This window comes from Trinickia soli (assembly GCF_002879855.1).
GTDB lineage: Bacteria > Pseudomonadota > Gammaproteobacteria > Burkholderiales > Burkholderiaceae > Trinickia > Trinickia soli.
In genome coordinates, this window is sequence record NZ_PNYB01000025.1 from 1 (window position 1) to 57,671 (window position 57,671).

Below are 57,671 nucleotides of genomic sequence, written 5' to 3' on the forward strand. Positions count from 1 at the left end.
CGCGGGCGGGAGTTGTCCACCGCCGTGCCGGCCGTGGACAACTCCCGCTTTCCGATAGAGATACAGCGACCCCTGAACCCCCACACCACCTACCGGTTCAGACTCCTCTCAGGATTGGAAAATACTCTACGGCGTTCGGCGCCGCGCCGGGCCCGCGGCTTCGCCGACCTGCAGGTCAGCTTGCCGTGCCGTTTTTCAACGATTCGACGAGTTCGACGTATTGCTGTTTCGCGACTTCCTGCGCGGTGCCTGCCAGCGAGGCCCAGGCATCGTATTTGTACTTGCCGACGATGTCGGCGAAGCCCGGTTTATCGCCATGCACGTCGCCTTCAGTGGCTTGCTTGAACAACGCATACAGACGCAGCAGCGTCATGTTGGCGGGTTTCTCGGGCAGGGCTTTGACGTCCACCTGCGCCTGCTCGAACTGCGCGTCGACACTGCTCATGACCACTCTCCGGTGCAAAAACGATAGGGCCGCCGATCATAGCAAGCGAATCCGCGCAGGTGCTGGAGCGATGCTTCCAAACGTGCGCGGGCGAGCGCTTGCCCGCACGATCGCGCTCGGCGAGCCGCATTCGAGCGGCGGGACGTGACACTACCCGCATTACAATAACGCCCATGACATCAACCGTGCTGCTTGCCCTCGATACCTCGACCGAATTTTGCTCGGTTGCATTGCTTCGCTCCGACGCGTCCTCGACCACGTCGGAAGCGGCTCCTCCGCGCATCTGGATGCGCCATGAACAGACCGGCGCCGTCTCCAGCACGCGCGTGCTGCCCGCCGTGCGGGAATTGTTTGACGAAGCGGGCCTGGCGCTCGCCCAATGCCACGCCGTAGCGTTCGGCGCCGGCCCAGGCTCGTTTACCGGATTGCGTACCGCCACTGGTGTCGCGCAGGGGCTCGCGTTCGGGCTCGGGGTGCCCGTCGTGCCGATCAGCACACTGCTCGCCTGCGCCGAAAGCGTGCGGCTGCGCCACCCCGCCGTTTCGCGGGTGCTCGCAGTGCTCGACGCGCGCATGGACGAGGTCTATTGGGCCGATTATGCGTGGGATCCGGCCGCAGGCGAATGGCGCACGGTGACGCCGCCGTCGCTCGGCGCCCCGGACTCGCTGGTCGCTCCTGCCGGGCCTTTCGCGCTGGCTGGAAACGCCGCCCGAGCGTTCGGCTCGCGCTTGACGGCCGCCGGGCGCGCCGCCGTCATCGACCACGACGCGCTGCCGCATGCGCAGCCGCTCGCGCTTGCCGCGCTGCGTGCGTATCGCGCCGGCCGCACGGTGAGCGCCGAGCACGCGGCGCCCGAGTACGTACGCGACAAAGTCGCCCAAACGAGCGCCGAGCGCATGGCCGAGAGGGCGGCCCGTGGCGAACAGGAGGGGCGATGAGCGGAGTGTTGCTCGCCGATCGCTATATGTCGCCGATGACCGAAGCCGATCTTGACGAAGTCGCGGCTGTCGAACGCGACGCCTATGAATTCCCGTGGTCGCGCGGCAATTTCGAAGATTCGTTGCGCAACGGGTACTTCGGCGTGTGCATGCGGCATGTCACGGGCGCCTTGATCGGCTATTGCGTCTTGATGCCGGTCGTCGACGAGATGCATCTGCTCAATCTCTGCGTCGCCCCGCACACGCAGGGCACGGGCGCCGGCCTGACCTTGTTGCGCGAGGCTGTCCGAATCACGCGCGGCAAGCAGTTGAGCGGTCTCTTGCTCGAAGTGCGGCCGTCCAATCTGCGCGCGCTTCGGTTGTACGAACGGTTCGGGTTCGCGACGATCGGGCGACGCAAGAACTACTATCCGGCACGGCGGCACGGCCGCGAGGATGCGCTGGTGATGCGCTACACGTTTCCAAAGGAGGGCGACAATGGCGCTCGATGAAGCCGCGCTCGATACGCTCGGCCTTGCGACGCTGTGGGTGCGACGCGGTGCGAAGGCGAATCCCGGCGTTCGCGCCGCTGACCCTTTGCCAGCCTCCACGCATGAGTACGAGCGGGCCAAAGAAGCGCAGCGCGCGGCGTTGCCAGATCAGGGGCAAGCGCTGATGCACGGCCGGGCACCTGCCTCCGGGCACGTGGTGGCCGCGCCGGCACCGATCGCTGCGCGTGGGCAACAAGCGTTGTCTGGATCGACGGAAACGGGCGATCGCGATAGCGAGGCAAAGCATGTCGCCGATGCGACGGCATGGGACGAGATCGATCGCCCGCTCGACGAGACGGCCGTTGACACGCCGTTGCCCGCGACGCCCGCCTCGGCCCGCGCGCGCGCGGACGGCGAGGGCGAGATTGCGATGCTCGATTGGAGCGAACTCGAAGCGCGCGTCTCGGCCTGCGAGCGCTGCAGGCTATGCGAGAAGCGTACGAACACGGTGTTCGGCGTTGGCGATCGGGCGGCCGAGTGGATGTTGATCGGCGAAGCGCCCGGCGAAAACGAAGACAAACAGGGCGAACCTTTCGTCGGGCAGGCGGGCAGGTTGCTCGACAGTATGATGCGCGCGCTCGCGCTCGCACGCGGCGAGAACGTCTACATCGCGAACGTCGTCAAATGCAGGCCGCCCGGCAACCGCAATCCCGAGCCTGACGAAGCGGCGAGCTGCGAGCCCTATCTGCGGCGCCAGGTCGCGCTCGTCAAGCCCAGGCTCATCGTCGCATTGGGACGTGTGGCCGCGCAGAACCTGCTCAAGACCGACGCCAGCATCTCGTCGTTACGGGGCCGTGTGCATCGTTACGAGGACGTACCCGTCATCGTGACCTACCACCCCGCTTATTTGCTGCGAAGCTTGCAAGACAAGGCGAAGGCATGGGCCGACCTGTGCCTTGCCGACGCCACCTATCGAGAACTGCTCGCCGAACAGAAGGCGGCGCGATGAGCGCGCTCGAGCCGGCCGCCGACCCAGCCGCCGCGCTCGATGCGTTGCAGTGCGCGTTGTCCGATCCCACCGTGCGCGATCTGGCGTGGCTGTTACTGAGCCCCTCGTTGCTGCGCGCGCAGCCGCCTGCGGGCGAACTTGCCGATCCGTTCGAGACGCCTGACGAGGCAGCCGCCACAGTCGCCTGGCTGCTCCGGCTCGATCGCGATGCAAGCCCGTTGCGACAAGCGATCGCATCGACGCCGATCGCGCGCCTTGGCCGTTATGCGGAGTGCTTACTCGGCTTTTTCTTGCAGCACGGCCCGGCGGCTCGACTCGTCGCGGCCAATGTCGCGCTGCGGCTCGCAGGGCGCACGATCGGCGAGTGCGATTTTCTCGTGGAAGCGGCGAGCGGCCGGAGGCTGCACTGGGAACTGGCCGTCAAATGCTATTTGCACGCGGGCGGCGAGCGCGCCGAGTTGGCCGACTATGTCGGCCCCAATCTTCAAGATCGTTTCGACCTGAAGCTCGCGCACCTGCTCGGCCACCAATTGCGGCTGTCGGCGCGCGACGAGTTCGCGGCGTTGGGTCACGTGGGACCCTGGCAGGCACAGATGTTCGTCAAGGGCTGGTTGTTCTATCGCTGGCACGACGTGCCGCCGATGCCGCTTGCCGTCGACGCGGCTCATCACCGGGGCTTTTGGGTTACCCGAAGCGAATGGGCAGCGTTTTGCGCGATTCGCCCCGGCGCGCGTTGGGTCGTGTTGCCGCGCCTGGCTTGGCTCGCGCCTCGGCCCGAGATAGCAAACGCCGATATCGATGCGGCGGGACTGTCGCAGCCCGGGACGCTGGCCGAGCGACTCGCGCAGCAAAGCGGGCCGACAATGGTGGCAGCTTTCGAGCAGAAATCGACGCCGCAAGGGCACTGGCATGAGGCGGCCCGAGGGTTCGTCGTACCGGATTCGTGGCCGGAACAGGCGAGGGCGTTTGCGCTGAGCCTCGCGTGAGCGCAACGGGGCACTACACCATCGGGCTACGACTTGACGGTGATGCACGGCGCGCCGGCCGGGGCCGCAATCGCCTGCGCGCGGGGCGCTACCACCACCGATGAAAATGATGCAACGGCCCGACACCGGTCCCTACTTGAAGGCGTACGCTCTCGCGCAGGGCATCGACGAGATAGGCTTTCGCGTCGGTCACGGCACTGAGCCAGTCCGGGCGCTGTGTGCTCAGGGCGGCGATGGCGGCCGAGAGCGTGCAACCCGTGCCGTGTGTCTGCGTGACGGCCACGCGTGCGGCGCCGAGCCGGTGGGAGCCGGTATCGTCGATGAGCCAATCGGGACTTTCCTCGCCGCCGAGATGTCCTCCCTTCATCAGTACCGCGCGCGCGCCCATGGCCCGCATGGCTTCGCCGTGCCGACGCATCGCGGCTTCGTCGGTGGCTGGGGCGTCGGCGCCGACGAGCGCGGCGGCTTCGTCGAGATTCGGAGTGACGAGCCCGGCCAGCGGCAATAGTTGCTCGCGCAGGGCTGCAACGGCGTCGGGCGCCAGCAGCGCGTGGCCGTTCTTGGACATCATCACCGTGTCGAGAACCACGCGAGGCGGCCGGTAGCGGCGCAACGCCGCGGCGACGGCGCAGACGATATCGGCGTTCGCCAGCATGCCGATTTTTACGGCGTCGATGCGAATATCTTCGAAGACGGCATCGAGTTGCGCCGTGACGAATGCGCTGTCGGGAACATGAACGCTGCGCACGCCGTGCGTGTTCTGCGCCGTCAGCGCCGTGACGACGCTCGCGCCGTAGACGCCCAAGGCCGAGAACGTCTTCAGATCGGCCTGAATCCCGGCGCCGCCGCCGGAATCCGAGCCGGCGATCGTCAGGACGTTATGGATGGTGCGGTTCATGGCGAGCGGTCGCGATGCGGCCCCGCGGCGTCAGTGCTTGACTTCGCCTATCAGCGCGACTGAATCGAAGGCGCGTTGATTGGCTTGGTGACGGCGCATGACGACCCACATCATGAGGCAGACAAATGTGCCGAACAGCACGATGACGACCGACACCGGCACATCGAGCCACACGAGCACGGCATAAAGGCACAGCATGATCAGAACCGAGAGGTTCTCGTTGAAGTTCTGTACCGCAATCGAATGACCGGCCGATAACAGCACATGCCCTCGATGCTGCAGGAGGGCGTTCATCGGGACAACGAAAAATCCCGACAGCGCCCCGACGATCATCAGGAACAGATAAGCGATGACGAGATAGCCCGGCACGTGCAGGCGACCGAAATAAAAGCCCCAGTTGGCCGGTATGAGATGGCGCGTGTAGAACGCCATCAGCATGACGGCCACGCCCATCATGATCCCGACGGGTAGCACCGTCAGCGATTTCTTGAGCGGCACGCGGGCGGCCGCATACATTGCCCCGGCGGCCACGCCGACAGCCACGATCGCCTGCAGGATCGCGCCTTCCGACAGCGACATCCCCAGCGACACTTCCGCCCATTTCAAGACAATGAACTGCAGCGTGGCGCCGGCGCCCCAGAACAGCGTCGTGACGGCCAGAGAAATCTGCCCCAGCTTGTCGCGCCACAACGTGAGGAAGCAATCGGCGAAATCGGTGATGAGCCTGATCGGTCCGTGCTGCTGCTTGGGATAGCGGGCACCCGTATCGGGGATGCGAAGGTTGAACAGCGCGGCCGTGACGTAGATGCCCATGATGACCACCATGGCCGCCTCGGCCGGCGTGGCGACGAAGGGCATATGGTGCTTGAGCATGTGTGAGGCGATATGCGGACTGATTAACGCGCCGCCGAGCACCGTGCCGAGGATGATCGATGCGACGGTCGTGCCTTCGATCCAGCCGTTGGCTGCGACGAGGCGCTCGGGCGGCAACAACTCGGTCAGGATTCCGTACTTGGCCGGCGAGTAGGCGGCGGCGCCGAAGCCGACGATGCCGTACGCGGCCAACGGATGAGCTCCGACGAGCATGACCACACAGCCCACGATCTTGATCGTGTTGGTCACGAACATGACGCGCCCCTTGGGCCGGGAATCGGCGAACGCGCCGACAAACGCGGCCAGTACGACGTAGGACAGGACGAAGAACAGCTTGAGCAGCGGCGTCATCCAGTTCGGGGCATGGAGATCTTTCAGCAGGGCAATGGCGGCGATCAGAAGGGCGCTATCGGCCAGCGATGAAAAAAACTGCGCGGCCATGATGGAGTAAAAACCTTTTTTCATCTGATGCGGTGCGGTCCTTTGCGGCGCGTCCCCCCGGACGCGTCTGACGCGTTAGGACTTAGGCCGTTCGAAATGGGTTGTGCGCACGGCTTTATATCACGAAAATAGGTGCCTTCGGACGGCCGGCGCGCCGCCCGAACGGCGCGCGATCCGTTGTGCGTCGCACAACGCGCCGTTCTATCACGATTCGCCTCGTGCTCAATACGAAAACGTCATGCCGCGCCCGCTTCTCGCCACCATTCATACCGCAGCCCTCGCCAACAATCTCGCGGTTGCCCGCCGCCACGCGCCCCATTCAAAAATCTGGGCCGTCGTCAAAGCGAACGCCTATGGCCACGGGCTCGCGCGCGCCTTTCCGGGGCTGCGCGCGACCGACGGTTTCGGACTACTCGACCTCGAAGAGGCCGTTAAATTACGCGAATTGGGATGGGCCGGCCCTATCTTGCTGCTCGAAGGATTCTTTCGTCCGACCGATATCGATGTAATCGACCGCTACAGTCTGACGACGACGGTACACAGCGACGAACAGCTGCGCATGCTCGAAATGGCGCGATTGTCCAAGCCGGTCAACATTCAGCTGAAGATGAACAGCGGAATGAACCGGCTCGGCTACACGCCCGACAAGTTCCGCGCTGCCTGGGAGCGCGCCCGTGCTTGCCCCGGTGTCGGCCAGATCGTGCTGATGACCCATTTTTCCGATGCGGATGGCGACCGCGGCATCGAACATCAGATCGACGCGTTCGAGCGCGGGGCCGAAGGCATCGCTGGGGCGCGTAGTCTATCGAACTCGGCGGCCACGCTTTGGCACCCTCGCGCCCACTTCGACTGGGTGCGGCCCGGCATCATCCTGTACGGCGCCTCGCCGTCGGGCGTCACGTCCTCGATCGAAGGCGTGGGGCTGCAGCCTGCCATGACGCTCGCCTCGGAGCTCATCGGCGTTCAAACGCTGGCAAAGGGACAGACTGTCGGATACGGATCGGCGTTTACGGCGCCTGGGCCGATGCGCATCGGCATCGTCGCCTGCGGTTATGCGGACGGCTACCTGCGGTGCGCACCCGAAGGCACGCCGATCATCGTCGACGGCGTCCGCACACGGCTGATCGGCCGCGTTTCGATGGACATGCTCACAGTCGATCTGACGCCGTGCCCGACTGCGAACGTCGGCGCGCGCGTCGAGCTGTGGGGCGCGCAACTGCCCATCGACGACGTTGCGCGCGCATGCGGGACGATCGGCTACGAACTCATGTGCGCGGTGGCTCAACGGGTGCCCGTGTTGGCCGAGTAAGCAGCGGCCCTGCGGCTTTCCGGCCGCATCGATATTGAGATTGAAAGGAAAGAACGGCTAAGGACCGCGCGTGGCAAAACAGAAGACGACTTACAGCTGTACCGAATGCGGCGGTCAATCGCCGAAATGGCAGGGGCAGTGCCCTTCCTGCAACGCTTGGAACACCCTGGTCGAAACGGTCGCGCCGAGCGCCGGCTCGCATCGCTTTCAATCGCTGGCGAAGAGCGCGCCCGTGCAGCGGCTCGCCGATATCGAAGCGGCCGACGTGCCGCGCTTTTCCACGAGCATCGGCGAATTCGACCGCGTGCTGGGCGGCGGTTTTGTCGAAGGCGCCGTGGTGTTGATCGGCGGCGATCCCGGCATCGGCAAGTCTACGCTGCTGTTGCAATCGCTCGCTTCGCTATCCGAGGAGCGGCGCGCACTCTACATCAGCGGCGAGGAATCGGCGGCCCAGATCGGTTTGCGGGCGCAGCGGCTCGCGTTGCTGGAACCCGGTTCGCGGGCGGCCGATTTGAAACTGCTGGCCGAAATCCAGCTCGAGAAGATCCAGGCCGCGATCGAGGCCGAGCAACCTGATGTGGCCGTCGTCGATTCGATTCAAACGATCTACTCCGATGCGCTGACTTCCGCGCCGGGCTCCGTTGCGCAGGTGCGCGAATGCGCCGCCCAACTGACGCGCATCGCGAAGCAATCGGGCACGACCATCGTCATGGTCGGACATGTGACGAAAGAGGGCAGTTTGGCGGGGCCGCGCGTGCTCGAGCATATCGTCGACACCGTGCTGTACTTCGAAGGGGATACGCATTCGTCGTTCAGGCTCGTGCGGGCGTTCAAGAACCGGTTCGGTGCCGTCAACGAGCTGGGCGTGTTTGCGATGACCGAGCGTGGACTGCGCGGCGTGGCCAATCCGTCGGCCCTCTTTCTATCGCAGCATGAACAGGTCGTGCCGGGTTCATGCGTGCTCGTGACGCAGGAAGGCTCGCGTCCGCTGCTCGTCGAAATTCAGGCGCTCGTCGATACGGCGCACGTGCCGAACCCGCGTCGGTTGGCCGTCGGGCTCGAGCAGAATCGGCTCGCGATGCTGCTGGCCGTGTTGCATCGGCACGCGGGTATTGCCTGCTTCGATCAGGATGTGTTTCTCAATGCCGTCGGCGGCGTGAAGATCGCCGAACCCGCAGCCGATCTCGCCGTGCTGCTCGCGATTCATTCGTCGATGCGCAACAAGGCGTTGCCCAAAGGGCTGATCGTTTTCGGCGAAGTCGGCCTTGCGGGCGAAATCCGCCCGTCGCCGCGCGGACAGGAGCGTTTGAAAGAGGCCGCGAAGCTGGGCTTTACGGCCGCGTTGATTCCGAAGGCGAATGCACCGAAACAGCCTGTCGAAGGCTTGCAGGTTCACGCCGTCGAGCGTATCGAGCAGGCGATCGATCGGATCAAGGAGCTGGAGTAGCGGCGTCCGGCTGAAACAGGATGTGGCTGCGCGCTTCCTCGACCGTCAGCACGGGCGAGACGCAGCAGTCGCGCGGCTCCAGCAATTCGATCCACGTGGCCAGCCGATGCGTGGCGATGTGCTCGGCCAGTTCGCGCGTCAACGCAATGGCATCCGGCCCGCCGATCGCCTGGCCCATGCTCCAGTGGCGCGGCGCCCAGTCGGGGCGGCCCAGCGCCCGGCACAGTCTCTCCCAAAACTTCAATTCGAGCGCACCGACCGCGAGCCAGCGCCCGTCCGCAGTTTTGTAGATGTTGTAACAAGGCACGCCGCCATTGAGCAGTCCGTGCCCGGCACGCAATTGCTCCGCTGCCGCCGACATGCCGCCTGCGGCGTTATCGAGCGTTGCTTGTGCAATGACGTTGCTGGCGTGGATCGAATGGGTCATCGATAAATCGATGAATGCGCCGTCGCCACCACGCGACACGTGCCAAAGCGCTGCGAGAATGCGCGTCACGGCTGGCAGGGCGCCGCCGAGCAGGTCGGCAATCTGTATGTTCGGGATGACGGGCATACCGTCTGTCGTTGCGATCTGATCGAGCACGCCCGCGTAGGCGAGATAGTTGAGATCGTGACCGGGCCGTTGCGAGAACGGGCCTTTGACGCCGTAACCCGTGATGGCGCAATAGACGAGCTTCGGGTTCAGTTCCGCGAGCTTCGCGTAATCGAGCCCGAGCCGCTCCATCACGCCTGGGCGAAAGCTTTCCACAAGCACGTGCGATTCGCGCACCAGTGCGCGCAGGACGGTGCGGCCTGTCTCGGTCTTCAGATCGAGCCGCGTCTCGCGCTTGCCGCGATTGACGTTGCGGTAGAAGGCGCCAGGCATGCCGGCCGCCCGATCGGTGGGCGCCTGCATCATGGCGCGCGCGGGATCGCCGCTGCCCGGTTCTTCGATCTTGAGCACGTCGGCGCCGAGTTCCGCGAGTCTCAATGTCGCGAGCGGGCCGGGCAGCAGGCGCGTCAGGTCGAGCACGCGCAGACCGCGCAGCGGAGCATCCGTCGTCAACGTGTACCTCCTGTCGATCCGCTCCGGCTTGAGGTTGGTACCATGCGCTGCGCGCCGCCGGCAAACGCGCGCTTAGCCGATCTGTTCGAGTTCTTCCTGTGCATCGAGCCATTCGGCTTCGAGCGTTTCGAGGCGGGTTGCGACTTCGGCCTGCCGCTTCAGCGCGTCGGTCAACTTCGCCTTCATGGCTGGTTCGTAGCTCGCAGTATCGGCGACAAAAGCATCGAGCGCCGCCTTTTCGGCGTTCAGCGCGTCCATCTCTTTCTCGAGCTTCGCGATGCGCGTCTGCAGCGGCCTCTTCAATTGAGACAGCTTCTGCCGAACCTCGGCCTCCTGGCGTCGTTGATCTTTGCGATTGCCGGCGGCTTGCGCTTCGCCGTCGCGCGCGTCGTCGCCGGTCGCTGCCGAGGCTGCCTGGCTAGCCGCCTTGGCCGCTGCGCGCGTTTCGGCTGCGTGCTGCAGCAGCCAATCGCGGTAATCGTCGAGATCGCCGTCGAACGGCTGCAGCCTGTGCTTGGCGACGAGCATGAACTGGTCCGTGCTCGCGCGCAGCAAGTGTCGATCGTGCGAGACGAGGATCAGCGTGCCCTCGAATTGAGCCAGCGCCATCGTCAAGGCATGGCGCGTTTCGAGGTCGAGGTGATTCGTCGGCTCGTCGAGAAGCAGGAGATTCGGCTTCTGCCAGATGATCAGCGCGAGCGCGAGCCGCGCTTTCTCTCCGCCCGAGAACGGCCCGATCGGCGAACTGGCCATGTCGCCTGAAAAATTGAAGCCGCCCAGGAAGTCGCGCAATTCCTGCTCGCGCGTATCGGGAGCGATGCGGCTCAAATGTGCGAGCGGCGAATCGTCGGGGCGCAACGTTTCAAGTTGGTGCTGTGCGAAGTAGCCGATCACGAGGCCGCGGCCCTCGCGCATCGTGCCGGCGAGCGGGTCGAGCGTCCCTGCGAGCGTCTTGACGAGCGTCGATTTGCCTTGGCCGTTTGCGCCGAGCAGGCCGATGCGCTGGCCGTTCTGCACCGATAGCGTGACTCCTTCGAGAATCGGGATCTCGACGCCGTCATTGCTACGGTAGCCGCAGCGGACGTCCTCCATAACGAGCATCGGGTTAGGCGCGGCGTCGGGCGTACGGAATTCGAACGTGAACGGCGAAGCTGCGTGAGCCGGCGCGATCCGCTCCATTTTTTCCAGCGCCTTCACGCGGCTTTGCGCCTGGCGCGCCTTCGTTGCCTTCGCCTTGAAGCGATCGATGAAGCTTTGCAGATGGGCAATCGCTTTCTGCTGCTTCTCATAGGCGTTTTGTTGCAGGGCGAGTTGCTGCGCCCGCAATATTTCGAATTGCGAGTAGTTGCCGCCGTAGCGCTTCACCTGCCGATTCTCGAGATGCAGCGTGACGTTGCAGACCGAATCGAGAAACTCGCGATCGTGCGAGATGACGACGAGTGTTCCTGCATAGCGCCCCAGCCAATCTTCGAGCCAGACGATGGCGTCGAGGTCGAGGTGGTTCGTCGGCTCGTCGAGCAGCAGCAGGTCGGAGCGGCACATGAGCGCCTGCGCGAGGTTCAGTCGCATGCGCCAGCCGCCCGAGAAGCTCGCTACCCGTTCACGCGTTTGTGCCAGCGTGAAGCCCAGGCCGAGCAGCAGCGCTTCGGCGCGCGCGGGCGCCGTATAGCCGTCCGCATCGGCAAACGCCGCATGAGCGTTGGCCAGCGCCTCGCCGTCGTGCGCGGCTTCGGCTTGGGCAATGCTGGCTTCGATTTCACGCAGTGCTTCATCGCCGTCGAGTGCGTATTCGAGCGCCGTTTTCTCGACGGCGGGCGTCTCTTGCGCGACGTGGGCGATTCGCCACGACGGGGGGAGGAAGACATCGCCGCCGTCGGCGTGGAGTTCGCCGCGCAGCACCGAAAACAGCGTGGACTTGCCCGCGCCGTTTGCGCCGACCAGCCCGGCTTTCTCGCCGGGGTTCAGCGCAAAGGACGTGGCGTCGAAAAGCGGCTTGACGCCGCGGGCGAGGGTGAATTGATTGAAACGGATCACGACGGGGCCGGCTGCTCGAAAACCGCTATTTTAGACGGTGCGCGGGCACCGCATGCGTAGCTTGTGCCAACGCGCGGATTTTGCTTTGCGTTCGCGCTTGCGCGTAGACTTGCTTTTTTCTTTCGAGGCGCGCTGATGAGTATGCTCTACACGTTTTCCGCACGCACGTTAGGCGGCGAGATGGTCGGCCTTGACCGTTATCGCGACAAGGTGTTGCTGATTGTCAATACGGCGAGCGAGTGCGGGTTCACGCCGCAGTACGCGGGGCTGCAGCAGTTGCACGAGCGATTTGCCGGGCGCGGGTTCGAAGTGCTGGGCTTTCCGTGCAATCAGTTCGGTAAGCAGGAGCCCGGCGATGCGGCGCAAATCGGCAGCTTCTGCGAAAAGAACTTCGGCGTGACGTTTCCGATGTTCGAGAAGATCGATGTCAAAGGCCCCGATGCGCATCCGCTGTATCGCTACCTGACGAACGAGGCGCCGGGTTTGTTCGGCACCAAGGCCATCAAGTGGAACTTCACGAAGTTTCTCGTCGATCGTCGCGGCGAGGTCGTGAAGCGGTACGCGCCGAAGACAACGCCGCAGGAGATTGTGGGGGATATTGAGGGGCTGTTGTAGGGTATGCCGAAGTTGGGTCGCTGCAATTGTCGGTCGTTTCCGGTGCGTAGGAAAGATCGTTCCGCAGACCCTGTATATCAAAAAAGCCGAAACGGACGTATGAAACGCCGGGTGCGGCGCAATATTTATTGCGCCCTGGAGTGATTACAAAATCGGCGAGAACAACCGCGCCACATGCATCACGATCTGCCGCAGCGCCGACGCATTACGGTATTCGCTGCGCTCGACTTCCCATGCCTGCTCGAAATCCTTCTTCAACATTGTTTCGACTTCCGCTGCAAAAGCATGATCGATCGTCAGCACCATGATTTCGAAGTTGAGCCTGAACGAACGGTTGTCGAGATTGGCGCTGCCGATGGCTGCCGCGACGTCGTCGATCAACACCACTTTCTGATGCAGGAACCCAGGCCGGTAACGAAAGATGCGCACGCCCGCGCGAACAAGGTCGTAGGCGTAGAGCTTGGACGCTTCGAATACGACATAGTGATCGCGTCGGCTCGGGATCAGGATGCGAACGTCGACGCCGCGCATGACAGCGAGGCGCAGCGCCGAAAACACGGCTTCATCGGGGATCAGATACGGACTCGTGATCCAGATTCGCGACTGCGCTGCGTTGATCGCTTCCACGAAGAACAGCGAGCCGGTCTCATACCGGTCGGCCGGCCCCGGCGCGACAACGAGACAGTGCATGTCGGCGCCGCCCGTATGCTCGGGTTGTTCGGCTTGGGGCGGCTCCAGCCCGGGCAAGCGCTGTGTTGCCCAGTGCCAATCCTCGATGAACACGAATTGCACGCTGGCTACGATCGGGCCCCGTATTTCAATGTGCGTGTCACGCCAGGGCGAGAGGCGGGGATTGCCCCCAAGATACTCAATGCCGACGTTGTGGCCGCCGACGAATGCGCACTCGCCATCCACCACAACGATCTTCCGATGATTGCGAAAATTGAGCTGGAAGCGGTTCACGAAGCGACGGTTCGTCGCAAACGGATGCATTTCCACGCCGCCAGCGATCAAAGCCGACACATAGCGCTGCGGCAAATCGAAACTGCCGATGCTGTCGTACAGGAAGCAAACGCGCACGCCCTGCGCCGCCTTGGCCAGCAGCAACGCTTTGAGCATCTCGCCGAGCGTGTCGTCGCGCACGATGAAAAACTGAATCAGAACGTAGTGACGTGCTTGCTCGATTGCGTCCAGGATCGCCTTGAACGTTGCTTCGCCGTTGACGAGCGTTCGCACTGCGTTGCCGCCGAGGAACGGCATGCCCGACAGGTGCGTCAATGCACGCACGACGTGATGGCCGAGCGCTTGCGCCGGGCGTCCCCCGGTCGAAGCGCTCGTGTCCCATGCGCTTGGATGAGCACGCGTTCGAAGCAACTCGCTTTCGATGCGACGTTTGTCGACGTAACCTGCAAACTTGCTCCGACCCAGAAACAGGTAAGGGATCAAAGTGACGTACGGTACGGCGACGAGCGACACCGCCCAGGCAATCGCACCTTGCGACGTACGGGTATTCAGAATGGCATGACCCGCAGCTACCAATCCTAGTAGGTGAGCAGCGAAGATCAGACTGCCGAGAGAGAGCCAATCGAAGTGCATGGACTAAATAGTGAGCGCAGCATTCCTGGTGTCTCAGCTTGGCGCCACCTCAAAAAATGGCGGCAAGCGCGTCACTGGCATCTTACCGAAGCGCGGGAACGGGGGCTGACGTGCTGCCGGCTGCTTCGCCATTTCCGCGGACGGACCCATTTGTCATCGGCGAGCGTTGCCAATAAGTAGGACGCCTGTTGCGATCGACACTTGTGCGAGCACATAGGAGAGCCAGATGGCATATGCGCTGCCGGCAAACGCGCCGACGAAACGATCGATGCCGATCATCGCGTCCGACGCGACGAACGCGAGGCCGCCCAAAGGCAGCGCAACACCGCTCGGGCGCGCGATGAGCGCAAGCGTGGCCATCGCCGACAAAGCGAACATATAAACGGCGACCGGGATCGCCAGCACGGCCAGATGCGGAAAGAAAACGAAGTACATCGCAACGGCCGCAGCCCAAAGCAGGGGCGCGGCAACGCGGCGCCAACCCGCGATACCGATGGCCCGCGGGGCTAGCAGCGCGCAATACGCCAGATGCGCGAGAAGGAACGCGCCGAGCCCGCCGACAAACGAAATCGAGAGTTGCGGCAGCGCAAGGAGCGCGTCGCCCACGGCCGAGGCGGCCAACGCCGTCATGAGCCACCACCGCTCGCGCATCGGTTCGTGACGCGCAGCAGCCAGAAACAGCAGCGCGCACATGAGCACCTTCGCGGCCGCTTGGTCGGGATAGGGCGCGTCGCGGAGCGATACGCCGTAGGCAAGCCCCGCGGCAGCGGCGATGATCAACAGCAGCCGGGTTTGCGACAGGGCGCTCTCCACACCCCCGCCGCGCTGACCGTCGTCCCCGGTACGCTCGTTGGTTGCGTTCTGTTCGCGCGCTGGCATCCGTTCGTGAGTTGTCATCGAGCGAGCGTACCTCCTACGTCTTCCAGTAGGGTCTCTGGATCACCGGATTCGATACGAACTGCACCGTACCGCATCGATGTGCCGCTGCGCCTCTATGTCTCTACACCGCCGGCAAATCGTCGGCCTGGATCAGGAAGACGTTATCGTCGCCACCGCTCGTCGAGAGCCAGACCAGGTCGAGACCTCCGAACGCCGCTTCGACATTCGCCCGCTCGTTGCCGATTTCCACGACGAGCACGCCGTCATCGGTCAGCCAATTGCGTGCTTCCGCGACGATGCGGCGCACGATGTCCATGCCGTCGGCCCCGCCCGCGAGCGCCAGTTGCGGTTCGTGTTTGTACTCGGCGGGCAGCGCTTGCATCGATTCGCTGTTGACGTACGGCGGGTTCGTAATGATGACGTTGTAGCGGCGCTCAGGCAGGGGGGCAAACAAGTCGCCCTGAAACAGCGCAATGCGATCGTCGAGTTCGTACCGGGCTACATTGATGCGTGCGACTTCGAGCGCGTCGGCCGAGATATCGACCGCGTCGATATCGGCGTTCGGAAACGCTTGCGCGGCGAGAATGGCGAGGCAACCCGATCCCGTGCAAAGCTCGAGCACGGCGCCCACTTCGTCTGGATCGGCCACATACGGCTGCAAACCGTCTTCGAGCAATTCGCCGATGAATGAACGCGGCACAATGACACGCTCGTCGACGTAGAAGTGCAACCCGTGCATCCACGCTTCATGCGTGATGTAGGCGGCCGGCACGCGCTCGCTCGCGCGCCGCTCGATCACGTGCAGCACGGCTTCGATCTCTTTGTCGAGCAGACGGGCATCGAGAAACGGATCGAGCGTGTCGAGCGGCAAATGCAGCGTGTGCAGAATCAGATAGGCAGCTTCGTCGTAGGCGTTGGTGCTGCCATGGCCGAAGGCGAGTTGCGCTTCGGTAAAGCGCGACACCGCAAAGCGCAGCAGGTCGCGAACGGTCAGGAACGGCGTAGTCATCGCGGCATCTCCTTGAGCAGTGTGGTGAGGTGTGGTGTTGCCCGGCAAGGCGCCAAGCGCATCATGCGATCAGCGCTTCGAGCACACGACGGTAGATATTTTTCAGCGGCTCGACATACGCGAGCTCGATATGCTCGTCGATCTTGTGGATGCTGCCGTTCGGCGGCCCGAATTCGACCACCTGCTTGCAAATGCGTGCGATGAAGCGGCCGTCGGAGGTGCCGCCAGTCGTAGACAACTCGGTGCTGACGCCGGTCTCGTCCTTGATAGCTTGCTCGAGCGCATTCGAGAGCTCGCCGCGCGGCGTCAGGAACGGCAATCCGCTGACCGTCCAGTCCAGATCGTAGTCGAGCCCGTGCTTGTCGAGCATCGCATGGACGCGCTGCTGCAGCCCTTCCACCGTGCTTGCCGTCGAAAACCGGAAATTGAACGTGAGCTCGGCCCGGCCGGGGATGACGTTGCTCGCGCCGGTGCCGCTGTGCAGATTCGACACCTGCCAGGTCGTGGGCGGGAAGTATTCGTTCCCGTCGTCCCAGCGTTCGGCTACGAGTTCTGCGAGCGCGGGCGCCATCAGATGAATCGGATTGCGCGCGAGATGCGGGTAGGCGATGTGGCCTTGTATGCCTTTGACGACGAGCTTGCCCGACATGGAACCGCGTCGGCCGTTTTTGACGACATCGCCTAGCGTGTTCGTCGAAGTCGGCTCGCCGACAATGCAGTAATCGACCGTCTCTCCGCGCGCCTGCAACGCTTCGACCACTTTGACGGTGCCGTCCGTGGCCGGACCTTCCTCGTCGCTGGTGATCAACAGCGCGAGCGAGCCTCGATGGCTCGGATGCGCCGCGACGAACTCTTCACTGGCCACGATAAAGCCGGCAATCGAGGTTTTCATGTCGGCGGCGCCGCGCCCGTAGAGCTTGCCGTCACGGTGCGTGGGCACGAACGGTGGGGACGTCCATTGTTCGAGCGGGCCGGTGGGCACGACGTCGGTGTGCCCGGCAAACGCGAGCAGTTTGCCGCGCGCGCCGTCGGCGCCGCGCTTCACGGCCCACAGGTTCGTGACGCCGTGCGATTCGATCGTCTCGCAGGCGAAGCCGGCGGCTTCGAGCCGCTCGATCAGCAGCTTTTGGCAGTGCTGATCGTCGGGTGTGACCGAGGCGCGCGCAATCAGTTGTTCGGTAAGAGCAAGGGTGCCGGACATGGGTTCAAAGACCGTTTCGTGCTTGATAAAAAAATGCCGGCGGACAACGGCCGGCAGGCGATGCTCGTATTGTTGCGCGACAGGGCGCGCCCCGGTCAGTCTGCCAAACGGCTAACGCTGACCGGCACGCGCGCGCCGCAAGCGTCAGGCAAGCAGCGCCGCATATTCGTCGGCCGAAAAGCCGACCGATTTCACGCGACCTTCCACGACGACCACCGGCCGTTTCACGACCGAAGGCTTCTCGACCATCAGTGCGATCGCGCCCTGTTGTGTCTCGGCGGCTGCCTTCGCGTCGTCGGACAGCGCGCGCCAGGTCGTGCCCCGGCGATTCAACAGGACCTCCAGCGGCACGTCGGCGAGCCACGTCTTCAAGAGCGCAGCCGTCAGGCCCGCCTTTTTGAAATCGTGGAACTCGAACGCCACGCCATGCGACTCGAGCCACGTGCGCGCTTTCTTGACCGTGTCGCAATTCGGAATGCCATAGACGACGGTATGCGCCGCGCTCATCAGTCGCCTCGCAGCAGCTCGTTCAGACCGACCTTCGCGCGTGTTTTGGCATCGACCTTTTTGACGATGACGGCGCAGTAGAGGCTGTGCGAGCCGTCCTTCGAGGGCAGATTGCCGGCCACGACGACCGATCCCGGCGGCACGTAGCCGTACGTGACTTCACCCGTTTCGCGATCGTAGATCTTCGTGCTTTGGCCGAGATAAACGCCCATCGAAATGACCGAGTTCTCGCCGACGATCACGCCTTCGACGACTTCCGAGCGCGCGCCGATGAAGCAGTTGTCCTCGATGATGACGGGATTGGCCTGCAGCGGCTCGAGCACGCCGCCGATACCGACGCCGCCCGAGAGATGAACGTTCTTGCCGATCTGCGCGCACGAGCCGACGGTGGCCCAGGTATCGACCATCGTGCCTTCGTCGACATAGGCGCCGATGTTCGTGTACGAGGGCATCAGCACGACGTTCTTCGCGATGAACGAACCGCGGCGCGCGATGGCGGGCGGCACCACGCGAAAGCCGCCGGCCGCGAAATCTTCGGCCGTGTAGTTCGCGAACTTCGACGGTACCTTGTCATAGAACTGCGAATAGCCGCCGGCCGGCATGGGCACGTTGTCCTCGAGGCGGAACGAGAGCAGCACAGCCTTTTTCAGCCATTGATTGACGACCCATTGGCCGTTTTGCTTTTCGGCTACGCGCAAAAGGCCTTTGTCGAGGTGCTCGATCGCGTGCGTGACGGCTTCGCGCACTTCGGCCGGCGCCGACTTGGGCGATAGTTCGGCGCGGTTTTCCCAGGCGTTGTCGATGATCTGCTGAATGTTTTGCGACATGTCGGTAGTTTCGCTAAATGAAGTCGGAGGATGACGGGGCGGCCGGTCAGCGGTGCTCGGCGCGACGGGCGCGAGCCGGTATGGGCCACCGGGCTCGGGCCGCGACGCGCTGCCGCGGGCTTTGACGCGCGGGTCAGCGCGCCAGAGAGCGACAGAAATCGACGATGCGTTTGGCGCCGTCGACACACTCGCTCGCGTCCGCAACGAGCGCCAGGCGGACAAAATTGCGGCCCGGGTTCATGCCGTGCGCGGTGCGCGCGAGGTATGAGCCGGGCAGGACTGTCAGATTATAGTCGGCGTACAGTCGCTGGGCGAACGCGGTATCGGCCAGGCCGGTGCGCTCGACGTTCGCCCACAGGTAGAACGCCGCATCGGGCAGCCGCACATCGAGCACGTCCGCGAGCATGGGCGTGACGGCCGCGAACTTGGCCACGTACTGCGCGCGGTTTTCGCGCACGTGCTGTTCGTCGCTCCACGCTGCGACGCTGGCCGCCTGGTAGACCGGCGAAAGCGCCGAGCCGTGATACGTGCGATAGAGCAGGAAACGCTTGAGCAAGGCGGCATCGCCGGCGACGAAACCCGAACGCATGCCCGGCACGTTCGAGCGCTTGGACAGGCTCGACAGCATGACGAGCCGCTCGAAGCCGCGGCCGAGGCGGTGTGCGGCTTCCAGGCCGCCCAGCGGCGGCTGTGCTTCGTCGAAGTAGATCTCCGAATAGCATTCGTCCGACGCGATCACGAAGCCGTGTTTGTCCGATAGCGCGAACAGTTCCCGCCAATCGTCGAGCGTGAGCACGGCGCCTGTCGGGTTGCCCGGCGAGCAGACGTAGAGCAGCTGCGTGCGCGCCCAGACGTCCTCGGGGACGGCGGCGTAATCGCAGGCGAAGTTGCGGCTGGGATCGCTGTTGGCGAAGTAGGGCTCGGCGCCCGCGAGCAGGGCCGCGCCTTCGTAGATCTGATAGAACGGGTTCGGGCAAAGAACGATTGCGCCCGGTTGCGAGCCGTCGACGACCGTTTGCGCAAGCGAGAACAGCGCCTCGCGCGAACCCGATACGGGCAGCACCTGCGTGGCCGGATCGAGCGCAGGCAGGCCGTAACGGCGCATGGCCCAGGCCGCAATCGTTTCGCGCAGTGCGGCCGACCCAAGCGTGGCCGGGTAATTCGACAGGGTATCGAGCGAAGCGACGACGGCTTCGCGAATCAACGCGGGCGTGGCGTGTTTCGGTTCGCCAAGGCCGAAGCTGATGTGCGGCAGATCGGCGGGCGGCGTCGCGTCTTTTAACAACGCGCGCAGCTTTTCGAACGGATAGGATTGGAGACGGTCGAGTAGCGGATTCACGTCGGTTCGGCGTGCAGGTTGGGAGGGACGCGCATCATGCGCGGGCCCCTTGCGGGGAAAGGGCGTCATTATAGCTTGCAGCAGGGGCGCGGGCAGCGCGCTCGTGCTTGCCGCCGCCCGCATCCGCGGCGGTGGCGGAAATGGGCGATGGTATGATTGCCACTTGCTCGCGAGTCATGCGCACGATGCCCGTTGCGCGTGCCTTTGCGACCCAAAAAGCATCGCGGCGTCAGATTCGCCACGCATGGCGCGGGTGGCTTCGAGGTTGAAGCCGCCGTGCCGGGCGGGGTAGAAGCGGTCCGACCGCGTTTTTGTACTCTCCATTAAAACAGCGATATCGCCGTGCGTCTGACCTCGATCAAACTCGCTGGCTTCAAGTCCTTCGTCGATCCCACGCATTTCCAGGTACCGGGCCAGCTCGTCGGCGTGGTGGGTCCGAACGGGTGCGGCAAATCCAACATCATCGACGCCGTGCGCTGGGTGCTCGGCGAGTCGCGCGCATCGGAACTGCGCGGCGAATCGATGCAGGACGTCATCTTCAACGGTTCGACCGCGCGCAAGCCGGGCAGCCGCGCGAGCGTCGAACTCGTGTTCGACAATGCAGACGGCCGCGCGGCGGGCCAGTGGGGGCAGTACGCCGAGATCGCCGTGAAGCGCGTGCTCACGCGCGACGGCACCTCGAGCTACTACATCAACAATCTGCCGGCGCGTCGTCGCGACATTCAGGACATTTTCCTCGGCACGGGTCTCGGCCCGCGTGCCTACGCGATCATCGGCCAGGGCATGATCGCGCGCATCATCGAAGCGAAGCCCGAAGAGCTGCGCGTGTTCCTCGAAGAGGCCGCGGGCGTGTCCAAGTACAAGGAGCGCCGCCGCGAAACCGAGAACCGGCTGCACGATACGCGCGAAAACCTCACGCGCGTTGAAGACATCGTCCGGGAACTCGGCACGAACCTGGAGAAGCTCGAAGCACAGGCGATCGTCGCGACCCGGTTCAAGACGCTGCAGACCGAAGGCGAGGAAAAGCAGCGGTTGCTGTGGCTGTTGCGCAAGAATGAGGCCGCGGCCGAGCAAGGGCGGCAGCAGCGCGCGATCGCCGATGCGCAGATCGACCTCGAAGCCCAGACGGCGAGGCTGCGCGAAGTCGAAGCCGATCTCGAAACGCTGCGCGTTGCGCACTACGCGGCAAGCGACGCGATGCAAGGCGCGCAGGGCTCGCTCTACGAGGCCAATGCCGAAGTCAGCCGGCTCGAAGCCGAAATCAAGTTCGTCATCGAATCGCGCAACCGGGTGCAGGCGCAGATCGCCGCGCTGACGGCGCAGCGCGAGCAGTGGCAGGTTCAGGCCGAGAAGGCGCGCGGCGACCTCGAGGAAGCCGAGGAGCAATTGGCTGTCGCCGAGGAGAAGGCGGCGCTCGCGGAAGACGAGGCGGCGGCAAAGCACGACGCACTGCCTGCATTGGAGGCGCAGTGGCGCGATGCGCAGACGCGGCTGAACGACGAGCGCGCAGGTATCGCCCAGACGGAGCAGGCGCTCAAGCTCGAAGCCGCCCATCAACGCAACGCCGATCAACAGCTGCAGCAGCTTCAGCAACGCCACGAGCGACTCAAAGCCGAGGCGGGCGGCCTGGATGCCCCCGACGAAGCGCAGCTCGAAGAGCAGCGCATGCAGTTGGCCGAGCACCAGGAGATCCTCAGCGACGCGCAGGCGCAGTTGGCGCAGGCGCAGGAGGCGCTGCCGCGCGTCGAGGCCGAGCGTCGCGCAGCGCAAGAGCGCGTGCAAAGCGAAAGCGCGCAGATTCATCAGTTCGAAGCACGCCTCGTCGCGCTCAAGCAACTGCAGGAGAACGTGCAGACCGAGGGCAAAATTCAGCCCTGGCTCGACAAACATGAGCTCGCGGGCTTGCCTCGCTTGTGGAAGAAGCTGCACGTCGAAGCGGGATGGGAATCCGCGCTGGAGTCGGTCCTGCGTGAGCGGCTCGCCGCCCTCGAGATTTCGAATCTCGACTGGGTGCGCGCCTTCGCCACCGATGCGCCGCCGGCCAAGCTCGCGTTCTTCGCCCCGCCTGCTGCCGGCACACCGCGCGAAGCACCTGCGGGGTTCACGTCGCTGCTGTCGCTCGTGCGTATCGACGATGCGGGCCTGCGCGCCGTCTTGAACGAATGGCTCGGCCACGCCTATGTGGCGGACGATCTGACGCAGGCGTTGGCGCTACGTGCCCAACTGCCGGAAGGCGCCATGCTCGTGGTCAAGGCGGGGCACGTCGTCACGCGGGTGGGCGTGCAATTGTACGCAGCCGACTCCGAACAATCCGGCATGCTCGCGCGCCAGCAGGAAATCGAAAACCTGACGCGCCAATTGCGCGCGCAAACGTTGCTGGCGGACGAGGCGAAGACGGCGGCGATTCGCGCTGAAGCCGCGCACACGCAAGCGTCGCAAGCGCTGGCCGACGCACGCGGCCAGGTCGAGCGCGCCACGCAGCGCGTGCATGCGCTGCAACTGGATGTGCTCAAGCTCACGCAGGCGCACGAGCGTTACACGCAGCGCAGCACGCAGATTCGCGAAGAATTGGAAGAGATCGCCGCGCAAATCGAGGAGCAACGTGCGCAGCGCGCCGAGTCCGAGGCGAACTTCGAGCGCCATGACGGCGAGTTGGCCGAGCTGCAGGCGCGTTTCGAAGAAAATCAGCTCGCGTTCGAGGCGCTCGACGAGACGCTCTCGGCGGCGCGCACGCAAGCGCGCGATCTTGAACGCGCGGCGACCGACGCACGCTTTGCCGCGCGCCATGTCGTAACGCGCATCGACGAGCTCAAACGCAGCATTCAAGTCGCGCACGAGCAAAGCGAGCGCGTCGCGGGCTCGCTCGAAGACGCTCGGGCCGAGCTCGAAGCGATCAACGAACAAACGACGCACACGGGCCTGCAAGCGGCGCTCGAAGTCCGCGCGCAGAAGGAAACGGCGCTGGCGGCTGCGCGCCACGAACTGGACGATCTGACCGCGAAGCTGCGCCAGGCCGATGAAAGCCGCCTGAGCGCGGAACGCTCGCTGCAGCCGCTGCGCGATCGCATCACCGAATTGCAGTTGAAGGAGCAGGCCGCGCGCATCGCCGGCGAGCAGTTCATCGAGCAGCTACAGGCTGCGGGCGTCGACGAAGCGCAATTGCAGGAAAAGCTGACGCCCGACATGAAGCCGTCGTACCTGCAAGGCGAAGTCACGCGCATCAACAACGCGATCACCGCGCTCGGCCCGGTCAACATGGCCGCGCTCGACGAGTTGGCGGCGGCGAAAGAGCGCAAGACGTTCCTTGACGCGCAGTCGGAAGACCTGACGCGCGCCATCGACACGCTCGAAGACGCGATCCGCAAAATCGACCAGGAAACGCGCACGTTGCTGCAGGGTACGTTCGACGAGGTCAACCGGCACTTCGGCGAACTGTTCCCGCGCCTGTTCGGCGGCGGCCAGGCAAAGCTCATCATGACCGGCGACGAAATCCTCGACGCGGGCGTTCAGGTGATGGCACAACCGCCGGGCAAGAAGAACTCGACGATTCACCTGCTCTCGGGCGGCGAAAAGGCGTTGACGGCTACCGCGCTCGTCTTCGCGATGTTCCAGCTCAACCCGGCGCCGTTCTGCCTGCTCGACGAAGTGGACGCCCCGCTCGACGACGCCAATACCGAACGCTTCGCGAACCTTGTGCGCGCGATGTCGGACAAAACGCAGTTCCTGTTCATTTCGCACAACAAGATCGCGATGGAAATGGCGCAGCAGCTGATCGGCGTGACGATGCAGGAGCAAGGCGTTTCGCGCATCGTTGCCGTGGACATGGAAACGGCTGCGGGTTTCGCCCAGAATACCGTCTAACGAGCGGCCCGCCCGGCAGGCGTAAGGTGCCCCGGGCGCGGCCACGACACAGGATTGCTTCATGGAGCGTGCATGGACGAGTTGACACTCGGATTGATCGGCGCAGGCGCCGTGGTGGTGGGGGGCGTGGTCGTCTACAACGCGTGGCAGGGCGCGAAGGTGCGTCGAAAGATGCCGCGTCCGATGCCGACCGAGGCCGAGCAGGGGCTTGGGCGCCACGACCACGAGGAAGAGCGGCCGTTCATCGAGCCGGCCCGTGCGGGCGTGCGGCGCGAGCCCGCGCTGTCGGATGCGGCCGGGGACAGCGAAGCGACGCGCATCGAACCGAGCTTCGGCGGCGTCTCGGCGCCGCTCGACATTCCGGCCGATATCCAGGCCGAAGCGACCACACCGAACGGTTTTACCGCCGAAACGGCGTCTACTTCGACGCCTGCTTCAGCCGCCGCATCCGCGCAAGCCTCGACCCAAGCTGCGGCGGGCGCGCCGGAGAGTGACAGCGTGATGCCGACGGCCACGACGATTTCGGCCGCACCGCCGCATATCGTCGATCGGCGCATCGATTGCGTCGTGCCGATCCGATTGACCGGCCCGATCGCCGGCGAGAAAGCGTCGCCGCTCGCACAGCGGCTGCGCCGCGCGGGCAGCAAGCCGGTTTATATCGAAGGCAAGCCCGAAGGCGGCTCGGCGTGGGAACTGCTGCAAGGCGCGCAGCGTTACGACGAGCTGCGGGCGGCTGTGCAACTTGCCAATCGCGGCGGCGCGCTCAACGAACTCGAGTTTTCCGAGTTCGTCTCGGGCGTGCAGCAATTTGCCGATGCGATCGACGGCGCGCCCGAGTTCCCCGATATGCTCGAAACGGTTTCGATGGCGCGCGAGCTCGATGCGTTCGCCGCGCAATGCGACGCGCAACTGTCGGTCAACGTCCTGTCCGACGGTGCGCCGTGGTCGGCCAACTACGTGCAGGCCGTCGCTTCGCAAGACGGCCTGCTGCTCTCGCGCGACGGAACGCGCTTCGTCAAGCTCGACGCGAAGCAAAGCCCCGTCTTCATGTTGCAGTTCGGCGATACGAATTTCCTGCGCGACGATCTGACATACAAGGGCGGTCAGATGATCACACTGATCCTCGACGTGCCCGTCGCCGATGAGGACATCCTGCCGTTCCGGCTGATGTGCGATTACGCCAAGTCCCTGGCCGAACGCATCGGCGGGCGCGTGGTCGACGATCAGCGCAGGCCTCTGCCGGAGCAAGCGCTGTTGGCCATCGAAAAGCAACTGATGACGCTTTACGCCCGACTCGAGGAAGCCGGGATTCCGGCAGGCTCGCCGGCGACGCGACGTCTGTTCAGCCAGTAATGCCGCCGGCTACGGCAAGCACCTATCGATAAGAAGACCAACGACATGGCTCGCAAGCACGTCGAACCGCCGCCGCCCGCCGATCGACCGGCAGAACGCGCCGTCTGGCTCCGTACCGAACTGGAGCGGGCGAACTATCAGTACTACGTGCTCGATCGGCCCGAGATTCCTGACGCCGAGTACGATCGGCTGTTCTCGGAATTGCAGTCGATCGAGTCCGCGCATCCCGACCTGATCACCCCCGAGTCGCCGACGCAGCGCGTCGGTGGCCAGGCGGCGAGCGGCTTCGCCCCCGTGGTCCACGCGCTGCCGATGTTGTCGCTCAATAACGGCTTCACTGAGGAAGACGTCATCGCGTTCGATAAACGCGTGAGCGATCAGCTCGACCGCAGCCCGGTCGAGTATTCGTGCGAGCTTAAGTTCGACGGGCTGGCGATCGCCTTGCGCTATGAGGACGGGCGTTTCGTGCAGGCGGCGACGCGCGGCGACGGCTCGACCGGCGAAGACGTCACGCAGAACGTGCGAACCGTTCGTTCGATTCCCTTGCGCTTGAAGGGCGAGCACATTCCGCGGGTGCTCGAAGTGCGTGGCGAAGTGCTGATGTTCAGGCGAGATTTCGATCGACTCAACGCCCGGCAGCGCGAGGCAGGGCAACGCGAGTTCGCCAATCCGCGCAATGCTGCGGCGGGCAGCTTGCGCCAGCTCGATTCGCGCATTACGGCGCAGCGGCCGCTGTCGTTTTTTGCGTACGGTATCGGCGCGCTTGAAGGCATGGACATGCCCGACACCCACGATGCGGTGCTCGATTGGTACATCGGGCTGGGCTTGCCCGTCTGCGCGGAACGCGATGTCGTGCAAGGCGCACAGGGGCTGCTGTCGTTCTATCGGCGCGTCGGCGAAAAGCGCAAGAGCCTGCCGTACGAAATCGATGGCGTGGTCTACAAAGTCAATCGGCGCGTCGATCAGGACATTCTCGGCTTCGTTTCACGTGCACCGCGCTTTGCGCTCGCGCATAAGTTTCCGCCCGAAGAGGCGCTGACGGAACTCATCGATATCGGTGTCAACGTCGGCCGCACGGGCGCGATTACGCCTGTTGCGCGGCTCGCGCCTGTGTTCGTCGGGGGCGTCACGGTGACGAACGCGACGCTGCACAACGAAGACGAAGTTCATCGCAAGGACTTGCGCGCCGGCGACACGGTCATCGTGCGCCGCGCCGGCGACGTGATTCCCGAAGTCGTCGGTCCGGTGCTCGAACGCCGCGCACCGGGCGCTCAGCCGTTCGTGATGCCGACCGAGTGTCCGGCATGCGGCTCGGCCATCGAGCGGCTACCCGGCGAGGCGGTGGCGCGCTGCACAGGCGGGCTCGTCTGCCCGGCGCAGCGCAAGCGCTCGCTCGAGCACTTCGCGCAGCGGCGCGCGCTCGATATCGACGGGCTTGGCGAAAAGATCATCGATCAACTGGTCGAACAAGATCTCGTCCGCACCCCGGCCGATTTGTTCAACCTCGGTTTTTCGACGCTGGCCGCGCTGGACCGGTTCGCGGACAAATCGGCGCAAAATCTCATCGACTCGCTGGAAAAGGCCAAACACACTACGCTTGCCCGCTTCATTTTCGCGCTGGGCATTCCCGATGTCGGCGAATCGACGGCCAAAGATCTCGCGCGCCACTTCGGCTCGCTCGATCCGTTGCTCGACGCTTCGGTCGAAACGTTGATGGAAGTGGAGGGCGTTGGCCCCGTCGTGGCCGAGTCGATTCATCAGTTTTTTGCCGAGTCCCACAATCGGCACGTCATCGAGCAACTGCGGGCGCCGGGCAAGGTCACCTGGCCGGAAGGCCCGCCGGCGCCGCGCGCTCCGCAAGGGCTGCTGGCCGGCAAGACGATCGTGCTGACGGGTACACTGCCTAATCTGGCACGCGATCAAGCGAAGGAAATGCTCGAGGCGGCCGGGGCGAAGGTGGCCGGGTCGGTGTCGAAGAAAACCGACTACGTCGTGGCCGGCGCGGAAGCCGGCAGCAAACTGACGAAGGCTGAGGAACTCGGCATCCCGATTCTCGACGAAGACGGTATGCGCAAGCTCTTGGAGGGCGACAATCCATGATTCGTGACATTCTCAAAATGGGCGACCCCCGCTTGCTGCGCATCGCTCAAAACGTCGAGCAGTTCGACACACCGGAGCTGCATGCGCTGATCGCCGACATGTTCGAGACGATGCACCATGCGAACGGCGCCGGTCTGGCTGCGCCGCAGATCGGTGTCGATCTGCAAGTGGTCATCTTCGGATTCGGTCACAACGAACGTTACCCCGAGGCGCCGCCTGTGCCTGAAACGGTACTCATCAATCCGACGATTAGCCCGGTTTCGCAGGACATGGACGAGGGCTGGGAAGGATGTTTGTCGGTGCCGGGCATGCGCGGCGTCGTCAATCGTTTTTCCATGATCCGCTATCACGGCTTCGATCAATATGGGCAACCGATCGATCGGGTGGCCGAGGGCTTTCATGCACGCGTCGTCCAGCACGAATGCGATCACCTGATTGGCAAACTCTATCCGATGCGCATTACCGATTTCTCGAAATTCGGTTTCACTGAAGTGCTGTTTCCCGACCTCGACCCGACCACGGACGATTGACGATCGGCACGCCCGCAGGCGAGCGCAGCGACAAAGTCGGGCGCTGGTCGAGCTTGTTTGTCGATCGCTGAGATACGTCGGAGTCAAGCGAAAACGCCCGCGCGGGCGTTTTCGCTTTGAGGCCGAGGCGCCTTGGTGCGGCTCGGTGCGGTTCGTTGCCGGCCTAAGCGCCACGTGCGGCGGCGTCGCGCCGGCTCAGAACGCTTCGTCCGGCAGCAGGTACCGCCATTGGCCCTGGGGCAGCGCACCGAGCGTCACGCGGCCCATACGCACGCGCTTGAGGCCAACAACATGCAGGCCGACGAGTTCACACATACGCCGAATCTGCCGTTTCTTACCTTCGCGCAGCACGAACCGCAGTTGCTCACTGTTTTGCCAACTGACTTTGGCGGGCTTGAGGGGGACGTCGTCGAGCGACAGCCCGAAGCGCAGCCGGGCAAGCTGATCGGCCGGGAAGTGCTGATCGATGTCGGTCGTGCGGTCGCCGTAGGTGACGCGCACGAGGTATTCCTTTTCGACGCTCGAGTGTTCGCCGATCAACTGCTTCGCGATACGGCCGTCCTGCGTCAGCACGAGCAAACCCGTCGAATCGATGTCGAGCCGGCCCGCAGGCGCGAGTGCGCGAAGGTGGCTCGGTAGGAAGCGCGTGGTTGCCCGGTCGCCCTCCCAGCGATTGGCCGCCGTGATCAGCGTGATGGCGGGCTCGTAACCATCTTCCGCTTGCCCCGACACGTAGCCGATCGGCTTATGCAACAGGATCGTGACCTGACGCGACTGCGCCGCGTGAGCGTCGCGCGTGACTTCGATCTGCTGATCAGGGCGAATGCGCGTGCCGAGTGTGTCGATGCGCTCTCCGTCGACGCGCACCCAACCGTTTTCGATCCACTCGTCGGCTTCGCGGCGAGAGCAGAGCCCAAGCTCCGACATGCGCTTGGACAGGCGCACGAGTCCTTCCGCATCTTCTGCGCCTGGTTTTGCCCGGTTAGCACCGTGGGGCGCGGCTTGGGTCGATTTAGCGCCGGCGCGCGTCGGCGTCGGCCTGGCGTTTGCCCTTGCCGCATCGACGCGCCTACCGGCGGGCGGGCGCCCGCGCGCTTCCGAAGATGCCGGGCGCTCACGGCCGCCTGCCTTGGCCCCCGCCGACGAGCGGCCCGCACCGGCTCCGTCGCGACGTGGCGTCGTCGGACCCGTTGTTCCCACGCCTTGCTTCACCGGACGCGCAATTTTGCGCGTGCTGGCCGCGTCAGTGCCGGTAGCGCGCGAACGCGGCTCGGCCGCGCTTCGCGCTGGCCGATCGTCGCGCGCGAACCGTTCGCTCTGAACACTGCGCTTGCGCTCGGGGGCGCTGCCGCGCTGCCGGTCGCCGCCGCCTGCTCGAGTCGACGCGCGCGCGCCGCGCTCGCTCTCGTCTCGCGAGGGGCGCGGACCGCGCGGGCCTCGTGCATCGCTCGCGTCGGCTGCGCGCGGTGTGCGTCGCGGCTTGTCTTCGGTTCCGCGCGCTGCGGTGGCGTCCGTGCGCTTGGCGCCACGCGGGCCTCGCTCGCCGCCGCTTTCGCTGCGAGGCGCCCGCGTTGCGCGCGCTTCGCCTTCACCGGCGAAACGGCGCCGGACATCGTCTGCACGGCGCTCCGTCGGGCGCGCGCGCGGCGCCTTCGCAGCGGCGTCTTCGCGCGGCTTACGGGGCGCGTCGTCGCGCGGCTTGCGGGGCGCGGCGTCGCCGCCCGTGCGTGCGGTGGCGGATTTGCCCGGCGGGGTCGACGGCGCTGCGTCCCGCGTGCGTGGGGGTTTGCGCGCCGACGGGCTGCTTGGACGAACGGGGGTGCGGCTCGGCGATGCCGGGCGCGGATGCTTGGCTGTCAGTTTGACGCGCATAAAGTCTCACAGGGCGATCGCGCGCAGCAGTTCGGTCTCGACCTGGATTTGCAAGCGGCTATCTGCAAGGCCGCGTCCATCCAACAAGAACACGTCCTCGACGCGCTCGCCGAGCGTATTGATCCGCGCCGCATGGACGCCGACCCGATGCTCCGCCAGCACGCGCGCGATCGAATAAAGAAGCCCCGGCCGGTCGTTGGCCGACACGGACAGGATGTAATACTGCCCCCGTTCGTCGGCTCGCAAGTCGACGCGCGGGGTGATGGGAAACGTCCGCGAAAGCCGCGAAAGGCGGCCCTTGGACGGCTCGGGCAGCGGCGCATCGGAGGACAGCCTTGCCGCGAGCTGCTGCTCGACGAGATTGGCGATGTCGCGGTAGTGCCCATCGTCGTGCTCGGTATGGGCCACGATGAAGTTGTCGAGCGCATACCCATGCCGCGTCGTATTGATGCGCGCGTCAAGTACGGACAAGCCGTTGCGATCGAAATAGGCGCAGATGCCGGCGAACAGGTCCGAGCGGTCGCGCACGTAGACGAGCACCTGCAGCGCCTCGCCGATCGGCGACGGACGCGCCCGCACGATCGGTGCCTCGGTGCGCACATGGCGGTACAGCACGCGGGTTTGCCAGGCGATATCGGCGGCGTCATGGCGCAGGAAGTAGCCCACGTCGAGTTCGTCCCACAGCGCGCAATGCGCTTTATCGGGCACGGTTTCAAGCCGCAACAGCGCGAGCGCTTCTTCCTGGCGCGTTTTCAGCTCCGAATGTTCATCAGGCCGCGCGCCGCCGAGCACGGCACGCGTCATTCGATAAAGATCTTCGAGCAGTTTGCCTTTCCACGTGTTCCAGACCTTGGGGCTGGTACCGCGAATGTCGGCCACGGTCAGCAGATAAAGGGCCGTGAGGCGGCGTTCATTGCCGACCAGTTCCGCGAACTGCGCGATAACTTGCGGATCGCTCGTGTCTTGTTTCTGCGCGACCTGGCTCATCGTCAGATGGTGCTGCACGAGCCAGACGACGAGCGCGGAGTCGTCGGCGTCCATGCCGTGCTCGCGACAGAACCGACGCGCGTCGGCCATGCCGAGCGTCGAATGGTCGCCGCCGCGGCCTTTGGCGATGTCATGAAACAGCGCGGCGACATAGAGCACCCATTGACGTTCGAAGTTGGCCATCAACTGGCTGCAGAACGGATATTCGTGCGCATGTTCGGCCAGCGCGAAGCGGCGCAGGTTGCGCAGCACCATCAGAATGTGCTGATCGACCGTGTAGACGTGATAAAGGTCGTGCTGCATCTGCCCGACGATACGCCGGAAATTGAGCAGATAGCGGCCGAGCACGCTCGTCTGATTCATGAGCCGCAGCGCGTGCGTGATGCCCTGCGGCTGCTTCAGAATTTCGATGAACTGCCGCCGGTTTTCGGGATCGCGCCGCCAGCGCGAATCCATGATCTCACGTGCGTTGTAGAGCGCGCGCAACGTGCGAGCCGAAAGTCCTTTCGTGCCTTGTGTCCTCTCGTACAGCAGGAACGCTTCGAGAATTGCGGTGGGCGTGCGCTCGAACACATCGTCGCTGGCGATCTCGATCATCCCTTGCTTTTCGACGAAGCGTTCCGACAGTACGCGCGTCACGCCGCTCGTGCGCGGGAACAACTGCGCTTCGATGTTCTGGATGAGAATCGTCGCCAACTGCGTGACGGCTTTGGCAGCCCAGTAATACCGACGCATCAGCTGCTCGCTCGCCCGGCGAGCTTGCGTGGCGTTATATCCGAAGCTTTCCGCCGCGGCCGTTTGCAGATCGAACACGAGTACGTCCTGACGCCGCCCCGCAATGACGTGCAGCCTTGCGCGCAGCATCTTCAGGAAGGCCTCGTTGCGGCGCAGCTCGCGTGCCTCGCGCGCCGTGATCAGCCCGCGTTCGTCCAGTTCGCGCCAGCTTCGTCCGAAGCCGGCCGCGTGCGCGATCCACAGGATCAATTGCAAATCGCGCAGGCCGCCCGGGCTTTCCTTGACGTTTGGCTCGAGGCTATAGGGCGAATCCTGGAACTTCGCATGACGCTGACGCATTTCGAGGACTTTCGCCTGGAAGAATGCGCGTGCATCGAGCGTGTCGTTGAAGCGCAGGACGAAACGCTGGAACAGCGTGGTACTGCCCGTGATGCGCCGCGCCTCGAGCAGCGACGTGCGCACGGTGATGTCGTTGCCGGCCTCCTCGATGCATTGCGCGACGGTTCGCACGCTGCTGCCGAGTTCGAGCCCGAGGTCCCACGCCATGCCGATGAAGCGCTCGATTTGTGCGTCGAGTTCGGACGGCGCGTTGTCGGGTAACAGCACGAGGATGTCGATGTCGGAGTAGGGCGCGAGTTCGCCGCGGCCGTAGCCGCCTACGGCGACCAGCGCGCAGGTCGCAGGCAGTGCGCAAACGTTCCAGGCGCGCCGCAGGGCGTCGTCGGTCGTGCGCGAAAGCGCCTGCATCAGCGCATCGACGCGATGGGCGCCCTTGAACTTCGCGAGCAATCCGGCTTTGGCTACGCGGTAATCGGCCTTGACCGACGCGGGATCCGTCACAACGGCGGCTTCACTCATGGCGGAGGCGCAAACCACCGTCTACGCCGCGACGGCGATCGACGGCTTGGCCGGCGTGCCTGCCGATACGGTCAGCACGTCGTAGCCGGTGTCGGTCACGAGCACCGTATGCTCCCACTGGGCCGACAGGCTGCGGTCCTTGGTTTTCACCGTCCACTGATCGGGCATTGTGCGAATTTCGCGCCGGCCTGCGTTGATCATCGGCTCGATCGTGAAGATCATGCCCTTTTGTAGTTCGAGGCCCGTGCCGGGCCGGCCGTAGTGCAGGATCTGCGGATCTTCGTGGAACACCTTGCCGATGCCGTGCCCGCAGTACTCGCGCACGACGCTGTAACCGCTCGCCTCGGCGTGGCGCTGAATGGCGTGGCCGATGTCGCCGAGGTGCGCGCCGGGACGCACCTGCTCGATGCCGAGCCACATGCATTCGTAGGTGGTTTGCGCGAGTCGCCTGGCGAGAATCGAGCCTTCGCCGGCGATGAACATGCGGCTTGTATCGCCGAAGTAGCCGTCCTTGATGACAGTGATGTCGATGTTCAGCGCGTCGCCCGACTTGACCACCTTATCGCCCGGAATGCCGTGGCAGATGACGTCGTTGACGGAAATGCAGGTGGCTTTCGGGTACGGCGGATAGCCGGGCGGCTGGTAATTGAGCGGTGCCGGGATCGTGCCCTGCACGTCCAGCATGTAGTTGTGACAGAGCCGGTCGAGTTCTGCCGTGGTCACGCCGGGTTTGACGAACGGGGTGATGTAGTCGAGCACCTCGCTCGCCAGACGGCACGCGACGCGCATTTTCGCGATGTCGTCTTCGTTTTTGATCGTAATTGCCATGGGTGCGAGCCTGGAACGGTGAATACGGGAGGGTGCGGGTATGCAATGGGTGGATTATCGCACCATATGCGGCCAATGGCGGACTGGCGGGGCCGTCCTGCACGTAGGCACGCGCCAGGTGCCCGTTCGGTGCTGATCTGTTGCCCGTTTGGCGGTCACGCGTTCTGCGCGCCCGGGACAGCGGAAGGGGTCCAGCCCGTGCGGTTGCTGCGCTGCGGCACGGCCGGCGGCCCGCGCGCGCGGGGACGAGCGTCGACTTGAGGGCGGCAATTGCGGCGTGATATACTTTCGGGCTAGTCACCTCCTGAGATCGGGGGCTTGCATGTGTCGCTTCAGTGCCACGCATGCGGGCAGCGCGGTCCGGGGGCGGCTGGCGTTGTATCCGTTGCATCCATTCGCAAGCCGGCGCACCCAGGGTGCCGAGCCGCGGCCCCGTGAACGTTCGGTGAATGTTTCGCGTGGCGCGGCCGGTACGGCGGCCGGCTTAAGACCTAACCCTCGCGGAGAATTTCATGGCAGTCACTATGCGTCAGATGCTGGAAGCCGGCGTCCACTTTGGTCACCAAACGCGCTTCTGGAATCCCAAGATGGCCCCGTTCATCTTCGGTCATCGCAACAAGATTCACATCATCAACCTCGAAAAGACGCTGCCGATGTACAACGACGCGCTGAAGTACGTGCGTCAATTGGCGGCCAATCGCGGCACGATTCTGTTCGTCGGTACGAAGCGCCAGTCGCGCGACACGATCGCGGAAGAGGCGCAACGCGCCGGTATGCCGTTTGTCAACGCCCGTTGGCTCGGTGGCATGCTGACGAACTTCAAGACGCTGAAGGTGTCGATCAAGCGTTTGAAGGACATGGAAGCGGCGGTCGAGGCCGGTGAGCTCGAGAAGATGAGCAAGAAGGAAGCGCTGTTGTTCGAACGCGAAATCGCCAAGCTGCAAAAGTCGATCGGCGGCGTGAAGGACATGGGCGGCATTCCCGACGCAATTTTCGTCGTCGACGTCGGCTACCACAAGATTGCCGTGACGGAAGCGAACAAGCTGGGCGTGCCCGTCATCGCCGTGGTCGATACGAACCACTCGCCGGAAGGCATCGACTATGTGATCCCGGGCAACGACGACGCGAGCAAGGCCGTGGCGCTGTACGCGCAAGGCGTTGCCGACGCGATCCTCGAAGGCCGTGCGAACGCGGTCAATGAAGTCGTTCAAGCCGCGCGCGGCACCGAAGGCGACGAGTTCGTCGAGGTGGGCGGGGAGCAGTAAAGCAGCCCCGCTGCCGGCAAAAAAGGGGGCTTTCGATAGGCCCCCTTTTTTTAAATGTCGGCGCAATAGGCGGTGCGTTCCATGCGCCGCGAACGAATGCCTGCCGTTCGCATCGAAAGCGGGCGGCGAATGAAAGACAGACTCAAGGAGCGAATGATGGCGGCAATTACCGCAAGCATGGTTGCAGAACTGCGCGCGAAGACCGATGCGCCGATGATGGAGTGCAAAAAGGCCTTGACGGAAGCCGACGGCGACATGGGTCGCGCCGAAGAGCTGCTGCGCGTCAAGCTCGGCAACAAGGCCAGCAAGGCAGCTTCGCGCGTCACGGCTGAAGGTGTGATCGTTTCGCACATTGGCAGCAACGCCGGTGCGCTCGTCGAACTGAACTGCGAAACCGATTTCGTCGCGAAGAACGACGATTTCAATGCGTTCGCCAAGCAAGTGGCCGAGCTCGTCGTGTCGCAAAACCCGGCCGACGTGGCTGCGCTGTCGGCGCTGCCGCTGAACGGTGCGACGGTGGACGCGGTGCGCCTCGCGCTGGTCGGCAAGATCGGCGAAAACCTTTCGATTCGCCGCTTTGCCCGCTTCGAAACGTCGAACAAGCTGGCCGCGTACCTGCACGGCACGCGCATCGGCGTGCTCGTCGAATACACGGGTGCGGACGAGCAGGTCGGCAAGGACGTCGCGATGCACGTGGCGGCCATGAAGCCGGTTTCGCTGTCGTCGGACGACGTGCCGGCCGAGCTGATCGCCAAGGAGCGCAGCATTGCCGAGCAAAAGGCCGCCGAATCTGGCAAGCCGGCCGAGATCGTCGCAAAGATGGTCGAGGGCAGCGTGCAGAAATACCTGAAGGAAGTGTCGCTGCTGAACCAGCCGTTCGTGAAGAATGACAAGCAGACGATTGAACAGATGCTGAAGGCCGCAGGTGCTTCGGTGCAGAAGTTCGCGCTGTTCGTCGTCGGCGAGGGCATTGAAAAGCGTCAAGACGATTTCGCCGCCGAAGTGGCCGCGCAAGTCGCCGCTGCAAAGCAGCAGTAAGCGTAGTTTGCGGTACCCGCGGCGGGCGCCACGCTCGTCGCGGAAGTTCGCCCTTGGCGAAGATCGGGGTTAACCCGGTTTGCCGTCGCGATTGCCTTCAGCTCGAATCGCGCGGTGGCCGAGCTTGCTCCGTCATACGTTTCACCCCTACAGTTCCATTTTGTCGTGATCTCTTCGACGCGATCGGATACCGCTATGCCCACAGCCTATAAACGCGTTCTTCTCAAACTCTCCGGTGAAGCTTTGATGGGCGACGATGCGTTCGGCATCAATCGCGCGACGATCGAACGGATGGTGGCCGATATTGCCGAAGTCGTTCGGCTCGGCACGCAGTTGGCCGTCGTGATCGGCGGCGGCAACATTTTCCGCGGCGTGGCGGGCGGTGCAGCGGGCATGGACCGTGCCACGGCCGACTACATGGGCATGCTCGCGACGATGATGAATGCGCTGGCCCTGCAGGACGCCATGCGCCACGCGGGCATCGAGGCACGCGTGCAGTCCGCGCTGCGGATGGACCAGGTCGTCGAGCCGTATATCCGCCCGCGTGCGATCCGGCAGCTCGAGGAAGGCAAGGTCGTGATCTTTGCGGCCGGCACGGGCAATCCGTTTTTCACGACCGATACGGCCGCTGCGCTGCGCGGGTCGGAGGTGGGGGCGGAAGTCGTGTTGAAGGCGACCAAGGTCGACGGCGTATACTCCGCGGACCCGAAGAAGGATGCCTCGGCGACGCGCTATTCGACGATCAGTTTCGACGAGGCGATCGGCCGCAATCTGCAGGTGATGGATGCGACGGCGTTTGCGCTGTGCCGCGACCAGAAGCTCCCGATTCGCGTGTTCTCGATCGTTAAGCCCGGTGCGCTCAAGCGGATCGTGCAAGGTGAGGACGAGGGTACCCTCGTCCACGTGTAAACTCCCGGAATATAAGCGGGACGCATTTCCGTTTGCGGCGCCAAGGCTCCGTTGACGGGCGCATCCGCACTGTGATGAAGTTTTGGAGGTCTAAATGAGTGTGGCAGAGGTCAAGAAGGGCGCCGATCAGAAAATGCAACGTTCGATCGAAGCGTTCAAGAACGATTTGGCGAAAATCCGCACCGGTCGTGCCCACACGGGTCTGCTCGACCACATTCAGGTCGACTACTACGGCTCGAACGTGCCTATCTCGCAGGTGGCCAATCTGACGCTGATCGACGCGCGTACGATCGGTGTGCAGCCTTGGGAAAAGAAGATGGTCGCGGTGGTCGAAAAGGCGATTCGCGAATCCGACCTGGGCCTGAACCCCGCCACGCAGGGCGATTTGATTCGCGTGCCAATGCCCGCGTTGACGGAAGAGCGCCGCCGTGAACTGACGAAAGTCGTCAAGAGCGAAGGCGAGACGGCGAAGGTTGCGGTGCGCAACCTGCGCCGCGATGCGAACGAACAGCTCAAAAAGCTCGTCAAAGACAAAGAGATCTCGGAAGACGACGAACGTCGCGCGAGCGACGAAGTGCAAAAGCTCACCGACAAATACGTTGCCGAGGTCGACAAGCTCGTTCACTCGAAAGAAGCCGAGATCATGACCGTCTGAGGCTCGTTCGTCTCGACGTGTTGCTTCTTCTTTTTCTGCAGTCTGAGTCCCGGCGGCCATGACCTATACCAGCTCTACCGTTCGCGTGCCTGATGTTGCGGCTGTACCGCGGCATATCGCGATCATCATGGACGGCAACGGCCGTTGGGCGACGCAGCGTCGGCTGCCGCGCGTGGCCGGCCATACGCGCGGCGTCGAAGCGGTGCGCACGGCTGTCGAAGCCTGCGCGCGCGCCGGTGTCGAGTATCTGACGCTGTTCGCATTCAGTTCCGAGAACTGGCGTCGGCCTGTCGACGAGGTGTCGTTCCTGATGCGGCTGTTCGTCACCGCGCTGGAGCGCGAGGTCGGCAAGCTGCACGCCAACGGTATCCGGCTGCGCGTCGTGGGCGATTTGTCGCTTTTCGACACGCGCGTGCAGGAGTTGATCCGCCGAGCCGAAACCAAGACGGCCCGCAATACGCGCCTGACGCTGACGATCGCCGCGAACTACGGCGGGCGCTGGGACATCATGCAAGCCGCACGTAAGCTGGCCGAGCAGTCGGTCAACGAGGGCAGAGTGGTCGACATCGACGAAGCGGCCCTGGCGCAACATCTGGCGCTGGCCTACGCCCCCGAGCCTGATCTGTTTATCCGCACGGGCGGTGAAACGCGCATCAGCAACTTCTTGCTCTGGCAGCTCGCCTATACGGAGCTTTACTTCACCGATGCGTACTGGCCCGATTTCGACGCCAATGCGCTGTCCGACGCGATTGCCTCTTATGGACGCCGCGAGCGCCGCTTTGGCCGTACGAGTGCGCAACTCGAGCCGCAGCGGCAGGGCGCGTCCTCGCAAAACGCCGATTCCCTCCCATGCTGAAGACGCGGGTCATCACCGCCGTCGTCCTGCTGGCGGTGCTGCTGCCGGTCACACTGTTTGCACCGGTGGCCGGTTTTGGCGCGCTGATCGCGATCGTGCTCGTGTTCGGCGCCTGGGAATGGGCTCGCCTGCTTAAATTCACGGGCCTCGCGCCGGTCGGCTATGCGGTGCTCGCTGCATTGGCGCTGGCTGCCAGTACGCGGCTCGGCATCGGTGTGCGTGCGGCCCGGCCGTTGTTCGAGGCGGCAGCCGTGTTTTGGGTGCTCGCCGGGCCGTTCGTGCTCGTGCGCAAGCCGACGCTCGCGCACGGCGCCTGGCGGCTGTTTTTGATCATCGCCGGCCTGGTCTCTCTGGTGGCGTGCTGGCACGCGCTCGTCGCGGCCCGCGTTCTCGGCGTATCGTTCGTGTTGTCGGTCCTGCTCGTCGTCTGGTTGGCCGATATCGGCGCATACTTTGCCGGCAAGGCGTTCGGCAAACACAAGCTCGCGCCCGCGATCAGTCCTGGCAAGACCTGGGAGGGCGCGGTCGGCGGCTGGTTGGCTGTGCTTGTCGTAGCGTTGATCGTCATGGCGTCGCACGCGTTCGAGCCTACGCTCGTGTCGACGCTCGTGCAGCGCATCGGGGTCGTGCGCGCGCTACTTGTGCTGACGGTGCTCGTTGCATTCAGTATCGTCGGCGATTTGTTCGAATCGATGCTCAAGCGTCAGGCGGGCGTGAAAGATTCGAGTGCGCTGCTGCCGGGACATGGCGGCGTGCTCGACCGCATCGACGCACTGTTGCCGGTGTTGCCGCTTGCGATGCTGGTCATCGGTTAGAGATAGGAATATGAACAAACGTCTGACATTGCTCGGGTCCACGGGCTCGATCGGCGAAAGTACGCTCGACGTCGTCGCCCGCCATCCGGACCGCTTCGCGGTCCATGCGCTGACAGCGCACCGCAACGGGGACAAGCTTGTCGCCCAGTGCCTGCGCTTCAGGCCCGAGGTCGCTGTCGTCGGTGATGCCGACACGGCCGCCCGCGTGGAAGCGCAACTCAAAGCGGCCGGCTGCAACACGCAGGTCGCGTATGGTCCTGACGCCCTGGTGCAAGTCGCGCAAAGCGCGCAATGCGACACCGTGGTCGCGGCGATCGTCGGTGCGGCCGGGCTGGCCCCGACGCTGGCTGCGGCGCGTGCGGGCAAGCGCATTCTGCTCGCCAATAAAGAAGCGCTGGTCATGTCGGGCGGCATCTTCATGGACGCCGTGCGCGATCATGATGCGACGTTGTTGCCGGTCGACAGCGAGCACAACGCGATCTTCCAATGCCTGCCGCGCGACATCGCCGAACATGGCGGCGTCACGAAAATCATTCTGACTGCGTCAGGCGGTCCGTTCCGTACGCGCGAGCCCGCCACGCTCGTCGATGTCACGCCCGAACAAGCGTGCAAGCATCCGAACTGGGTCATGGGTCGCAAGATTTCGGTCGACTCGGCCACGATGATGAACAAAGGCCTCGAAGTGATCGAGGCGCATTGGCTGTTCAGCTTGCCAGGCGAGCGCATCGAGGTGCTGATTCATCCGCAAAGCGTCATTCATTCGCTTGTTTCGTATGCCGATGGCTCGGTGCTCGCACAACTCGGCAACCCCGACATGCGTACGCCGATCGCGCATGCACTTGCTTTTCCGGACCGGGTCGATTCGGGCGTCGCGCAGCTCGATCTTGCCCAGATCGCCACGCTGCAGTTCGAAAAGCCCGATTACGCGCGCTTTCCGTGCCTCGCGCTCGCAATGCAGGCGCTCGCCGCCGGCGGTGTCGCCAGTGCGGCACTCAATGCAGCCAACGAGGTGGCCGTAGACGCGTTTCTCGAACGCCGAATCGGCTTCATGGAGATCGGGCGCGTTGTCCAGTCCGTGCTGGACGGCCTGTCCAATCGCACGCCCAGCGGCCTCGCCGACGTGCTCGACGCCGATGCCGACGCACGTCGCGCGGCGCGCGAGTTCATTGCCGGCGGTGCGCACATCATCCTGACGACTGATCGCACAGGCTCGATCGATCGCGCTATGCAGTGAGACGGCGATGAACCTGCTGATCGAAGTCGTTGCATTCGTGGTCGCGATCGGCGTGCTCGTCGTCGTACACGAATATGGGCACTACAGTGTCGCGCGGCTTTGCGGCGTAAAAGTGCTGCGGTTTTCGATCGGTTTCGGGCGGCCGCTCGCCAGTTGGGTCGGCCGTAAATCGGGCACCGAATGGACTATTTCGGCGTTGCCGCTGGGCGGCTACGTCAAAATGCTCGACGAGCGCGATTCGGGCCCCGGCATCGCGCCCGCCGATCTGCCGTACGCGTTCAATCGTCAACACGTCGCCAAACGTATGGCGATCGTACTGGCGGGACCGGCTGCCAATTTCCTCCTGGCGATCGCCTTATTCGCCGTTGTCTTTGCGACGGGGGTAACCGAGCCCGTCGCCACGCTCGCCACGCCGCCTGCCGGCAGCGTGGCGGCGCGGGCGGGGTTCGACGGCGGCGAAACGGTCGTCTCGATCGGTGACGAGCACGGGGCAGACATCGAGCCCGTGCGCTCGTGGTCGGACTTGCGGTGGAAGCTGCTCGACGCGGCGTTCGACCATCGGCGCGTCGTCCTGCGGGCGCATGACGGCCGCGGAACATACGATTTTCAAGTCGATTTGCGCAATCTCGACGAACGCGATCTCGACGATGATTTCCTGACCAAACTCGGCTTCGATCAGGGCGGCACGCTGTCGGTCGCGGGCGTGGAGCCGGGCAGCGCCGCCGAGCGGGCCGGTCTGCAGGCAGGCGACACACTGCGCACGGCGGGCGGCGCGGCGATCGACGGCGCGCAAGCGTTCATCGCCTACGTACAGGCACACGCAGGGCGTGCGATCACGCTGGGTATCGACCGTGGCTCGCCCGCGCAGCGGCTGTCTCTGACCGTCGTGCCCGACGCGAAGCAGGATCCGCATACCGGCGCGGCATCGGGGCGAATCGGCGCGGCGCTCGCGACACACGTCCAAACGGTCGACGTGCGCTATGGCCTGTTCGATAGCGTGGCCCGCAGTGCGCAACGCACCTGGGACATCGCGGTGTATTCGCTGCGGATGTTCGGACGCATGCTGACGGGGCAGGCCTCGTTGAAGAATCTATCGGGGCCCGTGACGATCGCCGACTATGCGGGCAAAAGTGCTCAACTGGGCTGGGCGCCGTTTCTTTCGTTCCTCTCGCTCGTCAGCATCAGCCTCGGCGTGCTGAACTTATTGCCGATTCCCGTTTTGGACGGGGGGCATCTGTTATATTATTTGGTTGAAGCCGCCACCGGCAAAGCCGTGTCGGAACGGTGGCAACTCGTTCTGCAAAGGGTTGGCCTCGTGTGCATCGTCGTACTGTCGGCGATTGCGCTCTTCAACGATCTGGCTCGTTTAATCCATTTTTAAAGTGTCCGGCGGCGCGCGTTTGCGAGCGCCGCGGCGGACAGATGCAGCTAAAAACACTGGGGAAGCACGTTGTTCAAACCTCATCGCTTTGTTCCTAAGTCGGTTGCGGTCGCGGCGCTCGCGGCTCACGGGCTCGTCGCTCACGCAGCGACGGCGCCTTTCGTCGTTAAAGACATCCGAATCGAGGGCTTGCAACGGATCGAACCCGGCACGGTGTTCTCCTACCTGCCGATCAAGCAAGGCGATACCTTCACGGATGACAAAGCGTCGGAGGCGATCCGCGCGCTTTATGCGACGGGCTTCTTCAGCGATGTGCGAATTGCCGCCGAAGGCGATGTCGTCATCGTCAATGTCATCGAACGTCCGGCCATCGGCTCGATCGATTTCGCCGGCCTGCACGAATTCGACAAGGACGCGCTCACCAAAGCGCTGAAGGGCGTCGGCTTGTCGCCGGGCCGCTACTACGACAAGTCCCTCGTCGATCGCTCGGAGCAGGAGCTCAAGCGCCAATATCTGACGCGCGGCTTCTACGCCGCCGAAGTGACGACCACCGTCACGCAGATCGACAGCAGCCGCGTGTCGATTCTGTTCACGGTGAACGAAGGGCCGAGCGCAAAAATCCGCCAGGTCAACTTCATCGGCAACAAGGCGTTCAGTACGGCTACGCTGCGCAACGAAATGCAGCTGTCTACGCCGAACTGGTTCTCGTGGTACACGAAGAACGATCTCTATTCGAAAGACAAGCTAACGGGCGATCTGGAAAATGTTCGTTCGTTCTACCTGAACCGCGGCTATCTCGAATTCAATATCGAGTCGACGCAGGTGTCGATTTCGCCCGACAAAAAGGACATGTACCTGACGCTCTCGGTGCATGAGGGCGAGCCGTACACGGTGTCGAGCGTGAAGCTCGCGGGGAACGTGCTCGATCGCGGCCCCGAGCTGCAAAAGCTCGTCACGGTCAAACCCGGTGAGCGCTTCTCGGCCGCCAAGCTGCAGGCTACGACGAAAGCGATCGTCGACAAGCTCGGCGAGTACGGTTACGCATTTGCCACGGTCAATGCGCAGCCCGAGATCGATCAGGTGCATCACAAGGTTGCGTTGACGCTGCAGGTCGATCCGAGCCGCCGCGTCTACGTGCGGCGTATCAACGTCGTTGGCAACACGCGCACGCGCGACGAAGTGGTGCGTCGAGAAATGCGCCAACTCGAAAGCTCGTGGTTCGATTCGAGCCGTCTCGCGCTATCGAAGGATCGCATCAACCGTCTCGGTTACTTCACCGATGTCGACGTCACGACGGTGCCCGTCGCCGGCACGGCCGATCAGGTCGACGTCAATGTCAAGGTCACGGAAAAACCGACGGGCGCGATCACGCTCGGGGCGGGTTTTTCTTCGACGGACAAGGTCGTGCTGTCGGCCGGTATCTCGCAGGACAACGTGTTCGGTTCGGGCACGAGCTTGTCCGTGAACGTGAACACGGCGCGCACTTACCGGACGTTGACCGTCACGCAAGTCGACCCGTATTTCACGGTCGACGGCATCAAGCGGATCACGGACGTCTATTACCGTACGACGCAGCCGCTCTACTACTCGACCAATTCGAGTTTTCGCATCATCACGGCGGGCGGCGACCTGAAGTTCGGGATTCCGTTCTCGGAAGTCGATACGGTGTTCTTCGGCGCGGGCTTCGAGCAGAACAAGCTCGACACCGATTCCTCGACGCCGCAGAGCTATGTCAACTACGTGAACGAGTTCGGGCGTGTGTCGAACAACATCCCGTTGACGATCGGCTGGTCCCGCGATGCCCGCGACAGCGCGTTGGTGCCGAGCCGCGGGTATTTCACGCAAGCGAACGCCGAGTACGGCACGCCGGTCGGCGCGACGCAGTATTACAAGGCGGATGTGCAAGCGCAGTACTACTACTCGTTCGCACGCGGTTTCGTGCTGGGGTTGAACTTCCAGGGCGGCTACGGTAACGGTCTGGGCGGCAAGCCGTTCCCGATCTTCAAGAACTACTTCGCGGGTGGTATCGGCTCCGTTCGCGGCTACGAGCCGAGCTCGCTGGGCCCGCGCGACACGTCGACGAACGACCCGATCGGCGGCTCGAAGATGGTTGTCGGAAACATCGAGCTCACGTTCCCGTTGCCGGGTACGGGGTACGATCGTACGCTGCGCGTATTCACGTTCTTCGACGGCGGCAATGTCTGGGGACAGAGCGCGCCCGGCATCAGCACGACAGGGTCGAACGGGTTGCGCTACGGGTACGGCGTGGGGCTTGCATGGATCTCGCCGATCGGCCCGCTCAAGCTGAGCTTGGGCTTCCCGGTCCAGAAGCATAACGGCGATCAATACCAGAAATTCCAATTCCAGATCGGGACGGCGTTCTAACGGGGCGCCATGCTCTGTCCAGCATCGAGAGGAAGATTTTGCAAACCGGTACGTTTATCAAGCGCGTGTTGGGTGCAGCGGCACTAACGGGGGCGCTCGTGGCCGGCGCCGCGCACGCTCAAGAGGCCCGCATCGCGGCTGTCAACTCAGACCGTATCCTGCGCGAGTCCGGCGCGGCGAAGGCCGCCCAGGCGAAGCTCGAGGCCGAATTCGCCACGCGCGACAAGGATTTGCAGGCGATGGCGGCGAAGATGAAGAAGCTGTCCGACCAGCTCGACTCGAGCGGAGCGTCGATGTCGCCGGCCGACCGCGCACAGAAGCAGAAAGATCTGGCGCAACTCGACACGGATTTCCAGCGCAAGCAGCGCGAGTTTCGCGAAGACCTGAACCAGCGTCGCAACGAAGAGCTGGCGGCCGTGCTCGACAAGGCGAACAAGGTCATCAAGCAGATCGCCGAGCAGCAGCATTACGATTTGATCGTGCAAGAAGCCGTCTACGTGAGCCCGCGTATCGATATCACCGATCAGGTGATCAAGGCGCTGCCCGGTGCGGGCGCCGGCGCAACGAATTGAAAGACGGAACAGTACGCGAATGGCACTGACGCTCGAGCAAATCGCGCAGCGTTTCGGCGGTGAGATCGTCGGCGACGCAACCCTGCAGGTGGGCGGGCTGGCGCCGCTCGACCTCGCGCAGCCGCATCAATTGGCGTTTCTCGCCAATCCAAAATACCTGTCGCAGGTTGAAACGACGCAGGCGGGCGCCGTGTTGATCGCCGCGGCCGATCTCGATAAGCTGGCTTCCCGCGCGGGGCGTACCTTCATCGTTACGCCGAATCCGTACGCTTATTTCGCCCGCGTCGCTCAGTTGTTCATCGATTTGGCCGCGCCGAAGGCGCCGGCCGGCGTGCATCCTGGCGCCGTGATCGATCCGAGCGCGCAGGTGGCGGCCAGCGCAGTCATTGGGCCGAATGTCGTCATCGACGCGTTCGTTGTGATCGGCGAGCAGGTGCGAATCGATGCGAACGTCACGATCGGTCGCGGCACGCGCATCGACGAGGGCGCGCATCTTTATCCGAACGTGACGGTCTACCATGGCTGCAAGATCGGGCCGCGCGCGATCATCCATGCGGGCGCCGTTATCGGCTCGGACGGGTTCGGATTCGCCCCGGATTTCGTCGGCGAGGGTGAAGCCCGCACGGGTAGCTGGGTCAAGATTCCCCAAGTTGGCGGCGTCACGATCGGCGCAGACGTCGAAATCGGCGCGAACACGACGATCGATCGTGGCGCGATGGCCGATACGATCATCGAAGAGTGCGTCAAGATCGACAACCTGGTACAGATCGGCCACAACTGCAAGATCGGCGCTTACACGGTCATTGCCGGCTGCGCGGGTATCGCGGGCAGCACGACCATCGGTCGCCACTGCATGATCGGTGGTGCGGTGGGGATTGCGGGGCACGTGACGCTGGCCGATTTCGTGATCGTGACGGCGAAGTCGGGCGTGTCGAAGTCGCTGCTCAAGCCGGGCATGTACACGAGCGCATTTCCCGCTGTGGGACACGCCGAATGGAACAAGAGCGCAGCCTTGATGCGCAATCTCGATAAGATGCGCGAACGCATCAAGGCACTCGAAACGGCGCTGGCCGAACGAGGAAGCGAAGCTTGAGCAAGCGCTGAAGTGCCGCGGCGGCACGCGCGGCCTTCGGCAAGAGGGCGTGGATACGCCGCGGTTAGCCTCCGTTGTAAATCACCCGCGCGAGACCCTTGCGTGAAGCAGACACACCATGAGCACTGAAAAAATCAATCTCGACATCCATAAGATTCTCACGCTGCTGCCGCATCGTTATCCGATCCTGCTCGTGGACCGGGTGCTGGAGCTCGAGCCGCACAAGAGCATCAAGGCGCTGAAGAACGTGTCGATCAATGAGCCGTACTTCATGGGTCACTTCCCGCAGCGCCCGGTGATGCCCGGCGTGTTGATCATGGAGGCGCTGGCACAGACAGCGGCCCTTCTGACTTTTGCCGAAGAACCGCACGATCCGGAGACGACGCTGTACTACTTCGTCGGTATCGATGGAGCGCGCTTCAAGCGCGTTGTCGAACCCGGCGATCAATTGATTCTCAACGTGACGTTCGAGCGTCGCATGCGCAACATCTGGAAATTCAAAGCGCACGCCGAGGTCGACGGCACGATTGCTGCCGAAGCCGAACTGATGTGCACGGTGAAGCAGACGAACGAGTGAGAAGGGCCAAAAGCGCATGAGCAGGATTCATCCCACCGCGATTATCGAGCCGGGCGCGCAGCTTGGCGAAGACGTCGAGATCGGCCCGTACGCGATCATCGGCGCAAACGTCACGATCGGCGCGCGTACGTCGATCGGTTCGCATAGCGTGATCGAAGGCCATACGACGATCGGCGTCGACAACCGGATCGGCCATTACGCGTCGGTCGGCGGCCGACCGCAAGACATGAAGTATCAGGGCGAGCCGACCCGGCTCGTCGTCGGCGATCGCAATACGATTCGCGAATTCACGACGATCCACACGGGCACCGTCCAGGACGGCGGCGTGACGACACTCGGCGACGACAACTGGATCATGGCCTACGTCCATATCGGGCACGACTGCCATGTCGGCAGCCACGTCATCCTGTCGAGCAACGCGCAGATGGCGGGCCACGTCATCATCGGCGACTGGGCGATCGTCGGCGGCATGTCGGGCGTGCATCAATTCGTGAAGATCGGCGAGCACTCGATGCTGGGCGGCGCGTCGGCGCTCGTGCAGGACATCCCGCCGTTCGTCATCGCTGCGGGTAACAAAGCCGAGCCGCACGGCATCAACGTCGAAGGCTTGCGCCGCCGCGGTTTTTCGGCGGACGCGATTTCGGCCTTGCGCAGCGCCTACCGGCTGCTTTACAAGAACGGCCTGTCTCTCGAAGAGGCGAAGTTGCAGCTCGCGGAACTCGCATCGGCCGGCGGCGACGGCGACGAGCCTGTCCGCAAGCTCATCGCGTTCATCGAGACGTCGCAACGCGGCATCATTCGCTAGTCGATGACGCCGCAATCGAATGCGCTGCGCATTGCGATGGTGGCCGGCGAGCCGTCCGGCGATCTGCTGGCCGCCTCGCTGCTCGGCGGCCTCGGACGCCGGTTGCCGCAGGACACGCGGTATTTCGGCATCGGCGGGCCACGCATGGCCGCGCAGGGTTTCGAGCCGCACTGGCCGATGGAGAAGCTTGCTGTCCGCGGCTATGTCGAAGCGCTGCGCCACATTCCCGAAATCCTCGGCATCCGCAACGAGCTGAAGCGCCAGTTGCTGGCCGAGCCGCCGCACGCGTTTATCGGCGTCGATGCGCCCGATTTCAATTTCGGGCTCGAGCAGGCGCTGCGCGGGGCCGGCATTCCGACGATTCACTTCGTTTGTCCATCCATCTGGGCTTGGCGTGGCGGACGCATCAAGACGATCGCGAAGGCCGTCGATCACATGCTGTGTGTCTTTCCGTTCGAGACAGCGCTGCTCGAGAAGGCTCACGTCTCCTCGACCTATGTCGGCCACCCGCTCGCGGACGAAATCCCGATCGAGCCCGATGTGGCGGGGGCGCGCAAGAGTTTGGGGCTGCCCGAGGGCGGTCCCGTCGTTGCCGTGTTGCCCGGTAGCCGGCGCTCCGAGATCGGTTTGATCGGCCCGACGTTTTTCGCGACGATGGCGATCATGCAGCAACGCGAGCCCGGCTTGCGGTTCGTCATGCCCGCGGCCACGCCCGCATTGCGCGAACTGCTGCAGCCGCTCGTTGCGCAGCACCCCGAGCTTGCGCTCACGATTACCGACGGCGATGCCCAGCGGGCCATGACGGCGGCCGACGCCGTGCTCGTCAAAAGCGGCACCGTGACGCTCGAGGCCGCACTGCTGAAAAAGCCGATGGTGATCTCGTACAAGGTGCCTTGGTTGACGGGGCAGATCATGCGTCGGCAAGGGTATTTGCCGTATGTCGGCTTGCCCAATATCCTGGCCGGCCGTTTTGTCGTGCCGGAACTGCTGCAGCATTTCGCAACGCCGGACGCGCTGGCGGAGGCCATGCTCGTCCAGTTGCACGACGACGCGAATCGGCGCACGCTCATCGACGTGTTCACGCAGATGCATCTGACGCTGCGCAGGAATACAGCCGAGTGCGCAGCCGAGGCGGTTGCGCGTGTCATCGAAGCGAGGAAGCCGCGCCCATGACGACGTCTCGACCGCCACGAGCGAAACGCACGGCCGACGCGCCGAAGCCGGCTGCCGGCGCGGCGTCTCGCGCGAAACGCGGACCGACGGTGGTGCAGGGTGCGCTCAACTTCGACTCGCCGGCGGACATCGTTTGCGGCGTCGACGAGGCCGGGCGCGGGCCGTTGGCGGGCCCCGTCGTGGCCGCCGCCGTGATCCTCGATCCCAAGCGTCGTATCCGCGGCCTCGACGATTCGAAAGTGCTGACGGCCAATAAGCGCGAGATGCTCTACGAGAAGATCGTCGAGCGATCGCTTAGCTATTGTGTCGCGTCGGCCAGCGTCGAAGAGATCGACCGCCTCAATATCCTGCACGCGACCATGTTGGCCATGAAGCGGGCCGTGGAGGGGCTGTCGATCACGCCGACGCTCGCTCGGATCGACGGCAATCGTTGCCCCGTGCTTGCCGTTCGCAGCGAGGCCGTGATCGGTGGCGATGCATTGGTGCCGGCGATTTCCGCGGCGTCGATTCTGGCGAAGGTCACGCGCGACCGGATGCTGACCGAGTTGCACGAACAGTTCCCGATGTACGGCTTCGACGCCCACGCCGGCTACGGGACGGCTCGGCATCTGGCTGCGCTGATCGAACATGGGCCCTGCGAGCATCATCGTCGCTCGTTCGCGCCGGTGCGGGCGGCATTCGAGCGGCGTGGCATGGCAGTCACGCTGCCGGACGGCGCGAGCATCATTGCGGTCGAGGAAATCATCGACGACGCGTTCGACGAAACCGCGCTGTACGACGAAGCGTTTCGGGCCGACATCGAAGGCACGGACGCCGGCGCCAACCCATAACTGTGCCCGGTCAAGCAGCCCGCACTTCAAGTTTCGGGCCTCGAAGGCCAGGCCGTTTCTTCTCTGCGTTCAAATTCCGTGAAAGCGATTACCTCGCGCGACAACCCCTTCTATAAGCGCCTCAAGGCGCTGGCCGCATCGACGCATCACCAGAAGAAGAGCGGTCATGCGTTGCTCGAGGGCTTCCATCTGGCGTCAGCTTACCTGGACACAGCCGGGCAGCCCGAGACCTGCGTCGTCACGGACGGCGCATTGCGACACGACGAGGCGCGAGCGATCGTCGCGCGCATCGATGCCGAGCGTATCGTGACGCTGCCGGACGCATTGTTCGGCCAGTTGTCCAACGTGGTACACGGCGTGGGCATGCTCTTGGTGGTCGATAAGCTCAGTCCCGCGTTGCCCGAACGCGTTGAGACGAGCTGCGTCGTGCTGGACGGTGTCCAAGACGCCGGCAACGTCGGGTCGATCCTGCGCAGCGCTGCGGCAGCGGGCGTGAACCGGGTGTTTTGCGCGCCGGGAACGGCCTACGCGTGGTCGTCGAAGGTATTACGCTCGGGCATGGGCGCGCACTTTCTCCTGGACGTCCACGAGGATGTCGATGCCGCGCAGTTGCTGCCCCGTTTGGCCGTGCCGGCGGCCATGACCGATTCCCATGCCCCGGAGACAATTTACGACTGCGATTTGTCGAGGCCGATCGCCTGGATCTTCGGAAATGAAGGGGCGGGCGTATCGGCGTCCTGGAGAGCGGCAGTCGCTCACCGCCTGACGATTCCGCAGCCGGGTGGCATGGAGTCGCTCAATGTCGCCGCGGCGGCTGCGATTTGTCTGTTCGAACAGTGCCGCCAGCAGCGCGCGTCACGCTGACGCGCGCCGTGTGGACCATCAATAAGCCGGCCGTTCGAGCTTGATTTCCTGCAGGATCGTCGTCGCGATTTCCTCGATCGATTTATGCGTCGACGATAGCCATTTGATTCCTTCGCGCCGCATCAGCGCTTCGGCCTCGTTGATTTCGTAGCGGCAGTTCTCGAGGGCCGCATACTTGCTGCCGGGACGCCGCTCGTTGCGGATCTCCGATAACCGTTGCGGATCGATCGATAGCCCGAACAGCTTTTCCCGGTGGGCGATCAGCGGTGTCGGCAGCTTGCCGCGCTCGAAATCTTCCGGAATCAGCGGGTAGTTGGCCGCTTTGACGCCGTACTGCATCGCGAGATAGAGGCTCGTCGGCGTCTTGCCGCTTCGCGAAACGCCAACAAGGATGACGTCGGCGTCGGCAAGATTGCGGTTCGACTGGCCGTCGTCATGCGCGAGCGAAAAGTTGATCGCCTCGATGCGCGTCTTGTATTCGTCCGTATCGGCGTTCTGATGGCCGCGCCCGATCGCATGGGTCGACTTCATCTCGAGCTCTTGTTCCAGCGGTTCGACGAACTGTTGGAAGATGTCGAGCACGAGCGCGTTTGAATTTTTCACGATCGCGTTGGACGCGCTGTCGACGAGGGTCGTGAAGACGATCGGACGGCGCCCGTCGAGCTGCGCCGATTCGCTGATTTTTTCGATCGTGGCGTAGGCCTTGTCGACAGAATCGACGAACGGCACGCGCACGAGGCGAAACTTCTGGTCGAATTGGGACAGGATCGAATGGGCGAACGTTTCGGCGGTGATCCCAGTTCCGTCGGAGACGATAAATACGGTAGGCGGCATCGGCAAACGCATCGAAAGCAGCAGGCGCTGCGGGAGGAAGCGCGATTTTCGCGCGTTTTCGCGGACAGAGGTGCCGGCGATTGACATACCCCCGTCGCAACACAGCAGGCGACGGGTTAGAAGCAGGGTAGAATAGCGGCAACCTGTTGGATAAGCAATTGCAATCGGATAGACGAAGCGATTGTTTCTCCAACAGGTTGCGCGTGATGCGCACCGGGTTCTTATAGCCCGCGCGCACCAAGCCCACACGCGCGACCGAGTATTTTTTTCACACTTAGGGGCTTGTATGACTAACGCAGCAAATGGCACGAAGGATCAGGCGTATGTAATTCCGTTCGAACAGCTACGGATGACCGATGTGGAGATCGTGGGCGGCAAGAATGCGTCGCTCGGCGAGATGATCAGCCAACTGGCCGAGGCCGGTGTGCGCGTGCCGACCGGGTTCGCCACGACGGCACTCGCCTTCCGCGATTTCCTCAAGCACAACAATCTGACCGAACGGATCGCCGCTCGGCTCGAGACGCTCGACGTCGACGACGTCAAGGCGCTCGCGGCCGCCGGTAAGGAAATTCGCGCGTGGATCGTGGATGCGCCGATGCAGCCGCGCCTCCAGGCCGAAATTCGCGAACAATTCGAAACGCTTCAGAAAAGCTCGCCCGAAGAGCTCTCGTTCGCCGTGCGCTCGTCCGCGACGGCCGAGGACCTGCCCGACGCCTCGTTCGCAGGCCAGCAGGAGAGCTACCTGAACGTCGTCGGCATCGACGACGTGCTCGATCGCATGAAGCACGTCTTCGCGTCGCTCTATAACGACCGCGCGATCTCCTATCGCGTCCATAAGGGCTTCACGCATGCGGAAGTCGCGCTGTCGGCCGGCGTGCAGCGCATGGTGCGCTCCGATGTCGGTGCGGCGGGCGTCATGTTCACGCTCGATACCGAATCGGGCTTCAAGGACGCTGTCTTCATCACGTCGAGCTATGGCCTTGGGGAAACGGTCGTGCAGGGCGCCGTGAACCCGGACGAGTTCTATGTGTTCAAGACCACGCTCGAACAAGGCAAGTACCCGATCATCCGCCGCTCGATCGGTTCGAAGCTGATCAAGATGGAATTTACGAAGCCGGGCGAGCCGGGCCGCGTGAAGACCGTCGATGTGCCGCACGAGCAACGCAACCGTTTCTCGATCACCGACGAAGACGTGATCGAGCTGGCCAGGTATGCCGTCATCATCGAAAAGCACTACCAGCGCCCGATGGACATCGAGTGGGGCAAGGACGGCCGTGACGGCAAGATCTTCATCCTGCAGGCGCGCCCCGAAACGGTGAAGAGCCAGGGCGCGGGCAAGGTCGAGCAGCGCTTCAAGTTGCGCGGCCAATCGCCGGTGCTGGCCACGGGCCGTGCGATCGGGCAGAAGATCGGCGCGGGCCGCGTGCGCGTGATTCACGATCCGTCGGAGATGGAACGCGTGCAGCCGGGCGATGTCCTCGTCGCCGACATGACGGACCCGAACTGGGAACCCGTGATGAAGCGTGCGTCGGCCATCGTCACCAATCGCGGCGGCCGCACCTGCCACGCGGCGATCATTGCGCGTGAGCTGGGCGTGCCGGCGGTCGTCGGCTGCGGCGACGCCACCGACGTATTGAAGGACGGCGCCCTCGTCACGGTTTCCTGTGCGGAAGGCGACGAAGGCAAGATTTACGACGGTCTGCTCGAAACGGAAGTCACGGAAGTCGCACGCGGCGAATTGCCGCCGATCCCGGTCAAGATCATGATGAACGTCGGCAATCCGCAGCTCGCGTTCGATTTCTCGCAATTGCCGAACGCGGGCGTGGGTCTCGCGCGGCTCGAGTTCATCATCAACAACAACATCGGCGTGCACCCGAAGGCGATTCTCGAGTACCCGAACGTCGACCAGGATCTGAAGAAGGCTGTCGAGAGCGTCGCGCGTGGGCATGCATCGCCGCGTGCGTTCTATGTGGACAAGCTGACCGAAGGCATTGCGACGATCGCGGCGGCGTTCTATCCGCGGCCCGTCATCGTGCGTCTGTCCGACTTCAAATCGAATGAGTATAAGAAGCTCATCGGCGGTTCGCGTTACGAGCCGGACGAGGAAAACCCGATGCTCGGCTTCCGCGGCGCCTCGCGCTACATCGCGCCCGATTTCGCGCAGGCGTTCGAGATGGAATGCATCGCGCTCAAGCGTGTGCGTGAGGACATGGGTCTGACGAACGTCGAGATCATGGTGCCGTTCGTGCGCACGGTCAAACAAGCCGAGCGCGTGGTCGGGCTGCTCGATAAGTTCGGCCTGAAGCGCGGCGTCAACGGTCTGCGGCTCATCATGATGTGCGAAGTGCCGTCGAATGCCATACTCGCGGAGCAGTTCCTGCAATACTTCGACGGTTTCTCGATCGGCTCGAACGATTTGACGCAGCTCACGTTGGGCCTTGATCGCGATTCCGGCATGGAGTTGCTGGCGGTGGATTTCGACGAGCGTGACGAAGCCGTCAAATTCCTGCTCAAGCGCGCGATCGAGACCTGCCGCCGCTTGAACAAGTACGTCGGCATTTGCGGCCAGGGCCCGTCGGATCACCCCGATTTCGCACAATGGCTGGCCGATGAAGGGATCGAATCGATTTCGCTGAACCCCGATACGATCATCGATACCTGGCAAGCCTTGGCCAAGGCAGCGAAGTAAACGCGTCCGGTCGCGGGCCCGCCCACCAAAGCGGGCCCGGCTTCGTGATATAACGCCCCGGTGAATCCGGGGCTTTTTTTTCGTGGAGACCATCCGATGACGCCGAACGACTTTCTCTGGTGGATCGGTGCGGGAGCGCTCATCGTCGCCGAACTGCTGACGGGCACGTTCTACTTGCTGATGATCGCGCTGGGCCTCATTGCGGGCGCGTTGGCGAAGTTGAGCGGAGCGAGTCTCGCCGTGCAGTACCTGTGCGCAGCGCTCGTCGCGTTGGCAGCCGTCGTGCTGCTGCGTCGGTCGAAGTTTGGGCGGCGCCGTGAGCGGCGCGATGCCTCCACGAACCCCGATGTCATCCTGGACGTCGGCGCTCCCGTCGAAGTGCTGACCTGGCGCGACGGCTGTGCGCGCGTGCCTTACCGCGGCGCCGAATGGGACGTCGAACTCGCGCCGGGCGAACGCGACGATGCCCGCTTTTACGAAATTGCGGCCGTGCGTGCCAACCGTCTCGTACTCGTCGAGAAGGGGCACGCGTCGAAGCGGACACATCATTCGGTGTCAACAACAAAGGAGTGAACGATGGATATGACGATCGTAGGGGCCGTGTTGCTCGTGGTGGTGATCGTAATCGCTGCGCAGACGATCAAGATCGTGCCGCAGCAACATGCGTGGGTGGTTGAGCGTTTCGGTCGCTATCACGCCACGCTGGCGCCGGGGCTCAACATCGTGCTGCCGTTCGCCGATCGTGTCGCCTATCGCCACGTACTGAAAGAGATTCCCCTCGACGTGCCAGGTCAGATCTGTATCACGCGCGACAACACCCAGCTGCAGGTCGACGGCGTGCTGTACTTCCAGGTCACCGACGCGATGAAGGCCTCGTACGGTTCGAGCAACTATGTCTTCGCCATCACGCAGCTGTCGCAAACGACCTTGCGCTCCGTGATCGGCAAGCTCGAACTCGACAAGACGTTCGAGGAGCGAGACCTCATCAACCAAAGCGTCGTGTCGGCGCTTGACGAAGCCGCTTCGAGCTGGGGCGTGAAAGTGCTGCGCTACGAGATCAAAGACCTGACGCCGCCGAAGGAAATCCTGCATGCCATGCAGGCGCAAATCACGGCGGAGCGCGAAAAGCGCGCGTTGATCGCGGCTTCCGAAGGCCGTAAGCAGGAGCAGATCAACATCGCTTCGGGTGGACGGGAGGCGGCGATTCAGAAATCGGAAGGGGAAAAGCAGGCCGCGATCAATCAGGCGCAAGGGCAGGCGGCGGCGATCCTGGCCGTGGCCGAAGCCAATTCACAGGCCATCCAGAAAATCGCTCAAGCGATCCAATCGACGGGTGGTATGGACGCCGTCAACCTCAAGGTCGCGGAGCAATATGTGAGCGCCTTCGGCAACCTTGCGAAGGCGGGCAATACGTTGATCGTGCCGGGCAATCTGTCGGATCTGGGTTCGATGGTCGCGTCGGCGCTTGCGATCGTCAACCGCGGCAAGAGCACGGCGACGCCCGAAATGCGCTGAAGGCTGCGGCGGATCGACGCGGCAAACGTGCAGACACGCTGCAGCCGGCCTGGGCGATGGCGCATGACCGGTTGCACGATACCTGCGGCTGGCCCGCCCGGAAACGACAAGGCCCGCACTTCACGATGCGGGCCTTGTCGTTGGATGGTGCAAGAACCGGCTAACCGGGCTAACCGGGCGAAGCCGGCGAACTAATTCGCTGTGCGCATGATGCGCGCCTTTTCTCTTTCCCAATCGCGCTTCTTCTCGGTTTCGCGCTTATCGTGCAGCTTCTTGCCCTTGGCGAGACCGACCTCGCATTTGACGCGGCCGCCCTTGTAGTGGAAGTTCAGAGGGACAAGCGTGTAGCCACGCTGCTCGACCTTGCCGATCAGCTTCTTGATTTCGTCGCCGTGCAAGAGCAGTTTGCGTGTCCGCACCGGATCGGGCTTGATGTGCGTCGATGCCTCAGGCAGTGGGCTGATATGCGCGCCGATCAAAAACAACTCGCCATCGCGGATCACGACGTAGCCTTCTTTGATTTGGCCGCGCCCGGCGCGCAGCGCCTTGACCTCCCATCCCTCGAGCACGAGCCCTGCTTCGTAGCGCTCCTCGATGAAGTAATCGAAGAATGCCTTTCTGTTGTCGATGATGGTCATGGATATGGACAGCGTCCAACTCGTTTAAAATTGCGATTTTAGCAAAGCGGCGCCTCCAGATTCCGCCAAGCTCGCCCCTTTTACGCCGCGTGCAGTGCTTCTTATGGCTGATGTCCAAAAAACCGTGCTGATCCGCCACTCGGCGGAACAAATGTTCGACCTCGTCACCGACGTGGCCGACTACCCCAACTTCCTGCCCTGGTGCGGAGGCGTCGAGATCCGTCGGCAGGAGGCGCACGAGATGGAGGCGCGCATCGACATCAACTTCAAGGGCATCAAGCAGCATTTCGCCACGCACAACACGCAGGAGCGGCCCACGCGCATCGACATGCAATTCGCCGACGGCCCGTTTCGCAAGTTTACGGGCTATTGGCGTTTCACGCCGCTGCGCACGGATGCATGCAAGATCGAATTCGCGTTGCACTACGAATTTGCGAGTTTGATCCTCGAAAAGCTCATCGGCCCGGTGTTCAACCACATTGCGAACACGTTCGTCGAATCGTTCGTCAAACGCGCCGACGAGCGCTATGGCCGGCCATGAACGGATCCCTTTCTGTCGAAGTGTGCTACGCGCGCCCCGAGGCGCAGACGCTGATCGCCGTGACCTTGCCGGCAGGCGCAACGGTGCGCGACGCGCTAGCCGCCAGCGGCGTTGCGGAGCGCCATCCCGAGATCGACCTCGCTGTGGCTAAGGTGGGCATTTTCGGCAAGCTGACGACGCTCGACGGGCCGCTGGCCGATTACGATCGCGTCGAGATCTACCGGCCCCTCGTCGTCGATCCGAAGCTTGCGCGGCAGCGCCGTGTCGAGAAAACACGCCGTGCCGGGTCGATCGAGGGACGTAAGTGGCTGCCGAAGGATTCCCGTTGAATCTCACGGCCGCGTAGCGCAGGCGCGGATACGCGTGCCGAGGTAGCGTCCGGCATCAACCCGGGCCGGCTTGCTTAACAGAAGCAGAAGCGTTTTCGGGCGGTCCAGCCTCAAGGCGCAGGCGTATTCGCGCAACCATCGATCGTCGCCGGGCCTCTGGCCCCGTCGTCGTGGCGCCGCACTGACCAGGTCACGCCTGCGAGCAGCAGCACGATCGCGGCAGCTTCCAGCGGGCGTGGCAACCGTGCCTCGTAGATGAAGCCGTAGAGCAGGGCGAACAGCGTCTCGAACACGATCAATTGGCCCGAAAGCGTCAGCGGTAGGCGCTTCGACGCTGCGTTCCACAAGGCGGTGCCGAGCCACGACGCGCCCACGGCGAGCCCGAGGTTGAGCAGCCAGAACGCGTGCCAGCGGGCGTCGGGCAGCGGTGTCGATGGTGCGGTCAGCGTGGCTGACATGGCGCTCGGCAGCAGCGGGCAGGCGAGCCACAGCACCGCACCCAGCACGCCTGTTGCAAGCCCGAGCAGGACCGACCACTCGTTGCCGTCGAAACGAGGATGTCGACGCAGGTATCGGGCGTTCTCGACAGCGAACCACGTCCAACTGGCCAGGGCCCCGGCGGCGCAAAGCAGGCCGACGAGTTTGTCGATCACCCCCGTCGCTCCCGTTTCGATGGGCCCGGGCGCAAATACGTCGACATTGATGCAGACGAGGCCGGCTACCACGAGCAGAAGTGGCCAGAGCAGGCGATCGAGGGCGACCGCACCGGCATCGCGCCGTCCTGCCAGCGTCACCGTGACGGGCAGCACGCCGACCACCAGCGAGGTTGGGCCGATGCCGACGCGATGGACGCCCGCCGTCAGCAACACGTAGTAGACAAGATTGCCGACGAGCGCCAGTGTGCCGATCGCCGCGAGATCGGCGCGCGTGAGTTTGGCGGCGAGCCGGCGCGCCATCGGCAAGGCCACGGCCAGCGAGACGAGGCCGTACATCATGCAGCGCGCCGCGCCGAGCATCATCGGCGGGAAATCGGGCAGCAGGCGCGGCACGAGAAAGACCGTGCCCCATATCGCGCCCGCCATCACCCCGTACGTCACCCCACGCCTCATGCTCGATCTCCCGCTCTCCGATTCAGTGAGGCGAGCTTAGGGGTAGCGGCGCGCGCCGTCTTGTTCGATTCTGCAATCTGCGGCGCCACGGTCGCGCTTTTCCGCTGAGCTTCGAGGCCCGCAGGCAGCGAACACGCGCCGTTTGCAAACGAAACCGGCTCGAACACGGGTCGAACCAAAAAGCGAAACGCGGGGACCGGCCGCGCCAGAAAAAACGCGTAACCTACTGTTCGCGCAGTGAAAAGCAGGGAGGTATCGCGTATAATTCGCTTTTGCGCCTATAGGATTTGCCATGCGTCTGATCCAAAAAGCACTCACGTTCGATGACGTGCTCCTCGTCCCGGCGTTCTCCGACGTTCTGCCGCGCGACACCAGCCTCAAAACCCGGCTGACCCGAAATATCTCCCTGAACATGCCGCTCGTCTCGGCCGCGATGGATACGGTCACCGAGGCCCGGCTCGCGATTGCGATGGCGCAGCAAGGCGGGGTCGGCATCATCCATAAGAACCTGACGGCGGCCGAGCAGGCTCGCGAAGTGGCCAAGGTAAAGCGGTTCGAATCGGGCGTCGTGC

At 63.9% G+C, this 57,671-nt stretch carries 51 protein-coding genes (1 of these 51 running past the window's edge); 33 read left to right on the forward strand and 18 right to left on the reverse strand.

All coding sequences use genetic code 11. The annotated features are described in order from the left end of the window. Positions 1-175 precede the first annotated feature (175 nt). Positions 176-445, reverse strand: a complete 270-nt coding sequence (locus C0Z19_RS22770) for an acyl-CoA-binding protein (protein ID WP_102612110.1) — start codon at positions 443-445, stop codon at positions 176-178. Between the two features lie 173 nt (positions 446-618). Here C0Z19_RS22770 and tsaB point away from each other — a divergent pair, with 173 nt between their 5' ends. Genes tsaB through C0Z19_RS22790 form a run of 4 tightly spaced genes read left to right on the forward strand, consistent with a single transcriptional unit; the run spans position 619 to position 3,848 of the window. After that, positions 619-1,383, forward strand: a complete 765-nt coding sequence (gene tsaB / locus C0Z19_RS22775) for a tRNA (adenosine(37)-N6)-threonylcarbamoyltransferase complex dimerization subunit type 1 TsaB (protein WP_102612111.1) — start codon at positions 619-621, stop codon at positions 1,381-1,383. Next, the gene (gene rimI, locus C0Z19_RS22780; RefSeq protein WP_102612112.1) at positions 1,380-1,874 is read left to right on the forward strand and encodes a ribosomal protein S18-alanine N-acetyltransferase; all 495 of its coding nucleotides are present in this window, start codon (positions 1,380-1,382) and stop codon (positions 1,872-1,874) included. Before tsaB ends, rimI begins: the two co-directional genes overlap by 4 nt. Then, entirely contained in the window at positions 1,861-2,862 is a 1,002-nt protein-coding gene (locus C0Z19_RS22785) for a uracil-DNA glycosylase (RefSeq protein ID WP_102612113.1), read from the forward strand. The genes rimI and C0Z19_RS22785 overlap by 14 nt, the downstream gene beginning before the upstream one ends. Continuing rightward, positions 2,859-3,848, forward strand: coding sequence for a DUF1853 family protein (locus C0Z19_RS22790; protein ID WP_102612114.1), 990 nt, complete (start codon positions 2,859-2,861; stop codon positions 3,846-3,848). The genes C0Z19_RS22785 and C0Z19_RS22790 overlap by 4 nt, the downstream gene beginning before the upstream one ends. A gap of 88 nt (positions 3,849-3,936) precedes the next feature. Here C0Z19_RS22790 and thiD read toward each other — a convergent pair whose 3' ends face one another. Beyond that, positions 3,937-4,746, reverse strand: coding sequence for a bifunctional hydroxymethylpyrimidine kinase/phosphomethylpyrimidine kinase (gene thiD / locus C0Z19_RS22795; RefSeq protein WP_102612115.1), 810 nt, complete (start codon positions 4,744-4,746; stop codon positions 3,937-3,939). Between the two features lie 30 nt (positions 4,747-4,776). Next, positions 4,777-6,084: a lysophospholipid transporter LplT gene (lplT, locus tag C0Z19_RS22800; RefSeq protein WP_102612116.1), complete on the reverse strand. Its 1,308-nt coding sequence runs from the start codon at positions 6,082-6,084 to the stop codon at positions 4,777-4,779. Positions 6,085-6,298: 214 nt separating this feature from the next. Here lplT and alr point away from each other — a divergent pair, with 214 nt between their 5' ends. Continuing rightward, entirely contained in the window at positions 6,299-7,369 is a 1,071-nt protein-coding gene (gene alr / locus C0Z19_RS22805; RefSeq protein ID WP_102612117.1) for an alanine racemase, read from the forward strand. 70 nt (positions 7,370-7,439) lie between these two features. After that, positions 7,440-8,816 carry a DNA repair protein RadA gene (radA, locus tag C0Z19_RS22810; protein WP_102612118.1) on the forward strand — a complete coding sequence of 459 codons (1,377 nt, stop codon included), beginning with the start codon at positions 7,440-7,442 and terminating at the stop codon, positions 8,814-8,816. Here the strand turns inward: radA and C0Z19_RS22815 are convergent. Together C0Z19_RS22815 and C0Z19_RS22820 are read right to left on the reverse strand one after the other, a co-directional pair. After that, positions 8,800-9,843, reverse strand: coding sequence for a CaiB/BaiF CoA transferase family protein (locus C0Z19_RS22815; protein ID WP_102612167.1), 1,044 nt, complete (start codon positions 9,841-9,843; stop codon positions 8,800-8,802). The genes radA and C0Z19_RS22815 overlap by 17 nt on opposite strands. A gap of 90 nt (positions 9,844-9,933) precedes the next feature. Next, the gene (locus C0Z19_RS22820; protein ID WP_102612119.1) at positions 9,934-11,895 is read right to left on the reverse strand and encodes an ATP-binding cassette domain-containing protein; all 1,962 of its coding nucleotides are present in this window, start codon (positions 11,893-11,895) and stop codon (positions 9,934-9,936) included. A gap of 135 nt (positions 11,896-12,030) precedes the next feature. Here C0Z19_RS22820 and C0Z19_RS22825 point away from each other — a divergent pair, with 135 nt between their 5' ends. Next, complete coding sequence (locus C0Z19_RS22825) at positions 12,031-12,510, forward strand: glutathione peroxidase (RefSeq protein ID WP_102612120.1); 480 nt, start codon at positions 12,031-12,033, stop codon at positions 12,508-12,510. A gap of 144 nt (positions 12,511-12,654) precedes the next feature. Here C0Z19_RS22825 and cls read toward each other — a convergent pair whose 3' ends face one another. The 7 genes from cls to dapC form a co-directional block, all read right to left on the reverse strand. Further along, positions 12,655-14,106 carry a cardiolipin synthase gene (gene cls / locus C0Z19_RS22830; RefSeq protein WP_102612121.1) on the reverse strand — a complete coding sequence of 484 codons (1,452 nt, stop codon included), beginning with the start codon at positions 14,104-14,106 and terminating at the stop codon, positions 12,655-12,657. A 153-nt stretch (positions 14,107-14,259) separates the two neighbouring features. Next, a complete protein-coding gene (locus C0Z19_RS22835) occupies positions 14,260-15,003 on the reverse strand; it encodes a lysoplasmalogenase (RefSeq protein WP_233196251.1) in 744 nt (247 codons plus the stop codon). A gap of 103 nt (positions 15,004-15,106) precedes the next feature. Further along, the gene (prmB, locus tag C0Z19_RS22840) at positions 15,107-15,994 is read right to left on the reverse strand and encodes a 50S ribosomal protein L3 N(5)-glutamine methyltransferase (RefSeq protein ID WP_102612123.1); all 888 of its coding nucleotides are present in this window, start codon (positions 15,992-15,994) and stop codon (positions 15,107-15,109) included. 61 nt (positions 15,995-16,055) lie between these two features. Continuing rightward, positions 16,056-17,195: a succinyl-diaminopimelate desuccinylase gene (gene dapE, locus C0Z19_RS22845; protein ID WP_102612124.1), complete on the reverse strand. Its 1,140-nt coding sequence runs from the start codon at positions 17,193-17,195 to the stop codon at positions 16,056-16,058. Between the two features lie 144 nt (positions 17,196-17,339). Next, entirely contained in the window at positions 17,340-17,702 is a 363-nt protein-coding gene (locus C0Z19_RS22850; protein WP_102612125.1) for an ArsC family reductase, read from the reverse strand. Beyond that, the gene (gene dapD, locus C0Z19_RS22855; RefSeq protein WP_102612126.1) at positions 17,702-18,529 is read right to left on the reverse strand and encodes a 2,3,4,5-tetrahydropyridine-2,6-dicarboxylate N-succinyltransferase; all 828 of its coding nucleotides are present in this window, start codon (positions 18,527-18,529) and stop codon (positions 17,702-17,704) included. The genes C0Z19_RS22850 and dapD overlap by 1 nt, the downstream gene beginning before the upstream one ends. Before the next feature lie 133 nt (positions 18,530-18,662). Further along, a complete protein-coding gene (gene dapC, locus C0Z19_RS22860) occupies positions 18,663-19,868 on the reverse strand; it encodes a succinyldiaminopimelate transaminase (protein WP_233196252.1) in 1,206 nt (401 codons plus the stop codon). Positions 19,869-20,210: 342 nt separating this feature from the next. On the opposite strand from dapC, the gene smc reads away from it, so the two are divergent. The 4 genes from smc to def all read left to right on the forward strand — a co-directional run bounded on the left by smc (position 20,211) and on the right by def (position 27,712). Continuing rightward, positions 20,211-23,729 carry a chromosome segregation protein SMC gene (smc, locus tag C0Z19_RS22865; RefSeq protein ID WP_102612127.1) on the forward strand — a complete coding sequence of 1,173 codons (3,519 nt, stop codon included), beginning with the start codon at positions 20,211-20,213 and terminating at the stop codon, positions 23,727-23,729. Positions 23,730-23,801: 72 nt separating this feature from the next. Further along, the gene (locus C0Z19_RS22870) at positions 23,802-25,082 is read left to right on the forward strand and encodes a cell division protein ZipA C-terminal FtsZ-binding domain-containing protein (protein WP_102612128.1); all 1,281 of its coding nucleotides are present in this window, start codon (positions 23,802-23,804) and stop codon (positions 25,080-25,082) included. Positions 25,083-25,127: 45 nt separating this feature from the next. Beyond that, positions 25,128-27,182, forward strand: a complete 2,055-nt coding sequence (gene ligA / locus C0Z19_RS22875; RefSeq protein ID WP_102612129.1) for an NAD-dependent DNA ligase LigA — start codon at positions 25,128-25,130, stop codon at positions 27,180-27,182. Next, positions 27,179-27,712, forward strand: a complete 534-nt coding sequence (def, locus tag C0Z19_RS22880) for a peptide deformylase (RefSeq protein WP_102612130.1) — start codon at positions 27,179-27,181, stop codon at positions 27,710-27,712. The genes ligA and def overlap by 4 nt, the downstream gene beginning before the upstream one ends. 195 nt (positions 27,713-27,907) lie before the next feature. Here def and C0Z19_RS29040 read toward each other — a convergent pair whose 3' ends face one another. The 3 genes from C0Z19_RS29040 to map form a co-directional block, all read right to left on the reverse strand. Then, complete coding sequence (locus C0Z19_RS29040; RefSeq protein WP_321187069.1) at positions 27,908-28,657, reverse strand: pseudouridine synthase; 750 nt, start codon at positions 28,655-28,657, stop codon at positions 27,908-27,910. Between the two features lie 933 nt (positions 28,658-29,590). Then, positions 29,591-32,164, reverse strand: a complete 2,574-nt coding sequence (locus C0Z19_RS22890; RefSeq protein WP_102612132.1) for a [protein-PII] uridylyltransferase — start codon at positions 32,162-32,164, stop codon at positions 29,591-29,593. Positions 32,165-32,185: 21 nt separating this feature from the next. Beyond that, entirely contained in the window at positions 32,186-32,992 is an 807-nt protein-coding gene (gene map / locus C0Z19_RS22895; protein ID WP_102612133.1) for a type I methionyl aminopeptidase, read from the reverse strand. Positions 32,993-33,504: 512 nt separating this feature from the next. On the opposite strand from map, the gene rpsB reads away from it, so the two are divergent. The 16 genes from rpsB (at position 33,505) to C0Z19_RS22975 (ending at position 49,444) form a co-directional block, all read left to right on the forward strand. Continuing rightward, entirely contained in the window at positions 33,505-34,257 is a 753-nt protein-coding gene (gene rpsB / locus C0Z19_RS22900) for a 30S ribosomal protein S2 (RefSeq protein WP_102612134.1), read from the forward strand. A 156-nt stretch (positions 34,258-34,413) separates the two neighbouring features. Then, positions 34,414-35,295, forward strand: a complete 882-nt coding sequence (tsf, locus tag C0Z19_RS22905) for a translation elongation factor Ts (protein ID WP_102612169.1) — start codon at positions 34,414-34,416, stop codon at positions 35,293-35,295. Between the two features lie 195 nt (positions 35,296-35,490). Beyond that, complete coding sequence (pyrH, locus tag C0Z19_RS22910) at positions 35,491-36,204, forward strand: UMP kinase (protein ID WP_102612135.1); 714 nt, start codon at positions 35,491-35,493, stop codon at positions 36,202-36,204. A 94-nt stretch (positions 36,205-36,298) separates the two neighbouring features. After that, positions 36,299-36,859, forward strand: coding sequence for a ribosome recycling factor (gene frr, locus C0Z19_RS22915; protein ID WP_102612136.1), 561 nt, complete (start codon positions 36,299-36,301; stop codon positions 36,857-36,859). 58 nt (positions 36,860-36,917) lie between these two features. Further along, positions 36,918-37,715 (forward strand): polyprenyl diphosphate synthase, encoded by a 798-nt coding sequence (gene uppS, locus C0Z19_RS22920; protein ID WP_102612137.1) that lies wholly within the window; start codon positions 36,918-36,920, stop codon positions 37,713-37,715. Further along, a complete protein-coding gene (locus C0Z19_RS22925) occupies positions 37,709-38,530 on the forward strand; it encodes a phosphatidate cytidylyltransferase (RefSeq protein WP_102612138.1) in 822 nt (273 codons plus the stop codon). The genes uppS and C0Z19_RS22925 overlap by 7 nt, the downstream gene beginning before the upstream one ends. Before the next feature lie 10 nt (positions 38,531-38,540). Next, positions 38,541-39,764, forward strand: a complete 1,224-nt coding sequence (locus tag C0Z19_RS22930; protein ID WP_102612139.1) for a 1-deoxy-D-xylulose-5-phosphate reductoisomerase — start codon at positions 38,541-38,543, stop codon at positions 39,762-39,764. Positions 39,765-39,771: 7 nt separating this feature from the next. Continuing rightward, positions 39,772-41,145 carry an RIP metalloprotease RseP gene (gene rseP, locus C0Z19_RS22935; RefSeq protein WP_102612140.1) on the forward strand — a complete coding sequence of 458 codons (1,374 nt, stop codon included), beginning with the start codon at positions 39,772-39,774 and terminating at the stop codon, positions 41,143-41,145. Between the two features lie 69 nt (positions 41,146-41,214). Further along, on the forward strand, positions 41,215-43,530 hold the full coding sequence (gene bamA, locus C0Z19_RS22940) for an outer membrane protein assembly factor BamA (protein ID WP_102612141.1): 2,316 nt from the start codon (positions 41,215-41,217) through the stop codon (positions 43,528-43,530). Positions 43,531-43,568: 38 nt separating this feature from the next. After that, the gene (locus C0Z19_RS22945) at positions 43,569-44,102 is read left to right on the forward strand and encodes an OmpH/Skp family outer membrane protein (protein ID WP_102612142.1); all 534 of its coding nucleotides are present in this window, start codon (positions 43,569-43,571) and stop codon (positions 44,100-44,102) included. Positions 44,103-44,121: 19 nt separating this feature from the next. Further along, complete coding sequence (gene lpxD, locus C0Z19_RS22950; RefSeq protein WP_102612143.1) at positions 44,122-45,195, forward strand: UDP-3-O-(3-hydroxymyristoyl)glucosamine N-acyltransferase; 1,074 nt, start codon at positions 44,122-44,124, stop codon at positions 45,193-45,195. A gap of 118 nt (positions 45,196-45,313) precedes the next feature. After that, complete coding sequence (gene fabZ / locus C0Z19_RS22955; protein WP_102612144.1) at positions 45,314-45,772, forward strand: 3-hydroxyacyl-ACP dehydratase FabZ; 459 nt, start codon at positions 45,314-45,316, stop codon at positions 45,770-45,772. Between the two features lie 16 nt (positions 45,773-45,788). Then, positions 45,789-46,577, forward strand: a complete 789-nt coding sequence (gene lpxA, locus C0Z19_RS22960; RefSeq protein WP_102612145.1) for an acyl-ACP--UDP-N-acetylglucosamine O-acyltransferase — start codon at positions 45,789-45,791, stop codon at positions 46,575-46,577. A 3-nt stretch (positions 46,578-46,580) separates the two neighbouring features. After that, entirely contained in the window at positions 46,581-47,750 is a 1,170-nt protein-coding gene (gene lpxB / locus C0Z19_RS22965) for a lipid-A-disaccharide synthase (RefSeq protein WP_102612146.1), read from the forward strand. Beyond that, positions 47,747-48,580, forward strand: coding sequence for a ribonuclease HII (gene rnhB, locus C0Z19_RS22970; RefSeq protein WP_102612147.1), 834 nt, complete (start codon positions 47,747-47,749; stop codon positions 48,578-48,580). The genes lpxB and rnhB overlap by 4 nt, the downstream gene beginning before the upstream one ends. Positions 48,581-48,658: 78 nt before the next feature. Further along, complete coding sequence (locus tag C0Z19_RS22975; RefSeq protein WP_102612148.1) at positions 48,659-49,444, forward strand: TrmH family RNA methyltransferase; 786 nt, start codon at positions 48,659-48,661, stop codon at positions 49,442-49,444. Positions 49,445-49,462: 18 nt separating this feature from the next. On the opposite strand, the gene ppsR is transcribed toward C0Z19_RS22975, so the two are convergent. Beyond that, positions 49,463-50,278: a posphoenolpyruvate synthetase regulatory kinase/phosphorylase PpsR gene (ppsR, locus tag C0Z19_RS22980; RefSeq protein WP_102612170.1), complete on the reverse strand. Its 816-nt coding sequence runs from the start codon at positions 50,276-50,278 to the stop codon at positions 49,463-49,465. A gap of 286 nt (positions 50,279-50,564) precedes the next feature. Between ppsR and ppsA the strand changes: the two genes are divergently transcribed. The 3 genes from ppsA (at position 50,565) to C0Z19_RS22995 (ending at position 54,482) form a co-directional block, all read left to right on the forward strand. Continuing rightward, on the forward strand, positions 50,565-52,967 hold the full coding sequence (gene ppsA / locus C0Z19_RS22985) for a phosphoenolpyruvate synthase (RefSeq protein WP_102612149.1): 2,403 nt from the start codon (positions 50,565-50,567) through the stop codon (positions 52,965-52,967). 96 nt (positions 52,968-53,063) lie between these two features. Continuing rightward, positions 53,064-53,540 (forward strand): NfeD family protein, encoded by a 477-nt coding sequence (locus C0Z19_RS22990; protein WP_102612150.1) that lies wholly within the window; start codon positions 53,064-53,066, stop codon positions 53,538-53,540. 3 nt (positions 53,541-53,543) lie between these two features. Next, positions 53,544-54,482: an SPFH domain-containing protein gene (locus C0Z19_RS22995; RefSeq protein WP_102612151.1), complete on the forward strand. Its 939-nt coding sequence runs from the start codon at positions 53,544-53,546 to the stop codon at positions 54,480-54,482. 191 nt (positions 54,483-54,673) lie between these two features. Here the strand turns inward: C0Z19_RS22995 and smpB are convergent, their stop codons facing one another. Beyond that, on the reverse strand, positions 54,674-55,120 hold the full coding sequence (smpB, locus tag C0Z19_RS23000) for an SsrA-binding protein SmpB (RefSeq protein WP_102612152.1): 447 nt from the start codon (positions 55,118-55,120) through the stop codon (positions 54,674-54,676). A gap of 103 nt (positions 55,121-55,223) precedes the next feature. Between smpB and C0Z19_RS23005 the strand changes: the two genes are divergently transcribed. Then, positions 55,224-55,661 carry a type II toxin-antitoxin system RatA family toxin gene (locus C0Z19_RS23005; protein ID WP_102612153.1) on the forward strand — a complete coding sequence of 146 codons (438 nt, stop codon included), beginning with the start codon at positions 55,224-55,226 and terminating at the stop codon, positions 55,659-55,661. Next, positions 55,658-55,990 (forward strand): RnfH family protein, encoded by a 333-nt coding sequence (locus tag C0Z19_RS23010; protein ID WP_102612154.1) that lies wholly within the window; start codon positions 55,658-55,660, stop codon positions 55,988-55,990. The genes C0Z19_RS23005 and C0Z19_RS23010 overlap by 4 nt, the downstream gene beginning before the upstream one ends. A gap of 110 nt (positions 55,991-56,100) precedes the next feature. Here C0Z19_RS23010 and C0Z19_RS23015 read toward each other — a convergent pair whose 3' ends face one another. Then, on the reverse strand, positions 56,101-57,099 hold the full coding sequence (locus C0Z19_RS23015) for a DMT family transporter (RefSeq protein ID WP_102612155.1): 999 nt from the start codon (positions 57,097-57,099) through the stop codon (positions 56,101-56,103). 292 nt (positions 57,100-57,391) lie between these two features. On the opposite strand from C0Z19_RS23015, the gene guaB reads away from it, so the two are divergent. Then, on the forward strand, positions 57,392-57,671 hold the 5' end (the start) of the coding sequence (guaB, locus tag C0Z19_RS23020) for an IMP dehydrogenase (RefSeq protein WP_102612156.1). 1,181 nt of this gene lie beyond the right edge of the window; the window shows 280 of its 1,461 coding nt (coding positions 1-280); the start codon lies at positions 57,392-57,394; its stop codon lies off the right edge, out of view.

Coding starts and splice junctions, on each gene's coding strand:
- C0Z19_RS22870 (WP_102612128.1), top strand. CDS start 23,802: ATGGACGAGTTGACACTCGGATTGATCGGCGCAGGCGCCGTGGTGGTG.
- smpB (WP_102612152.1), bottom strand. CDS start 55,120: ATGACCATCATCGACAACAGAAAGGCATTCTTCGATTACTTCATCGAG.
- tsaB (WP_102612111.1), top strand. CDS start 619: ATGACATCAACCGTGCTGCTTGCCCTCGATACCTCGACCGAATTTTGC.
- C0Z19_RS22790 (WP_102612114.1), top strand. CDS start 2,859: ATGAGCGCGCTCGAGCCGGCCGCCGACCCAGCCGCCGCGCTCGATGCG.
- C0Z19_RS22785 (WP_102612113.1), top strand. CDS start 1,861: ATGGCGCTCGATGAAGCCGCGCTCGATACGCTCGGCCTTGCGACGCTG.
- thiD (WP_102612115.1), bottom strand. CDS start 4,746: ATGAACCGCACCATCCATAACGTCCTGACGATCGCCGGCTCGGATTCC.
- map (WP_102612133.1), bottom strand. CDS start 32,992: ATGGCAATTACGATCAAAAACGAAGACGACATCGCGAAAATGCGCGTC.
- ligA (WP_102612129.1), top strand. CDS start 25,128: ATGGCTCGCAAGCACGTCGAACCGCCGCCGCCCGCCGATCGACCGGCA.
- frr (WP_102612136.1), top strand. CDS start 36,299: ATGAGTGTGGCAGAGGTCAAGAAGGGCGCCGATCAGAAAATGCAACGT.
- pyrH (WP_102612135.1), top strand. CDS start 35,491: ATGCCCACAGCCTATAAACGCGTTCTTCTCAAACTCTCCGGTGAAGCT.
- C0Z19_RS22990 (WP_102612150.1), top strand. CDS start 53,064: ATGACGCCGAACGACTTTCTCTGGTGGATCGGTGCGGGAGCGCTCATC.
- def (WP_102612130.1), top strand. CDS start 27,179: ATGATTCGTGACATTCTCAAAATGGGCGACCCCCGCTTGCTGCGCATC.
- C0Z19_RS22835 (WP_233196251.1), bottom strand. CDS start 15,003: ATGACAACTCACGAACGGATGCCAGCGCGCGAACAGAACGCAACCAAC.
- C0Z19_RS23005 (WP_102612153.1), top strand. CDS start 55,224: ATGGCTGATGTCCAAAAAACCGTGCTGATCCGCCACTCGGCGGAACAA.
- tsf (WP_102612169.1), top strand. CDS start 34,414: ATGGCGGCAATTACCGCAAGCATGGTTGCAGAACTGCGCGCGAAGACC.
- rimI (WP_102612112.1), top strand. CDS start 1,380: ATGAGCGGAGTGTTGCTCGCCGATCGCTATATGTCGCCGATGACCGAA.
- C0Z19_RS23015 (WP_102612155.1), bottom strand. CDS start 57,099: ATGAGGCGTGGGGTGACGTACGGGGTGATGGCGGGCGCGATATGGGGC.
- lpxD (WP_102612143.1), top strand. CDS start 44,122: ATGGCACTGACGCTCGAGCAAATCGCGCAGCGTTTCGGCGGTGAGATC.
- uppS (WP_102612137.1), top strand. CDS start 36,918: ATGACCTATACCAGCTCTACCGTTCGCGTGCCTGATGTTGCGGCTGTA.
- rseP (WP_102612140.1), top strand. CDS start 39,772: ATGAACCTGCTGATCGAAGTCGTTGCATTCGTGGTCGCGATCGGCGTG.
- C0Z19_RS22995 (WP_102612151.1), top strand. CDS start 53,544: ATGGATATGACGATCGTAGGGGCCGTGTTGCTCGTGGTGGTGATCGTA.
- C0Z19_RS23010 (WP_102612154.1), top strand. CDS start 55,658: ATGAACGGATCCCTTTCTGTCGAAGTGTGCTACGCGCGCCCCGAGGCG.
- rnhB (WP_102612147.1), top strand. CDS start 47,747: ATGACGACGTCTCGACCGCCACGAGCGAAACGCACGGCCGACGCGCCG.
- C0Z19_RS22770 (WP_102612110.1), bottom strand. CDS start 445: ATGAGCAGTGTCGACGCGCAGTTCGAGCAGGCGCAGGTGGACGTCAAA.
- C0Z19_RS22930 (WP_102612139.1), top strand. CDS start 38,541: ATGAACAAACGTCTGACATTGCTCGGGTCCACGGGCTCGATCGGCGAA.
- C0Z19_RS22925 (WP_102612138.1), top strand. CDS start 37,709: ATGCTGAAGACGCGGGTCATCACCGCCGTCGTCCTGCTGGCGGTGCTG.
- alr (WP_102612117.1), top strand. CDS start 6,299: ATGCCGCGCCCGCTTCTCGCCACCATTCATACCGCAGCCCTCGCCAAC.
- ppsA (WP_102612149.1), top strand. CDS start 50,565: ATGACTAACGCAGCAAATGGCACGAAGGATCAGGCGTATGTAATTCCG.
- lpxB (WP_102612146.1), top strand. CDS start 46,581: ATGACGCCGCAATCGAATGCGCTGCGCATTGCGATGGTGGCCGGCGAG.
- C0Z19_RS22890 (WP_102612132.1), bottom strand. CDS start 32,164: ATGAGTGAAGCCGCCGTTGTGACGGATCCCGCGTCGGTCAAGGCCGAT.
- cls (WP_102612121.1), bottom strand. CDS start 14,106: ATGCACTTCGATTGGCTCTCTCTCGGCAGTCTGATCTTCGCTGCTCAC.
- prmB (WP_102612123.1), bottom strand. CDS start 15,994: ATGACTACGCCGTTCCTGACCGTTCGCGACCTGCTGCGCTTTGCGGTG.
- lplT (WP_102612116.1), bottom strand. CDS start 6,084: ATGAAAAAAGGTTTTTACTCCATCATGGCCGCGCAGTTTTTTTCATCG.
- fabZ (WP_102612144.1), top strand. CDS start 45,314: ATGAGCACTGAAAAAATCAATCTCGACATCCATAAGATTCTCACGCTG.
- lpxA (WP_102612145.1), top strand. CDS start 45,789: ATGAGCAGGATTCATCCCACCGCGATTATCGAGCCGGGCGCGCAGCTT.
- dapD (WP_102612126.1), bottom strand. CDS start 18,529: ATGTCGCAAAACATTCAGCAGATCATCGACAACGCCTGGGAAAACCGC.
- C0Z19_RS22825 (WP_102612120.1), top strand. CDS start 12,031: ATGAGTATGCTCTACACGTTTTCCGCACGCACGTTAGGCGGCGAGATG.
- C0Z19_RS22850 (WP_102612125.1), bottom strand. CDS start 17,702: ATGAGCGCGGCGCATACCGTCGTCTATGGCATTCCGAATTGCGACACG.
- dapE (WP_102612124.1), bottom strand. CDS start 17,195: ATGTCCGGCACCCTTGCTCTTACCGAACAACTGATTGCGCGCGCCTCG.
- ppsR (WP_102612170.1), bottom strand. CDS start 50,278: ATGCCGCCTACCGTATTTATCGTCTCCGACGGAACTGGGATCACCGCC.
- rpsB (WP_102612134.1), top strand. CDS start 33,505: ATGGCAGTCACTATGCGTCAGATGCTGGAAGCCGGCGTCCACTTTGGT.